Source organism: Streptomyces noursei ATCC 11455, from assembly GCF_001704275.1.
GTDB lineage: Bacteria > Actinomycetota > Actinomycetes > Streptomycetales > Streptomycetaceae > Streptomyces > Streptomyces noursei.
In genome coordinates this window covers 2,562,862-2,619,974 of the sequence record NZ_CP011533.1, presented here as the reverse complement: position 1 = coordinate 2,619,974, position 57,113 = coordinate 2,562,862, and the positions used below count along the sequence as shown (strand labels likewise).

Sequence of the window (57,113 nt, the reverse complement as noted above, 5' to 3'; positions counted from 1 at the left end):
GGCGCTCTCGACCGGTCTGTCGGTCGGCCGGTCCCCGGTTCGCCCGCCGGTCCTGTCGATCGGTCTGTCGCTCACACTGCTCCCCGTCGTGCCCGTGTGTCCGGTCGGTGCCCATCGTGCCGTCAGCCGCCCGCCCTGGAGAGCCCATTGACCAGATCGGTTGCAACGGAATGCAACCGTTGTGGCCTATGACGCCTGCGGGGAAATCTGGTGTCAGCGGCCGATGGCACCCTTCCCCTGCCTCGTGGGTCGGGGACCCACATCCGGAGGTTTCGCCGGTCACCCGACGGAGAACCCGCCGGAGCCCGCCGGGGATGCGATCGGCCGCCCGCGTCGTCGGCACGCTGGGGGAGGGGGACACCATGGTGGCCGCCGTCCCACGTGTCGTGGTGATCGGCACCGGCGAGGGCGGTCGGCTCGCCCGGGCCGCCCGGCTGGCCGGGCACTACGGCGTGCCCCGACTGTCCGCGGTCGACGTCCTGATCAGACGTCAGCCACTGCCGAGCGCAGGATATGTGATCGACGGTGCGCCGCAACTCCTCGACCGGGTGGCGCGCTTCGGCGGTCCGCTGCCCGCACCGGCCTTCGCCGACCTCGTCGTGCATCTGCGCGAGGCGGAGCGGGACGGCACGGGTGACGTCTCCCGCGTGATCCGGTACTACGAGGCGCGCGGCGTGCTGGTCGGCTTCCGGCCGGACGTACCGGACGCCGAGATCATCGTGGCCATCGACGCGGCGCTGCGCGGGCGCACCGCGCCGCAGCCGCCGCGATGGCCCTGAAGACCGGGATCGGTGCCGAGTCGGCGCGGCACCGTTCCCTGCCCGGCGCGGCGGCGGTTGTCCCCTGTCCCGTCCCTCACCCGGGGCCGCCTCCTGACGGCTCCGAGGGGACGGCGAACCGCCGCCGCGCCACCGGAGGCCGGGCGGGCGCACCCGGTGGCACGCACTACTCGGCCACCACCACCGGGCGCGCCCGCCCCACCACCGCGGCCAGGTCCAGCGTGTGCGGCAGCGTGCCGAACGCCGCCCCCGCGTCGCCGCCCAGCCGCGCGGCACAGAACGCGTCGGCCACCTCCGGCGGCGCGTACCGCACCAGCAACGCCCCCTGGAGCACCAGCGCCATCCGCTCGGCCAGCCGCCGGGCCCGCGCCTCGATGCCCTCCAGATCGGCGAGTTCGGTCAGCAGCCCCCTGATCGCCCGGTCCAGCCGGTGGTCGGCGCCCCGCGCGGTGCCGATCTCGGACAGATACGCGTCCAGCGCCGCCGGTTCGCGCCGCAGCGCCCGCAGCACATCGAGCGCCTGGACGTTGCCCGCGCCCTCCCAGATCGAGTTCAGCGGGGCCTCCCGCAGCAGCCGCGGCAGCCCCGACTCCTCCACGTAGCCGTTGCCGCCCAGGCACTCCAGCGCCTCCGCGACCATGGGCGTGCACCGCTTGGTCACCCAGTACTTGGCCGCCGGCACCGCCAGCCGCAGGAAGGCCCGGTCCCGTTCGGTGCCGCTGTCGTAGGCCGCCGCCAGCCGCAGCGCCACCGTGGTCGCCGCCTCCGACTCCAGGGCCAGGTCGGCCGACACGTTGCGCATCAGCGGCTGGTCGGCCAGCTTGCGCCCGAACGCCGCCCGGTGCGCGGTGTGGTGCAGCGCCTGCGCCACCGCCTGCCGCATCACCGCCGCCGACGCGGTGACGCAGTCCAGCCGGGTCGCCGCGACCATCTCGATGATCGTCGCCACCCCGCGCCCCTCCTCCCCGACCCGGCGCGCCCAGGTGTGCCCGTCGAACTCCACCTCCGCCGAGGCGTTCGAGCGGTTGCCGAGCTTGTCCTTGAGCCGCTGGATCCGGAAGGCGTTGCGGGTGCCGTCCGGCAGCACCCGCGGCAGCAGGAAGCAGGTCAGCCCGCCCGGCGCCTGGGCCAGCACCAGGAACGCGTCCGACATCGGCGCCGAGCAGAACCACTTGTGGCCGGTCAGGGCGTACTCCCCGGCCGCCGCGAGCGGTTCGGCGCGGGTGGTGTTCGCCCGGACGTCGCTGCCGCCCTGCTTCTCCGTCATCGCCATCCCCGCCAGCGCGCCCGCCTTGCGCGCCACGGGCCGCAGCTCCGCGTCGTACACCCGCGAGGTCAGCAGCGGCTCCCACACCGCGGCCAGCTCCGGTTCGGCCCGCAGCGCGGGCACCGCCGCATGGGTCATCGACAGCGGACAGCCGTGCCCCGCCTCCACCTGGGTCCACACCAGGAAGCCCGAGGTGCGCCGGACGTGCCCGTGCGGACGCGACCAGGCGTCGGTCAGCCCGGCCGTGACGGCGTGTCCGAGCAGCCGGTGCCAGGCCGGGTGGAACTCCACCTCGTCGATGCGGTGTCCGTAGCGGTCGTGGGTGCGCAGCACCGGCGGGGAGCCGTTGGCCTGCTCGCCCCAGCGCTGTGCCTGGGCCGAACCTGCCGCCCGCCCCAGCCGGCCCAGTTCCTCCCGCACCTCGTCGAGGTGCTCCCCGGCGACGTACCGGGCCACCCCCTCGGTGAGCGCCGGATCGGCGGCGAAGACGTCGTAGCCGGTGAGCGGCGGGGGCTGGTTCGTCACGGTATGAGTGGTAGCTGCCATGCCCGATACGGTAAAGAGGTGCAGCCGCCGAACGAACCCACCGAACCGCACGGGCCGCCCCGGGGGCGTCTCACCCGTGCCCGGGTGCTCTACCGCAACGTCTCCAAGCGGCGGCTGGCGTGGCTGCTGGTCAAGGACATCGTCGGCAGCTGCATGCGCTACCGGGTCACCGGCCTGGCCGCCGAGGCGGCGTTCTGGTGCCTGCTCTCGCTTCCCCCGCTGATCCTGGGCCTGCTCGGCGTCCTCGGCTACACCGAACCGTGGATCGGCCACACCACCCTGGAGAACTTCCGCGGCCACCTGCTGCAGGCCGCCGGCACCGTCCTGTCCCACCGGGGCGTCGACGAGATCGCCCGGCCCCTGCTGCACGACGTCTTCACCGGCCGCCGCCCCGACGTCATCTCCCTGGGCTTCGCCCTCGCCCTGTGGTCCGGCTCCCGCGCGCTCAACGTCTTCGTGGACACCATCACGATCATGTACGGGCTCGACGGCCGGCGCGGCATCGTCAAGACCCGGCTGCTGTCCTTCGTGCTCTACCTCGCCGCCCTGGCCGCCGGCGCCATCGCCCTGCCGCTGATGGTCGCCGGCCCCGACGTGGTGGTCGGCTGGCTGCCGGCCAGCGGGAACGTCATCCGCGCCCTGTACTGGCCGGTCGTGCTGATCCTCTCCATCGCCTTCCTGACCACCCTCTACCACCTGTCGGTGCCGGTCCGTTCGCCCTGGCGCGAGGACATCCCCGGCGCCGTCGTCGCCCTGGCGATGTGGATCCTCGGCAGCTTCCTGCTCCGCCTCTACCTCACCGCGGCCGTCGAGGGCCCCACCATCTACGGCTCCCTGGCCGCGCCGATCGCGGTCCTGCTGTGGATCGGGGTCTCCGCCTTCGCGGTCCTGGTCGGCGCCGCCATGAACGCCGCGCTGGACCGGGTGTGGCCGTCGGTCGCCACCGCCGCCGCCCGCGCGGAGCTCGCCCGGCGCCGGGCCGCCGAGGACCTCGACGCCGGCTGACTCACGGCACCGGAATCCGCAGGAAGCGCCCGGCCACCCGCAGTTCGGCCTCCACGGCGGCGGCGGTCGCGCGCAGCGCGGGCAGCACCGCGGCGCGGGTGGCCGCCGGCGGCCGGCCGGCCGCATGGGTGGCGACCCCGACCGCGGCGACGGCACGGCCGGCGCGGTCGTGCACCGGGACCGCCAAGGAGCGCAGACCCGCCTCCAGTTCGTCGTCCACCAGCGCGTGCCCGTCGGCCCGGACCCGGTCCAGGAGGGCCGGCAGCCCGGCCGGGCCGGTGGCCGCGCGCTCGGCGGCCGGCAGGGCGGCCAGCAGGACCCGGCCCGGGGCGGTGGCCTGCGCCGGGGCGCGGCTGCCCGGACTGATCGTGACGCTCATGATGCGCCCCGCCGGGACCCCGACGAGGTACTGGACGGACGGCCCGTCGGCGTCGCCGTCGGCGGCCAGCACCGCCAACGAGGCAGACTCCCCGACCCGTTCGGCCAGCGCGGCCAGGTGGGGCCGGGCGAGGGCCGGCAGGGTGAGCCCGGAGAGCGGTGCGAAGCCCAGCTCCAGCACCTGCGGGGTGAGCCGGAAGCGCCCGCCGTCGGCCGCGGTGTAGCCGAGGTGCTCCAGGGTGATCAGGGCGCGCCGGGCGGTGGCCCGGGGGAGGCCGGTGGCCTCGGCGACGGCGGAGAGCGTCAGCGCGGCCCGGCCGGCGCCGAACGCGGTGAGCACGGCGAGCCCGCGGGCGACGGACTCCACGAATCCGGGGCCCAGTTGTTGCTTGGCCGCGCGCCGCCGGGCCGCCTGGTGGCGCGCGGCCGGATCCTCGGCGGAGGGCGGCGCGGCCAGCGCGGCCTCCATCGCGGCGACGGTGTCGCGGAGCCGGGCGAGGACCGCGTCCGGCAGCGCGGCGGCGGTGTGCCGGCTGGTGTGGCTGACCACGCTCACCGCGCAGACCGTGCCGCCGGCCGGGTCCCGGACCGGCAGCGCCACGGCGATCAGGCCCGGTTCGATGAGCTGGTCGTCCGGGGACCAGCCGGCGGCGTGGGCCGCGGCCACCCGCGCCGTGAAGTCCGCCGCGATCCGGCGAGCACCGGCCGGCGCGGCCTCGCCGGCGTCCCGGGCCGGTACCGCGGGGAAGCCCGCGTCGACCGGGTCGGCGGCCCGGCGCGCCCGCCAGCGGCGCCACTCCGCCGGGCCCCAGTCCCCCGCGAACAGGGCCCCCGGCGCGCCCCGTTCGGCCGGCAGCAGATCGCCGATGCGGAACGCCAGCGACATCGCGCGGCGGCGGGTCGCCTGGTGCACGAAGCGCACCCCGTCGCCGTCCGGCACGGCCAGCGACACCGACTCGTCGAGCGTGTCGGCGAGGCGGTCGGCGAGCGGGCCGAGCCGGTCGGGGAGCCCGGTGGCGGCGAGGTAGGCGTTGCCCAGTTCCAACAGACCGGGGGCGAGCACCGCGTCCCGGCCCTCGGCGCGGACGTGGCCGAGGGCGGCGAGGGTGCTCAGGACGCGGTCCGCGGTGGCGCGGGCCAGCCCGGTGGCCCGCGCCAGATCGCTCACCGCCGCCCGGCCGCCGGCCGCCGTCAGCGCGCGCAGCACGGCCAGCGCGCGGATCAGCGGTGTCACCGCCTCCGGTGGCGGTGGGGCGGGCGGAGCGGGGAAGGCGGACGGTGGCAAGGGGCTCTCCACGGTGCGGCGTTGTGGTCCGGGGTAGTCCGGAACCGTACCGGGCGGCCCGTTGACACGGCCCGGGGCCGGCACCAGACTCGGGGCAGCACACGACGTGAACTTCAGTTCACTGGGCGAACGCCCTTTGTTCAGAAGGGAGTTGACCCGTCGGGAGGGTCGGGATCGCGCCACGTCCGGCCGGTTCCCGACGGGGGTTCAGCAGGACGCCGCGGCCGCCGCCGGCGCGCCCCGGTGACCGTCGGGGAAAACGTCGGCACGCTGGACCGCGTCCCGGCGAAAGCGGTGTCCACCGCCCGGTCCGTACCCGTCCACCGCAGGGAAAGGGCACCATGACCGCACCGGCATCCCCCGCCCCGCCGCCCCCGGCCCCCGCGCCCTACCGCGGCGCGGTGGAGCGCCACCCCCGACGGCCGCTCCTCCCCTTCGACACCGGCACCGACCCGGATGCCGTGGAGCTGACCGGCCCGGTGTTCGGCCCCGCCGACGTCGGCGAGTGGGACGCCGACCTCACCCGGCAGCACCCCGGCGAGCCGCTCGGCGAGCGCATCACCGTCACCGGCCGGATCCTGGACCGCGCCGGCCGCCCCGTCCGCGGCCAGCTCGTCGAGATCTGGCAGGCCAACGCCGCCGGCCGGTACACCCACCGGCAGGACCGGCATCCGGCCCCGCTGGACCCGAACTTCACCGGCGTCGGCCGCTGCCGCACCGACGACCGGGGCCGCTACGCCTTCACCACCGTCAGACCCGGCGCCTACCCGCTGCCCGACGAGAGCTCCTGGCGCCCGGCCCACATCCACTTCTCGTTCTTCGGCACCGCCTTCACCCAACGCCTGGTCACCCAGATGTACTTCCCCGGCGACCCGCTCCTCCCGTACGACCAGATCCTCGCCGCGGTCCGCGACCCCGCCGACCGCCACCGCCTGGTCGCCGCCTTCGACCACGCGCTGTCCCTCCCCGCGGGACCGCTGGCCTACCGCTGGGACGTGGTCCTCGACGGCCCGTCCGCCACCTGGACCGAGGAGGGCCGCTGATGCCGGACACCGACGACCGCGGCGGGTCGCTCGCCGCGACGCCCGCGCAGACCATCGGCCCCTTCTTCGGCCACGCGCTGCCCGTCCCCGACGGCGGCCGGATCGCGCCCGAGGGGCATCCCGACGCCGTCACCGTGCACGGCCTGGTGCGCGACGGGGCGGGCGTCCCGGTGCCGGACGCGCTGCTGGAGTTCTGGCAGGCCGGACCCGACGGCAGCCTGGCGGGCGCCCCCGGCTCGCTGCGCCGCGACCCCCGGGAGCAGGCTCCGGCTCCACCGGAGCGGCTGACGCCGCGCCCCCCGCTGGGCGCGCTCCTGGGCCGCGACGGCGCGGTCTTCACCGGCTTCGGCCGGGTCCCCACCGACGCCGGCGGGCGCTACGCGGTCCGCACCCTGCGCCCCGCGGCCGCCGGACGCTCGAACGCCGCGCCCCATCTCGCGGTCTGCGTGCACGCCCGCGGTCTGCTGCACCACCTGTTCACCCGCGTCTACTTCCCCGAGCACACCGCGGCGCACGCCACCGACCCGCTGCTGGCGCAGCTGCCCGAGGAGCGCGCCCGGACCCTCCTGGCCCGCCCCGACGGCCCCGGCCGCTACCGCTTCGACGTACAGCTCCAACAGTCCGCGGACGGCGCCTTCGAGGAGACGGTCTTCCTTGCCTTCCGCTGAACCACCGGCACAGCGGGCGGCGCCGGCCCGGGGCGCCCGTTCCCGCGCCGCCCACCCGGCTCTCGCCCGCCCCGCGGGCCTGCCGGGGCCCGCGCCCGGGATGCGGTACAACCTCGGTACGGCCGGTGATCCGGTCGCCCCCTTGGGGGTGCCCCCGGACGACGTCCGGGGGAGCCTCGTCGCGGCCCTCACCGCCCTGACCGGCCGCGACGAGGTCCTTCAGGCAGCGCTCCGGGCGCGCCGGGCCGGCGCCCCGGACGCCGTGGGCCGGCCCGTCGGTCCCGCCCGCCGCCCCGGACCGCCCGGCGCCCGCGCGCCCCGCGCGTACCACCCGCACCTCGTAGCCGCCCGGCACCCTCCGCACCACCGGCACGACCCGCAGGAGCCCCGTTGACGCCGCCCGCCGCGCCCGCACTGCACCACACCACCGACGGCCCGCCCGGCGCCCCACCGCTCGTCCTCGGCCCGTCGCTGGGCACCACGCTCGCCGTCTGGAACCCCCAACTCCCGGCCCTGGCTGGCCGGTTCCACGTCGTCCGCTGGGACCTGCCGGGCCACGGCGGCACCCCCGTCGACGCGCTGGCCGACCCCGGGACGACCACCGTGCCCGAACTGGCCGGCCTGGTCCTGGAGCTCGCCGACGCCCGCGGCCTCGACCGGTTCGCCTACGCCGGGGCGTCGCTGGGCGGCGCGGTGGGCGCCTGGCTCGCCGCCCACCACCCGAGCCGGGTCGCCTCGCTCGCCCTGGTCTGCTCCTCCGCCCGGTTCGGCGAGCCGGCCGGCTGGCGCGAACGGGCCGCCCTGGTGCGCGCCAAGGGCACCGACGTGGTCGCCGACCCGGCCGCCGGCCGCTGGTTCACCCCCGCCTTCGCCACCTCACCGGAGGCCACCGCCCTGGTCGAGGCGCTGCGCCGGGACGTCTCCCCCGAGGGGTACGCGGCCTGCTGCGACGCCCTCGCCGTCTTCGACCTGCGCCCCGCGCTGCCCCGGATCGGCGTCCCCACCCTCGTCGTGGCGGGCCGCGCCGACCCGGCCACCCCGCCCGCGCACGCCCGGGAACTCACCGACGGCATCCCGGGCGCCAGCCTCGTCGAGCTGTCCGGCGCCGCCCACCTCGCCGGTGTCGAGCGGCCCGCCGAGGTCCTCGCCGCCCTCCTCGCCCACCTCGCCCCGCTCCCCACCGCCCCTGCCCCAGGAACGGATCTCTGATGTCCCGCACCCCCGCCCCACCCGGCGAAACCACCGTCGGCATCATCGGCGGCGGGCCGGCCGGACTGCTGCTCGCCCGGCTGCTGCACCGCGCCGGCATCGACTGCGTGGTGCTGGAGAGCCGGGACCGCGCCTACGTCGAGCAGCGGCAGCGCGCCGGCATCCTCGAACAGGGCACCACCGACATCCTGCGCGCCTGCGGTGCGGGGGAGCGACTGGACCGCGAGGGGCTGGTCCACGAGGGCATCGAGCTGCGCTTCGACCGGCGCGCCCACCGCCTCGACTTCCCGGCACTCACCGACGGCCGCCGGGTCACCGTCTACGCCCAGACAGAGGTCGTCAAGGACCTGATAGCGCTCCAGCTCGCCGAGGGCCCGCCGCTGCTGTTCGGCGCCCGCGCGCTCGCGGTCACCGGCGCGGACACCGACCGGCCCCGCGTCCACTACGCCCACGACGGCCGCGAGCACACCCTGACCTGTGCCTACGTCGTCGGCTGCGACGGCTTCCACGGCGTGGCCCGGCAGGCGATCCCCAAGTCCGCCCGCCGCACCTTCACCCGCCGCTACCCCTACTCCTGGCTCGGCGTCCTCGCCGACGTCCCGCCCTCCTGCGACGAGTTGGTCTACGCCCACTCCGACCGCGGCTTCGCCCTGCTCAGCATGCGCACCCCCACCGTCAGCCGGCTCTACCTCCAGGTCCCCGACGACACCGACCCGGCGGACTGGCCCGACGAGCGGATCTGGGACGAACTCCAGGCCCGCGCCGCCGTCGACACCGTCCCCTGGAAACCGGCCCGCGGCCCGGTCACCGCCAAGGCGGTCCTCCCGCTGCGCAGTTCGGTCACCGAGCCGATGCGCTGGGGCCGGATCCTGCTGGCCGGCGACGCCGCCCACATCGTCCCGCCCACCGGCGCCAAGGGCCTCAACCTCGCGGTCGCCGACGTCACCGTCCTGGCCCGCGCGCTGACGCACCGGCACCGGACCGGATCGGCGGAGCTGCTCGACGCCTACTCCGCCACCTGTCTGCGCCGGGTCTGGCGCGCCGAGCACTTCTCGCACTTCATGACCACGACCCTGCACACCGACCCCGAGCAGAGCCCCTTCGACACCCGGCTGCAGCTCTCCCAGCTCGACCGGATCGCCGACTCCCGGCACGCCGCCGCCGAACTGGCCGAGAACTACACCGGGCTGCCGCTGTACTGACCGGCGCCGGGGCCCGGCCGGTCCGGGTCCCGATGCCCCCTGCGGTAGCGCACCAGCAGCATCGCCGCGTCGTCGTGCAGCGGGCCCTCCGCGTGATCGACCACGTCCTCCCGGACCGCCCGCAACGCCGCCTCCGGATCGGGGTCCTTGAGCAGCACGGCCCGCTCGTCGAGGGGATAGAACCAGCCGGCCGAGTCCCGGGCCTCGGTGACCCCGTCGGTGTAGAAGAGCAGCTGGTCACCGGGGGCGAACGGCACCTCGTGGGGGACCGGCGCGTCCGGCCGGTGGTCCATCAGTCCCAGCGGCAGGGCGCGTTCCGGCGGCGCGGCGTAGCGGACCTCGCCGGAGGGGCGGACGACCAGGGGGGAGGGGTGGCCGAAGTTCAGCAGGGTCGCGTTCGGGCCGTCGCCGATCTCGGCGAGGACCGCGGTCACGAACCGCTCGCCGGACAGATGGCGGTTCAGCGCCCGCTCGACCCGGGCGCCGACCGCCGGCAGGTCCGGTTCGTCGTGCGCCGCCTCCCGGAACGCACCGAGCACCACCGCGGCGCTCTCCACCGCCTCCAGGCCCTTGCCCTGCACGTCCCCGACGATGATCCGCACCCCGGCGGGCGAGGTCACCACCTCGTAGAGGTCCCCGCCGATCCGGGCCTCGGCCACCGCCGAGGTGTACGAGACCGCGATCCGCAGCGGGCCGGCGCCGCGCGGCACCGGCCGCAGCAGCACCCGCTGGGCGACCTCGGCGATCGACCGGACATTGGCCAGTTCCGCCTCCCGGCGCTGCCGCATCACCGCGGCCACCACGCCGGCGGCGGTCACCCCGGCGACCGACAGCAGCGCGGTCAGCCCGCGCCGGCTCTCGAACAGCCCGCTGTGCACCCCCAGCCCGACGCAGAGCACCGCCGCGGTCAGCCCGACCAGCGCGGTCCGCCGCCAGCCGCCGACCAGACCGGCGAACGCCGGCCCCAGCGACACCAGGGGCAGGAAGCCGACCCCCGGGCCCGCGGTGATGTCCACCGCGCTGACCGCGGCCATGACCAGGTACGGAAGCGCGGCCAGCACGCGGGAGCGGGTGCGCTGCTCCGCCTTCTCCACGGTCAAAGGTCCACTCCGGCGTTGTGACGGCTCGGGGACCGGATGGCCGGCGGTCCCCGAGGGGCGATCGCTTGCGGGGCCGGCCACGGTCCGTTCGACTGTCCGAAACCGTCCTCCGGGCCCCCGACCTGAGCATATGCAACATTTGCCGGGCTGACGGACGGGGAGTACGCGGCCGTTACCGAATCGCAGCGGCACCGGGCGGCCCGCCGGGGCCGGACGACGCGGGTGCGACGACAGGACCTAAGGGAGGAACGACCGCGCGGCGTTCACCCTGCCGGGGCGCAGGATGCGGATCGGGCCGCGGTTGCAGTCGGGGCAGTCCGCACGGGTCAGCGGAGAGGGCACCCGGCGGCCGTGGGCGAAGTAGTCGGCGCGGCGGTGGCCCGCCAGATCGGTGGTGTGCCGGATCTCGTACTCCTCCTCCCACCCGTGCCCGCAGTGCAGGCAGACGAACGAGTACGCCTCGTGAACCGTCTCGGTGTCCCTTTCCATGGTCACCACGCCCTCTCTCCGGGGCCGTCGCACCCGCGGCGGCGCCGGACGGATCCTGCCGCACCTCCCATTATTGCGCCGCTCCGGCGCATCCGCGGCGGCGCCGGAGCGGCCCTCAGGCCCGGCCGCGGACCTCCGCCAGCGCCTCGTACACCGCCGCCACCAGCGCCCGGCTCCGCGGATCCTCGCCGCTGGTGCCGCCCCCGAAGCGGTTCATCGTGTACGCGTAGGCCAGCCCGTTCTCCGGGTCCGCGAAGGCGTACGAACCGCCCGCGCCGCCGTGCCCGAACGCCCGCGGGTTGGGGCCCGCCTGCCCGCGGTCGTTGAGCATGTAGCCCAGCCCCCAGCGGAACGCGGTGGCGGTGCCCTCCGGGACGAGCGCGCCCAGCGTCAGGTCCGGCTCGTCCGGCCGGCTCTGCGAACTGCGCAGCGCCTCCAGGGTGGCGGGCCCGACCAGCCGGCCGCCGGCCAGCGCCGCATAGACGGCGGCCAGGCCGCGCGCCGAGGCGTGGGCGTTGCCGGCCGGGATCTCGGCCGAGCGGTAGGCGGCGCTGTTGACGTCGCCGATCGGGACATAGCGCAGCGCCAGCGTGACCGGGGCCAGCGGATGCTCCTCGATGCCGCGCACCGGGGGGAGCGGCGCGCCCGGGAAGCGCTCGGCGAGCAGTGCGTCGCCCAGCTGCCCGACCATGTCGGCGCACCGCGGGTGCTCCTCGGCGGGGGTGCCGATGAAGAGGTCGGCGCCGAGCGGTCCGGTGATCTCGCTGCGCAGGAACGCCCCCAGCGACTGCCCGGTGATCCGCCGGACCACCTCGCCCACCAGATATCCGAACGTCGTCGCGTGATAGCCCTGCGCGGTCCCCGGCTCCCACCACGGCGGGGTGTGCGCCAGGGCGTCGCAGACGTACTCCCAGTCGTAGGCGCGGCCCTCGGCCAGGGGCTCGCGGGGCGCCAGCAACCCGGCGCGGTGGCAGAGCAGCCAGCGCACCGGTATGGCCTCCTTCCCCGCACGGGCGAATTCCGGCCAATAGCGGGAGACCGGGGCGTCCAGGTCCAACTCGCCCCGGTCCGCCAGGAGATGGGCGCACAGCGCGGTCATCCCCTTGGACGTCGAGTAGACGTTGACCAGGGTGTCCCGCTCCCAGGTGCGGCTGCCGGCCGCGTCCGCGTGACCGCCCCACAGGTCCACCACCGGCTCGCCGTCCCACGTCACCGCGACCGCCGCGCCGATCTCCCGGTGCTCGCGGAAGTTCCGCTCGAACGCGCGCCGCACCCCCTCGAACCCCGGTGCGCAGTGGCCTTTGACGGTGGCGGCTTCCACGGTGGCTCTCCTCGCGTCGTCGCGGTGCGGTCGGGCGGCGCGCCCCGCCGCCAGGACGCCCGCGCGCGGAGCACGACGCACCCCGGCCGTGGAGCACGTACGGATGATCCGTCCGGGTCGATGCCTGTGGCAACCATGCCTGTCCGGCCGGAAGCGTTCCCGCCCGTCCGGACCAGTGTCGCGGCACGGGATGATGGCTGCCATGACCGCCCCGACCGCCGCTGCGATCCGCCCCGTCCAGGCGCTCCTCGTCGTCGACGTGCAAGCCGCGTTCGTCTCCGGGTGGGAGGCGGTCCCCGACGCGGACCGGGTCCTGCGCTGCACCCGCGACCTGCTCTCCCGGGCCCGCGCGGCCGGTGCCCTCGTCGTCCACCTCCAGAACGACGGCGAACCGGGCGCCGTCGACGCGCCGCACACCCCCGGCTGGGAACTCCACCTGCCCGTCGAGCCCGGCCCCCGCGAGCGGGTCGTCCGCAAGACCGAGGACGACGGCTTCGCGGACACCCCGCTCGGCGACCTGCTCACCGACGCCGGCGTGACCGAACTCGCCGTCTGCGGCGTGCTCTCCGAGATGTGTGTGGCCGCCACCGCGCGCACCGCGCTGGTCCGGGGGCATCGCGTCGTCCTGCCGCACGACGCGCACGCCACCTACGACATCCCCGCGGCGCCCGGCATCAGCGACACCGTCCCGGCCGCGATGTCCTCCCGGGCCGCCGAATGGGCCCTCGGCGACGAGGTCGAGATCGTCCCGCACGCCGCCGCCGTCCCCTTCGCCGCCGCGCCCCGCCCCGCCGTCGGGCCCGCCGCCGCGCCCGGTCTCCCGGTCAGCCCCGCTGCTCCGCCGCCTTCTCCAGTGCGGTGACGTACGCCGCGATGAAGTGGTCCCGCACGCCGTCCGAGGCGGGGGCCAGCAGATCGGCGGTCAGGCCCCGGCCGCGGTCCAGCAGGCCGCCGATCAGCGGCATGGTGTTGTGCACCGCGCCCCGGGAGTCGATGTGGCGCAGCGCGGAGACATGGCGGAAGACCGGCTCCGGCGGGAGCTGGGGGACGATGTCGTTGTTGTTGACGAAGCGGTACATGCGGTCGGTGAAGGCGGAGTTGAACTCCTTGGCCAGGCCCGGGTCGCAGGTGCGGGGCTGACCGAAGGTGTAGACGCCGTCGGCGGTCAGCTTCGGGTCCTCGAAGTGGAGCCGGGCGCCGGCCAGCATCGCCAGCGCCCCGCCCAGGCTGTGGCCGGTGAAGTAGAGCGCCTGGTCGTTGTCCCGGAACTCCTTGAGCGTGGTGAGGACCTGCGGCCAGACCGACTCCAGCGCCTCGGCGAAGCCGTAGTGGACGTGGCCCCGGCCGCCGGGGCCGGGCCATGGCGGGGTGGTGGCGTCGGACAGCCAGTCCCGCAGCTCGGCGGGCTCGGTGCCGCGGAATGCGGTGATGATCATGTGTCGTCCGCCGAGGGTGTACGCCTGCGTGTCCTGGAGCGGGAACGGCGGGCGGAAGGCGGTGTGGTGGTGGCGCACCCGGTCGAACCCCCACTCCCGGGCAGTGGCCTCGATGGTCTGCTCGCCCTGGTACGCGAGCTCGGCGGCGCGCACCATGCACACCGCCTGGCGGAGGCTGTAGCCGGTGGCCTGCTGGTCGACGCGGGGACTACTGGTCAACGGGGGGCTCCTGGAGGGGTGCGGACGGCAGTGACGACAGGGCGACTACAGAGAGCGCGCTCTGACTACACACCGTAACTCCGTGCGGGTGCGGCGAGCAGGTGCGCCCGTTTAAACCACTCGTTCGAGCCTCGGGTCGCACACACCGTGGCGCCGAGTGAGCCTGGAAGCGACCGGTACCCACCGACCGGCACCCACAGGAAGGGCCCACAGTGAACAGCGTGGAACAGGCGTCACACCCGGAACACCCATCGGCCGAGGTCGTGGTGGAGGTCGAGGGCTGCAGGACGGCGGACGCCCACGCCGTCTTCAGCGCCCTGCGCACCGCCTTCCGCTCCGACCGGGCGCCCGACGACGTGCCCCAGGAGATGGCCGGCCCCGGTACGACGGTGTGGACCTCCACCGTCGACGTCAGCGAGCGCGGCACCGAGCCGGAGCCGCGACGGCTGACCGCCCCCGTCACCGTCAGCCTCCAGGGCGGCTACTGGGCGGTGGACCAGCTGTGCGCGGGCCTGCGGCCGGCGTTCGTGGTCACCGTCCTCGGCACCGCCGCCGGCGACCAGGAGAAGGAGGTCGAACTGCGGCTGGAGACCCTGCGGCGGCCCGTCACGAGGGGCGCCTGATGGCGCCGGGGGAGGGCCGCCCGGACGACACCGGCGGCCCTCACCCGGTCAACGGCCGCCGCTCCGAACTGGCCCTCACCGTCAACGGCACCCGGCACACCCTGACCCTGGACCACCGCACCACCGTCCTGGACCTGCTCCGCGAGCACCTCGGCCTCACCGGCGCCAAGAAGGGCTGCGACCACGGGCAGTGCGGCGCCTGCACCGTCCTGGTCGAGGGACGGCGCGCCAACAGCTGCCTGCTGCTGGCCGTGGCGCACGACGGCCGCCGGATCACCACCGTCGAGGGCCTCGCCGACGGCGAGCGGCTGCACCCCCTCCAGGAAGCGTTCCTGGACCGCGACGCCCTCCAGTGCGGCTACTGCACCCCCGGCCAGATCTGCTCGGCGGTCGGCGTCCTGAACGAGGCGGCCGACGGCTTCCCCTCCCATGTCACGCCGGACACCGCGCGGTCCGGGGCGCCGGTGGCGCTCACCGCCGACGAGATCCGGGAGCGGATGAGCGGCAACCTGTGCCGCTGCGGCGCCTACCCCCGGATCGTCGAGGCGGTCGCCGACGCGGCGGTCACGGGGGCGGCGGTCACCGGGGCGGGGGTGGCCGGCGGATGAGGCCGTTCGGATACCTGCGGGTCGCCAGCGTCGACGAGGCGGTGCGGGCCGCAGCCGGGCAGCCCGGCGCCCAGTTCCTCGCCGGCGGCACCAACCTCGTCGATCTGATGAAGCTCGGCGTGGAGGCCCCGCGCACCCTGATCGACATCGGCCGGCTCCCGCTGGACCGCGTCGAGGAACTGCCGGACGGCGGGCTGCGGATCGGCGCCCTGGTCCGCAACGCCGACCTCGCCGCGGTGCCCGCCGTCCGCGACCGCTACCCGGTGCTCTCCCAGGCCCTGCTGGCCGGCGCCTCCGGGCAGCTCCGCAACACCGCCACCACCGGCGGCAACCTCCTCCAGCGCACCCGCTGCGGCTACTTCCAGGACGTCTCCAAGCCCTGCAACAAACGGGAGCCCGGGACCGGCTGCCCGGCCCGCGAGGGCACCCACCGCGACCTCGCCGTCCTCGGCCACTCCGCGCACTGCGTCGCCACCCAGCCCTCCGACATGGCGGTCGCCCTCGCCGCCCTGGACGCCACCGTGTGCCTGCACGGTCCCGAGGGCGAACGCACCGTCCCGGCCGCCGAGTTCCACCGGCTGCCCGGCGACAGCCCCGAACGCGACACCGAGATCCGGCTCGGCGAACTGCTCACCGCCGTCGAACTGCCGCCGGCCCGACCCGGCGGCCGCTCCCGCTACCGCAAGGCCCGCGACCGGGCCTCGTTCGCCTTCGCGCTGGCCTCCGTCGCCGCCGTGCTCACCGTCCGCGACGGCACCGTCGAGCACGCCGCGCTCGCCTTCGGCGGGCTCGCCCACCGCCCCTGGCGGGCCCGCTCCGCCGAGGCCCTGCTGCGCGGCGCGCCCGCCACCGAGGAGACCTTCGCCCGCGCCGCCGACGCCGAACTCGCCGCCGCCGCACCGCTGCGCGACAACGGCTTCAAGGTCCCGCTGGCCCGCGCCCTCGCCGTCGGCGTGCTCACCGACCTCGCCGCCCACGGCTGACCCGCCCCCACCGCAAGGACCGCGCCATGAGCCACGACCCCGTCCCGCACCTCCCGCCGGCGGCCCCGCTGCCGCACCCGCTGGGCGCCCCCTCGGTCCGCCGCGAAGGCCGCGAGAAGGTCACCGGCGCCGCCCGCTACGCCGCCGAGCACACCCCGCCCGGCTGCGCCTACGCTTGGCCGGTCCCGGCGACCGTCGCCCGCGGCCGGATCACCGAACTGGACACCGCGGCGGCGCTCGCGCTGCCCGGGGTGATCGCCGTGCTCACCCACGAGAACGCGCCCCGCCTGGCGTCCACCGGCGACCCCACCCTCGCCGTGCTCCAGGAGGACCGCGTCCCGCACCGCGGCTGGTACGTCGCGCTCGCCGTCGCCGACACCCTGGAGGCCGCCCGGGACGCCGCCGAGGCCGTCCACGTCGGCTACGCCACGGAACCCCACGACGTGCGGATCACCGCCGACCACCCGAGGCTGTACGTGCCGGAGGAGGTGTTCGGCGGCCCGGGGGCCCGCGAACGCGGCGACTTCGACGCGGCGTTCGCCGCCGCACCGGCGACCGTCGACGTCGCCTACACCGTGCCGCCGCTGCACAACCACCCCATGGAGCCGCACGCCGCCACCGCCCAGTGGACCGACGGCCACCTGACCGTCCACGACTCCAGCCAGGGCGCCACCAGGGTGTGCGAGGACCTGGCCGCGCTGTTCAAGCTCGGCACCGACGAGATCACCGTCGTCTCCGAGCACGTCGGCGGCGGCTTCGGCGCCAAGGGGACGCCCCGCCCCCAGGTCGTGCTCGCCGCGATGGCCGCCCGGCACACCGGCCGCCCCGTCAAACTGGCCCTGCCGCGCCGCCAGTTGCCCGGCGTCGTCGGCCACCGCGCCCCCACGCTGCACCGGGTGCGCATCGGCGCCGGCCACGACGGCGTGATCACCGCCCTCGCCCACGAGATCGTCACCCACACCTCCACGGTCACCGAGTTCGTCGAACAGGCCGCGATCCCGGCCCGCATGATGTACACCTCGCCGCACAGCCGCACCGTGCACCGACTGGCCGCCCTCGACGTCCCCACCCCCTCGTGGATGCGCGCCCCGGGCGAGGCCCCCGGGATGTACGCGCTGGAGTCCGCCCTCGACGAGCTCGCCGTCGTGCTGGACATCGACCCCGTCGAACTGCGCATCCGCAACGACCCCGCCACCGAACCGGACACCGGCCGCCCCTTCAGCAGCCGCCACCTCGTCGAGTGCCTGCGCGCCGGCGCGGAACGCTTCGGCTGGCTGCCGCGCGACCCGCGCCCCGCCGTGCGCCGCCGCGGCGACCTGCTGCTGGGCACCGGCGTCGCCGCGGCCACCTATCCCGTCCAGATCTCCGAGACCGAGGCCGAGGCGCACGCCGCCGCCGACGGCGGCTACCGGATCCGGGTCAACGCCACCGACATCGGCACCGGCGCCCGCACCGTCCTCACCCAGATCGCGGCCGCCGTGCTCGGCGCCCCCGAGGACCGGGTGCGGGTCGACATCGGCAGCAGCGACCTGCCGCCCGCGGTGCTCGCCGGCGGGTCCACCGGCACCGCCTCCTGGGGCTGGGCCGTCCACAAGGCGTGCACGTCGCTGCTGGCCCGGCTGCGCGCGCACCACGGGCCGCTCCCCGCCGAGGGGATCACGGTCACCGAGGACACCCGCCAGGAGACCGCGGAGCCCTCCCCGTACGCCCGGCACGCCTTCGGTGCCGTCTTCGCCGAGGTGCAGGTCGACACCCGCACCGGCGAGGTCCGGGTCCGCCGGCTGCTCGGCCAGTACGCGGCCGGGCGGATCCTCAACCCCCGCACCGCGCGGTCCCAGTTCGTCGGCGGCATGATCATGGGGCTGGGCATGGCGCTCATGGAGGACAGCGCCCTGGACCCCGTCTTCGGTGACTTCACCGCCTGCGACCTGGCCGCCTATCACGTCCCGACCTGCGCCGACGTCCCGGCGATCGAGGCGCACTGGCTCGACGAGGAGGATCCGCACCTCAACCCGATGGGCAGCAAGGGCATCGGCGAGATCGGCATCGTCGGCACCCCGGCGGCGATCGGGAACGCGGTGTGGCACGCGATCGGCGCCCGGCTGCGCGACCTGCCGCTGACCCCGGACCGGACACTGGCCGCGCTCGTCGCCCCGCTCACCTGAGAGCGGGGCTACTCATACGGCTCACCCCTGTTGCGGGCCCGACACCCCCGGGACAGCATGGCAGTCCACCCATACGTGATGGATGCTCACTCTTCGTGTTGGGGGTTCGTTGGTCCAACGAGGTGAAGGACGTGAGCCTCGCGGTGAGGAGCGACGACATGACACCACCCGGCGACCGGCACTACACGGTCGAACTGCCCGCCTCGGCCGAGCGCGTCCCCCAGATCCGGCGGATCATCGCCGCGCATCTGCGCCTTTGGAACCTCGAACCGCAGATCCCGCCCATCTGCCAGGGGGTGGCGGAGCTCCTGACCAACGTCCACCGCCACATCGGCCCCGACGCGCGCTGTGTGGTCGAACTCCGCTGGAGCGGCCGGCACCTGACCGCCTCGGTCGCCGACGAGGGCCCCCGGCTGCCGCGGCTGGAGCGCGCGGCCGGCGGCGGACTCGCCCGGATCGCCGCCCTGAGCGACAGCTGGGGCACCTGCGGCACCCCCGACGGCAAGGTCATCTGGTTCACCCGCCGGGTCGGGGCGGCCCGCCCCGACCCGGTGACCCCGCGGGTGTCGCCGCGCAGCGTGCCCGACGTGGTGGAGCCCGCGCCCGCCGCGGAGCAGCCCGCCCCGGCGGCCCGTCCCCCGGCGGGCCCCGCCGCCGGCCCGGCCGTCGCCGCAGGCCCGTCCCCGTCGGAGGCGTCGCTGGTCTGACCGACCCGCCACCACCGCCCCTGGTCCCACGCGCCGCCGATCCGGCGCGCCCGCCCGGCCCCGAACGGCCGGCGGGTCACGGCACGACCGCCGTGACCCGCCGGCCGTTCGGCGTGCTCGGGCCGCCTCCGGCCTGCGAGTTCGCCCCCCGTACCGTGAGGTGTCACTTCCTCGTCATCCCCCCTTCCCGGATCCTCGTTCCTCTTGGAACACTCTGCTGACCGCTGTACCGCACGCCCCTTCCGCACCCTGTTCCAGATCCGACCCCCCGTCACTTCTCCCCCCCCACCACGAGGTCCCCAGACACATGGTTGACATCAATCGCCGGCGCTTCCTCCAGATAGCCGGCGCCACCGCGGGCGCCGCCGCCCTCACCAACAGCATCGCCCGCGCCGCCGCCATCCCCGCCCGCCGCAGCGCCGGCTCCATCAAGGACGTCGAGCACATCGTCGTCCTCATGCAGGAGAACCGGTCGTTCGACCACTACTTCGGCTCGCTGCGGGGCGTCCGCGGCTTCGGCGACCCCCGCCCGGTCACCCAGCCGAACGGCAAGTCCGTCTGGTACCAGGCCGACGGCGGCAAGGACGTGCTGCCCTACCACCCCGACGCCGAGAACCTCGGCATGCAGTTCATCGAGGGCCTCAACCACGACTGGCACGGCGGCCACCAGGCGTGGAACGACGGCAAGTACGACCAGTGGATCCCCGCCAAGGGCACCGGGACGATGGCCTACCTCACCCGGCAGGACATCCCCTTCCACTACGCCCTCGCCGACGCGTTCACCATCTGCGACGCGTACCACTGCTCCCTGATGAGCTCCACCGACCCCAACCGCTACTACATGTGGACCGGCTACGTCGGCAACGACGGCACCGGCGGCGGCCCGGTCGTCGGCAACGAGGAGGCCGGCTACGGCTGGACCACCTACCCCGAGCGCCTGGAGAAGGCCGGCGTCTCCTGGAAGATCTACCAGGACATCGGCGACGGCCTCGACGCGGCCGGCAAGTGGGGCTGGATCGAGGACGCCTACCGCGGCACCTACGGCGACAACTCCCTGCTCTTCTTCAACCAGTACCGCAACGCCAAGCCCGGCGACCCGCTCTACGACAAGGCCCGCACCGGCACCAACGTCAAGCAGGGCGACGGCTACTTCGACCAGCTCAAGGCCGACGTCAAGGCCGGCAAGCTGCCCCAGATCTCCTGGATCGCCGCCCCCGAGGCGTTCTCCGAGCACCCCAACTGGCCGGCCAACTACGGCGCCTGGTACGTCTCCCAGGTGCTGGACGCGCTCACCTCCAACCCCGAGGTGTGGAGCAAGACCGCCCTGTTCATCACCTACGACGAGAACGACGGCTACTTCGACCACGTCGTCCCGCCGTTCCCGCCGGCCTCCGCGGCCCAGGGCCGCTCCACCGTGGACACCGCCCTGGAGCACTTCCCCGGCAACGCCACCTACGCCGCCGGCCCCTACGGCCTGGGCCAGCGCGTCCCGATGCTGGTGGTCTCCCCCTGGAGCACCGGCGGCTACGTCTGCTCCGAGGTCTTCGACCACACCTCCGTGATCCGGTTCATGGAGAGCCGGTTCGGCGTCCACGAGCCCAACATCTCGCCCTGGCGCCGTGCCATCTGCGGCGACCTCACCTCCGCGTTCGACTTCTCCCTGGAGAACACCAAGCCGGCCGTGCTCCCGGACACCAAGGGCTACCAGCCGCCGGACCACAACCGGCACGACAGCTACTACCCCACGCCGCCCGCCAACCCCGTCCTGCCCAAGCAGGAGGCGGGCTCCCGGCCCAGCCGCCCGCTGCGCTACGTCCCGCTGACCGACGGCAAGGCCGACGTCGCCGGTGGCCGCTTCACGCTCACCTTCAGCGGCGGCGCCGCCGCCGGCGCGTGCTTCCTGGTCACCTCGGGCAACCGCACCGACGGCCCCTGGACGTACACCACCGAGGCCGGCAAGACGCTCTCCGACACCTGGAACACCGCCTACTCCAAGGGCAACTACGACCTGACGGTGCACGGCCCCAACGGCTTCCTGCGCACCTTCCAGGGCCCCGGCAAGAAGCACACCCCCGAGGTGACCGCCCGCCACAACGCCGCCTCCGGCCAGGTCGAACTGTCCCTCACCAACCCGGGCACCGCGCCCTGCCGCCTCACCATCGCCAACGCCTACGGCGGGGCCAAGCAGACCGTCCGCGTGGACCCGGGCGGCACCGTCACCCAGTCCGTCGACCTCACCGCGAGCAAGCGCTGGTACGACCTCACGGTCACCGCCGACACCGAATCCGGCTTCCTGCGCCGCCTCGCCGGCCACGTCGAGACCGGCAAGCCGGGCGTCAGCGACCCGGCGCTGCACACCGCCTGACCGGCCCGCCCGGGGGCGCCGCACCGCCGGCGCTCCCGGTCACCGGTCGGCGAATGTCTTCACCCCCGTCGAGGAGGTGATGCGCGCCCTCGACGACCTCGTGCGGTCCGGCAAGGTGCTCTACCTCGGGGTGTCGGACCGGCCCGCCTGGGCGCCGCTCGCGGCCGGCACGTACCGGCGCGGCGAGCCCGGCCGGCTGGAGCCCGGCCCAGGTGGCGCTGGACGCCGACGCCGTGGCGCGGCTGGACGCCACCAGCCAGGTGCCGCTCGGCTTCCCGCACGACTTCCTCCGCGAACCGGGCGTCACCGGGACCGTCTACGGCGACCGCTGGGCCGCCATCGAGGACCGGCGCTCCACCTACCGGCGCACCGCCCACGACGTCCGCTGAGCGGGGCCGCCCGCCCGGCGCCGGAAACGCCGCACGCCGCCGCCCGGGTGCCGGGCGGCGGCGTGCGTGCCGTGGTGCGGGGGCGGCGGGCTACTTCAGCGCGCTCCGCTGCTGCCACTGCTGCCAGTTCTCCTGCCAGACCTCGAGGCCGTTGCCGACGTCGGTCTTCTTGGTGCTGCTGGTGCCCTTCACCTCGACCGTGGAGCCGACCGACAGGAAGTCGTAGACCTGCTTGGCGTCCGAGGTGGTCATGCCGAAGCAGCCGTGGCTGTTGTTGACCACGCCGATGGACTGGTTCCACGGGGCGGAGTGCAGGAAGGTCCCGGACGCCGTGAGGTGGGTGACCCACTTCGAGTCCAGCATCCACTCGTTGCCGTGGCCGATGGTGGAGGAGTCCATGGTCTCCGCGGCGTTCTTGCTGCGGACGGTGTGCACGCCGCCGCGGGTCGGGTCCTGCGGGGAGCCGGCGGAGCCCTTGACGGTGCCCACGGCCTTGCCGTCGGCGTACATGGTCAGGGTGTGCGACGGCACGTCGATGACGGCCTTGTGGTCGGCGCCGATGCTGAAGTCGTAGTCGTAGTCGCGGGTGAAGTACCGGCCGTCGCCGGAATCTATCCCGCCCAGCGCGCCCCGCACGGAGACCTTCGTGCCGCTCGGCCAGTAGTCCTTGGGCCGCCAGTCGATCCGGTCCTTGCCGTCCCAGTCCGTGACCCAGCCCCAGGCGCCCTCCACCTTCGGCTGGCTGGTGACCTTCAGCGCCTTCTCGACCTCGGCGCGCTGGCTCTTGGCCACCTTGTGGTCGAACTTGATCGAGACCGGCATGCCGGTGCCGACCGTCTCCCCGTTGCCCGGGGTGTTGGTGAGCTTGTTGACCTTGTCGGCCTGCTCCGTGGTGAAGGTCGCGGTGGACGAGGACTCCTTGCCGCCGTCCGCCTTCGCCTTGCTGGTCACGGTGTAGGTGGTCTTCGGCCGGACCTTGCCGTCGGACGTCCATGACGCCCCGTCGGCCGCCAGTCGGCCGGGAACCTTGGCCCCCTTGTCGTCCTTGACGTCGACCGCGGTCAGCTTGCCGCCGGCCGCCTTGACCGATATCGGCGAGCCGAGCTTCGCGGCGTCGCTGCCGGCGGCCGGGGTGACGGTCACCTTGGCGGCCGGCTCCGCCGCCTTGGACGAGCCGGCGCCGGTACCGCACGCGGACAGCAGCAGCCCGGCCGCGAGCGCGGCGGGTATCAACCGGGCGGTGTGGCGACGTGTTCCGGCGTGCACGAGGGTCCCTCCAAAGCTGAACAACGGACAGCGGCGGAGCCGGAGGCAACCGCCGCATATACAGATGTTTTGTCCGCTTCAGAGGTTGTGCGGTGCATCGGTTTATTAGGACACAGTTCGATATCGATGCCGGAGGCGTCGGGTGAGCGCGACGCGGGTCCGGGGGGAGTACCCGTCAGCTGGAGCTGCCGCCGCCGGTCTCGGTCGGGGTCTCGGGGGTCCCGGCCGGCCCGCTGGACGACCCGGAGCCTCCGGGCTGCTCCGGCGTCGTGGACCCCGGGGTGCCCGGCAGTTCGGGGGTGGTGGGCCCGCCCGTCGTCTGCCCGGGCGTCGACCCGGGACCCGACGGCGACTCCGGCGTCGTACCGCCGCCCGGGGACGGCGAGGTCTCCGACGAACCGGGGGATTCGGGGGACGACGGCGACGGGGAGAACGGCGACGCGGACGGCGCCGGCGAGGGCTGGTCCGTACTGCCGTCGGTGCCCTCCGGGCGCGCGAAGTAGTCCCCGGTCCGCGGGTCCTGGAGGACGAACGTCCGCACCGGCTTCGGCGCCGGCTGCACCGTCACCACGTTGGAGTCCCGGAACCCCGACCACGGCTTGCCCCGCGTCTTGAGCCCCTTCCCGGTGGCCGTCGGCGGCGTCAGCGGGTTCCCGCAGGCGCAGCGGACCCGCGGCACCCCCTGCGCGTCCACCAGCACCGCCGTGCCCGCCTGGAGCACCGCCTGGTAGCTGGTCGCCTTGCCGTCCAGGTAGCCGTGGTTGGTGACCCAGGTGTCGACCAGCAACTGCACCGACGTCATGGAGCGCAGGTACGCCGGCAGCTCCTCGGGGCTCTTCCCCAGCGCGCCGGCGAACGCCCGTGCCTTGTCCGGGCTGGCCTGGAGATAGCGGATCTGCTTCTCCACGTCGCAGCTGGCCTTGTCGCGGCTGCCGCCGTACAGGCCGGGCGCCGCCCCCGACACGCTGGCGCGCCGGTGGTCGCCGCGGGGTGCCACGGACGGGGTGGCCGTCGGAGTCGCGGTGCCGCCCCCGTTCACCGTCGAGTCGGTGTACGGGGCCGGGCCCGCCGAGCCGACCGATTCCAGTTGCAGCTCGCCGGCGCTCCCGCCGCCCCCGGAGCGGGTCAGCACCACCGCCAGTACCACTGCCAGCACCACCGCGGCCGTGGCGACGGCGACCCGCGGCATCGACCGCCACCAGGGCCGCCGGCGCTCGGGGCCGCCGCGCGAGGCGTCTCCGCTGTCGCTGCCGCCGGGACCACCGGGCCCGTTCGGGGGAGGGGGCGTTCCCCGCGCGGGCGCGGTGGGCGGCGGTGGCTGCTGCCACGGCCGGGTCGGCTCGTGCGAGGGACCGGAGGAGGGTCCGGTGGAGGGGCCCGATACGGGGCCCGGCGGCGGGCCGGTCGGGTGGCCCTCCGACGGGTCGTCCGGTGGCGGTGGAGCGGTCACGGGTCCTTCTTCCCGGGGCTGTTGGGTCATCCGGCGATGCGCACAACGCCCGGATTTGCCAATATTTATGTGGTTCTAGGCAATTGTGTGCTTGGGGTCGGCGTCCTCCGCAAGCGGGGTGGCGCGCCCGTGCGTACCGTGGCGAGGACGGCGTCCGACCGGCCCGTCCGGCGCCCGACCACCACCCCGGCAGGAGGCAGTCGTGAGCCAGACCAGCGGCCCGGCGTCCCACCGTGTCCCGCCGGCCCTGCGCGGCTGGGCGGAGGCGCTCGGCGCCGCCCTGGCGGGCCTGGTCACCATGGTCGTGACCGCCGCGCTCGGCCTGTGGGCGGCCGGCGCGGCCGATCTGCCCGCGGGCGCGTTCCCCGCGGTGGTCGCCGCCACCGTGGTCGCCGCGGCCGGCGGCTCGCTCCAGGCGACCGGGGACGCCGGGATCATCGTCGAGGCGCAGGCCGCCGTGGACGCCGTTCCGCTGTCGGTGACCCTCGCCGGCGCGCTGGTGACCGCCGTCGTCTTCCTCCGGCCGCTGCGGCACCGGGCGGTCGCCCCGGCCGGCGAACTCCTCGGCCGGATCGCCCGGACGACGGTCTGCTGGCTGGTCCCGCTGTGGCTGATCGCGCTGGCCGCCCGGCACAGCTTCACCGTCACCGTCGGCAACGAACTCGCCGACCAGCTCGGCGCCCTCCTCGGCAGCACCCCCACCGTCGGCTTCCGCGCCGACCTCCCGGCCACCCTGGGCTTCGGCCTGTTGTGGGTGCTCGCCGTGCTGGTGCTGGCCTTCGCCGTCTCCCGCAAGGCCCCGCTCTCCGCCCGGCTGCTCCGCTTCCAGGACCCGGTCCGTCCACCGGCCCACGCCATGCTGCTGACGCTGCTGGCCTACGTCGGGCTCGGGCTCCTCGTCGGCCTCGTCGAGCTGGTCGTCCGCGGCGACCCGGCCCGGACCCTCGCGGTGATCCTGCTCGGGCTGCCGAACGTGGCCTGGCTGGCGCTGGGCATCGGCACCGGCGGCGCCTGGACCGGCCACGTCGACAGATCCCTCGGACTGCCGTTGCCGCACGCCCTGGAGCAGGTGCTGCGGACCCGTGGACAGCGCACCCTCGACCTCGGCTCGATCGGCGCGCACGACGGGCGGGTCTGGCTGCTGGTGGCGGTGGCCGCGGTGGTGCTGCTCGGTGCCGCGTTCGATGCGGCGGTCCGCGCCCCGGTCCGAAGGCCCGCCTGGCGGCACGCCCTGGAGATGGCGGTGGCGCTGGCGCTCACCCTCCTCGTCGTCGGCTCGGCCACCCGGATCGACGCCCACTACGGCCTCTCCCTGATCGGCGTCGGCGACCTCGGCGGCGACCTGGGCGGCGCGATCACGCTGCAGCCGCAGCTGTGGCGGCTGGCGGCGGCGGGGTTCGCCTGGGGCCTGGTCACCGGGTTCGCCGGCGGCCTCGCGGCGCGCCGGTTCCGCCGCCCCGGCGAGGTCCGGGACGCCCCTCCGGCACGCCCTCCGGACCCCGGACGACGGGGCTGACGGCGAGCCCGACGGCCGGACCGACGCGGCAGCCCCGGCGCCCCGGACCCTACGTCCCCGGGGCGCCGGCTCCGGGGAAGACCGGCATCGCCCAGCGCGGCGGGGGCGGGGGAGCGGTGCCGCGCCGGGGGCTCCGGTCCGCGGTCCGTCCGGCGGCCCGCAGCGCCGCCACGAACCCCCGGCAGGTCTCGTACCGCTCCTCCGGCGCCTTGGCCAGCGCGCGGGCGAACACCGCGTCCACGGCCGGGGGGAGGTCGGACCGCTGCCCGCTCGGCGCCGGCGGCGGGTCGTACTGGTGGGCCCAGAGCAGCGCGAAGTCGTCCTCGCGGAGGAACGGCGGTGCCCCGGTCAGCATCTCGTAGGCCACGCAGGCCAGTCCGTACAGGTCGCACCGGCCGTCCACCGGGTGCCCGGAGATCCGTTCGGGGGCGACGTAGGCCAGCGTCCCGATGAACTGGTCGGTGCTGGTGAAACCGGTCAGCGACAGCGACTTCTTGGTCAGTCCGAAGTCGGTCAGATAGGCGTGCTCGGGCCGGTCGCTGTCGATGCCCTCGGAGATCAGGATGTTGCGCGGGGTGACATCGCGGTGCACCAGGTCGTGGGCGTGCGCGGCGTCCAGCGCGGAGGCCACCTGGACGGCGATCCGGCAGGTGGTCGCGAGCGGCAGCGGGCCCTCGTCGTCCAGCAGCGCCCGCAGGTCGCGGCCCGGGATGAAGCGCATCGCGATGTAGAGGAGGCCGTTGGTCTCCCCGGCCTCGTAGACCGGCACGATGTGCGGGTGCTCGATCGCCGCGGCCGCCCGCGACTCGTACGCGAAACGCTTCCGGAAGGTGTCGTTCTGGGCCAGTTCGGGCGCCAGCAGCTTGAGGGCCACGGTCCGGCCCAGATTCAGGTCCGCCGCCTTGTAGACCACCGCCATCCCGCCCCGGCCGATCTCGTCCCCGAGCAGGTACCCGGCGATCCGGCGGCCGCGCAGCCCGGACGCGTCCGGCACGGTGGTGTGCTCCCGGCGCCGGCCGCCCGCCGGCCCGGTGCCCGCCTGCTCGGCGTCCGTCGGCCGCTCGTTCACGGCCGCTCACCCGTCCCGCCCGGCGGCGGGAACGACGGCGGGACCGGCGGCGGGTACGGCGGTGGGAACTCCGCCTCGCCGGGCAGTCCGGCCCCGGTCCCCGCACTCCCCGTACTCCGCGCACTCCCCGCGCCGCCGGTGCCCTCCGTGCCCGTCGCGTCGGCGACCGCCTCCGCGGCCTCCGCGGGCGCCTCGGGCCCCTCCGCCATCGGCCCGTCCGAGACGGCGAATGTCACCAACGATTCCCCGTCGCAGAAGCACCACCGTCCGTGCCGCGCGTCGTACAGCCACACCGCGTCGCCGTCCACCACCGCCCCCACCCGCGCCCCCAGCGCCCGCTCGCCGAACGCCTCCCGGTCCACCCGCCCGGCCAGCAACTCCTCGACCAGCTGTCGGTAGCGGCCCAGCGCGCCCTCGGCGGCGGCCAGCAGCGGCCGGGGGTCCGCGGCCCAGGCGGCGGGCTGCTCGGCGGTCGGCGGGTCGTGCGGCACCGACAGCAGCAGCCGCCCGTCCACCCACGCCGACCAGCCGTTGGAGCACAGCGCCCGCGCCCAGTCGCCGTGTCGCTCGACGACCTGGACGGGCAGCAGCGGATCGAGCGGCATCAGTGGACGGCCCACGCCCGGGTCCGCCCACGTGGGCATCCCGCCCGGCGGGACGACATGGCTGGGACGGAACTCCGGTGCGGTCACAGGCGGCTCCTCGGCACTCCTCGCGCACGGCCCCGGCGCCGTACGCACCAACGGTCCCGACTACCGGCGCATGATCTCGGGCTCATGGCGCCGCAGCAGTCGCAGGACGAGGAAGCCGAACACCGCCGAGAGCACCACCAGCATCCCCATGTCCAGCAGCCAGGGGCCCACCGCGTGCCGGAGCAGCGGATCCGCGGTGAGCGGCTGCGGCAGGATCCGGTGCAGGTCGATGGTGCCCGCCATGGCCCCGAGCGCCCAGCGGGACGGCACCAGCCACGCCAGCTGCTCCAGCACCGGCGTGCCGCGCAGCGAGTGCAGCGCCCCGCAGAACACCACCTGGACGATCGCGAGGAGCACCAGCAGCGGCATGGTGACCTCCTCCTTGCGCACCAGCGCGGACACCAGCAGCCCCAGCATCATCGCGGTGAACGCCAACAGCGCCACCGCCAGGGTGATTTCGAGCAGCGGCGGCAGCAACACCCCTTTGCCGCCCGGCGCGTTGAGCTCCACCCCGAACAGGGCGACCACCGTCAGCACCGCCGCCTGGACCACCGTGACCGTCCCCAGCACCAGCACCTTCGACATCAGATACGCCGACCGGGACAGCCCCACTGCCCGCTCCCGCTGATAGATCACCCGCTCCTTGACCAGCTCGCGCACCGCGTTGGCGGCCCCGGTGAGCACCGCGCCCACGCACAGGATCAGCAGCACGTTCGTCGCCGAGTCCGTGGTCAGCTTCCCGCCGCTCAGGCCGTGCGCCATCGCCCCCATGACGAACGGCAGCGCCACCATGATGATCAGGAACGTCCGGTCCGAGGACAGCGCCGCCGCGTACCGCCGCATCAGCGTCCACAGCTGGGTGCCCCAGCGCTGGGTCCGGGGCGCGGCCACCGGTTCCCCGGGCGCCTGCGGGGCCCGTGGGGCCGGCGGTACCGGTGGCTGCCGGGTCTCCCCGGCGATGTACCGCCGGTACAGCGGCGAGGCCCGGAACTCCCCGGCCCAGTCCCGCCCGCGGTCGTTCTCGAATGCCTCGAACGCCTCCGGCCATTGGCCGAACCCGAAGTACGGCAACGCCTCCTCCGGCGGCCCGTAGTAGGCGATGGTGCCGCCCGGCGCCAGCACCAGCAGCCGGTCGCAGACGTCCAGGCTGAGCACACTGTGGGTGACCACGATGACCGTGCGGCCGTCGTCGGCCAGGCCGCGCAGCATGTGCATCACCGAGCGGTCCATCCCCGGGTCGAGGCCCGAGGTCGGCTCGTCGAGGAAGAGCAGCGACGGCTTGGTCAGCAGCTCCAGCGCCACGCTGACGCGCTTGCGCTGCCCGCCGGAGAGCTTGTGGATCGGCAGCCCGGCCCGTTCGACCAGGCCGAGTTGGCGGATCACCTCCTCGACCCGGGCCGCCCGCTCGGCCGGCGCGATGTCCTCGGGGAACCGCAGCTCCGCCGCGTAGCCCAACGCCCGGCGGACGGTCAGCTGGGTGTGCAGGATGTCGTCCTGCGGCACCAGCCCGATGCGCTGGCGCAGCTCGGCGTAGTCCCGGTAGAGGTCCCGGCCGTCGTAGAGCACGGTGCCCTCGTCGGCGGGCCGCAGCCCGGTCAGCGCGTTCAACAGCGTCGACTTGCCCGCACCGCTGGGGCCGATCACGGCCAGCAGCGACTTCTCACCCACCGGGAAGGACACCCCGCCCAGCAGGGTCCGGCGCTCGCCGCCCCGGCCCACCCGGACGGTCAGCCGCTGCACGTCCAGGGAGACCTCGCCGGTGTCGACGTACTGCTGGAGCTGGTCGCCGACGAGGACGAACGCGGAGTGGCCGATGCCGATGATGTCGTCGGGGCGCACCGGGGCGACGTCGACCGGACGGCCGTTGAGGTAGGTGCCGTTGTGGCTGCCCAGGTCGGCGATCCGGTAGCCGTCCGGGCCGGCCCGGAGTTCGGCGTGGTGGCGGGAGACCGCGAGGTCGTCGACGACCAGGTCGTTGTCGTCGGCCCGTCCGATCCGCGTGGTGCGCGCCGGGGGCAGCGGCCGGACCGTGCTCGGCCGGCGGAAGGTGTGGGTGGCCGCGGGCCGCGACACGGTATGCGGATGGCCGACGGGCGTGGTCGGGCGGGGGACACCGGCGAGCACCGCGCACGGGCCGTCGGCCGGGTTGCCGAAGCGGATCACGCTCCCCGGGCCGACTCCGTACCGCGACACCCGATGCCCGTCCGTGTACGTGCCGTTCGTGCTGCCCTCGTCCTCCACCAGCCAGTGGCCCTCGGTGGCCCGGAGCACCGCGTGGTGCCACGACACCCGGTCGTCGCTGATCACCAGGTCGCTGTCGGGGTCCCGTCCCACGTGGTAGGCGTGGCCCGGATTCATCACCTGCGTGACCCCGCCGGACTCCACCAGGAGCTCGGGCGCGGCGGACGCATCAGGCCGCTCAGCCATATTTCAGATTTTACGGCGCATTCCCCGCTCTCGCCCCCGGTTACTCGCGCGGACCGACGTAGGTCAACTAGGGTGAGCGCCCCGATGTGCCCGCACCTGCGCATTCCATGGAAATGCCGTACTTCGGTTCGCTGATCGAAGGACGCACCGGCAAACCGGGACGCACCGCACCCTGCAGGGCAACGCACCATAGGGCCCGGGTTCCTTCTTATTCACCTACCTCATGAAGGCAAGGCAGAGATGGCACGACTCGCGCGACAATCCCCTCGGCAGCTTCCCCGGCAGCGGGCCCATCCCGTCGACGAGGTGCTGCCGTTCGGCAAACTCGCCCTCTACGGCTTCCAGCACGTCCTCGCCTTCTACGCGGCCGCGGTCATCGTCCCGATCCTGCTCGGGAATGCCCTCGGGCTGTCCCGCCAGGAACTCGTCTACCTCATCAACGCGGACCTGCTGACCTGCGGAATCGCCTCCATCATCCAGGCGTTCGGCATATGGAAGATAGGCGCCAGGCTGCCCCTCGTCCAGGGCGTCACCTTCACCGCGGTCTCCCCGATGATCGCCATCGGACTGGGGGCGGGCGGTGGCACCGCCGGACTGCTGGTGGTCTACGGCGCGGTCATCACCGCGGGTATCGCCACATTCCTTTTCGCCCCGTTCTTCAGCAAGTTGGTGAAGTATTTCCCGCCGATCGTCATCGGCACGATCCTCACCATCATCGGGCTGACCCTTATCCCGCAGGCGCTCCAGGACGCGGCCGGCGGCGCCCAGTTGGTGGGCAAGCCCGAATTCGGCGACCTGAAGAACCTCGGATACGCCCTGGGCACGCTGCTGTTCGTTCTCGTGATCGTGCGGATCGGAAAGCCGCTGCTGAGCAGCGTCGCGGTGCTGCTCGGCCTGGTCGGCGGAACGGCGGTCGCCTGGCTGCTCGGTGACGCCGATTTCAGTGGTGTGGGACAGACGGCCTGGTTCGGCGTCAGCACCCCGTTCCATTACGGAATGCCCAAGTTCGAGCCGTTCCCGATCATCGCGATGATCGTCGTCATGCTGATCACGATGGTGGAGACCACCGGTGACGTCTACGCCATCGGCGAGATCACCGGCAAGCCGGTCGGCAACGACACCGTCGCCCGGGCGCTGCGCGCCGACGGCGTCGCCACGGTCCTCGGCGGCATCTTCAACTCCTTTCCCTACGTGGCGTTCGCCGAGAACATCGGCCTGGTGCGGATGTCGCGGGTGATGAGCCGGTTCGTGGTCGTCGCGGCCGGTGGCCTCATGATCGTGCTGGGGCTGGTGCCCAAGGCCGGCTCGGTGGTCGCCGCGATCCCGCACCCGGTGCTCGGCGGCGCGGCGCTCTCCATGTTCGGCATGGTCGCCGCGGTCGGCATCCAGATCCTGGGCAAGGTGGACCTCCGCGAGGAGCGCAACGCCCTGATCCTCGCGGTCAGTCTGGGCGTCGCGTTCCTGCCCACCGCGGTCGCGCCGTTCTTCGAGCGGATGCCGCAGGGGGTCCGGGCGGTGCTCGACAGCGGCATCACCCTGGGCGGTCTGACCGCGATCGTGCTGAACCTCGTCTTCAACGTCTTCACCCGCCGCAGGTCGTTGGAGATCGACTGGGACGAGTTCGCCGAGGACGACGAGCCGGGGCCGGACGGGTCGGCGCCGGCCGGCCCCCCGTCGCACCCCCAGGGCGCGTACTGACACCCGGCCGGACGGCGGGACGCGCCCGACGCGCCTGTCCCGCCCTCCGGCCCGAGCCCGACCCGGCGGACCGGCCCTAGTGGCTGTCCGATGGGTCAGGCCCTAGTGCACGGAGTGGAACGGCGGCGCCTCGCCCGCCTCGCCGATCAACTCCCAGAAGTGGTCGACCAGTCGCCGCAGATACGCCGACCGCTCGGCCGCGATCTCCTTGAGCCGGGCGTCGGCGCTCCGTGCCACCACGTGCCCCATGTACCGCTCGGAGAAGTCCGCGAACTCCGCGTGCATGGTGCGCAGCGCGTCGCCCACCCGCGTCCGGTTCAGCGAGGTGATCTCGGTGATCGGCGCGACATGCGACTTCCAACGGCCCTCGAGTGCCGCGCGCAGGTGCCCGGCCAGCTCCTCGACCCGCCCCATCACCCCGATCAGCTTGCGCAGCGACAGTCCCAGCGCGTCCACCAGTGCCTTGGTCTGCCGGTAGTCGCCGTGCCACTCGTTGGCGCCCTCCGCCGCGCGGTACTCCTCCGGCGCCATGCCGACCAACTGCGCCAGCCGTTCCGCGCTCAGCTGCCGGGCCATCCGGTGCTCGGCCAGCGTCCGCGGCTCCACCCCCATCAGCACGACCGGCGGGCACCACAACACATCGGCCAGGGCGAAGAGTTGCGCCTCGGTGGGCTGCAGGGAGCCGTACTCCCACGCCTCGATCACCTCGGGGCGCACCGGCGCGCCGCATGCCGTCATGGACTGGGCGACCTGACTCGTGGTCAGGCCGACCCGGGCCCGTGCGGATCGGGCCTGAGCGGGAGAGAACGGAACGCTGTTCACGTACGCGACACCTCGCTGCACCCGGTGAGCAGGGGGGTGCTGGGGGGAGGAAAGGGAGCGGACATGGAGGAACATCCAGGGGCGGGCAGATTAACAGATCGGCGAGAGGTACGAACCTCCAGCTCAGAACTCCCGTTCCGGGTATAGCCGATGCACCGGTATCTACCGGGCGGTAGCGGCAGTTGGGGTCATCACGAAGGCCGGACGTAATCAAGGCGTTACGTGGATGAAGGTGTGGTGTCACAGTGATCGCAGAGGCTGGCGGGTGCCGATGGGCCTTGCCCGGCAGCGCCGGTCGGTGTACACCTGACATCCGGTCCTCCCCCCACAATCCGATCAGGATGGGACCCTCCCTATGCGATACACGCTCGACCGCCCCCGCGCGGTCCGGTGCCTGCCGCTTGCCGTACCGCTCGCGCCCGTAGGGGTCGCGCGCCGCCGCGCCGCCGTCCGTTCCGCCGAGAGAAGACGCACCCCGGCGCGCCACTTCGCGCTGTCATGCCTCTGACAGTCGGCGCGTCGTCGGCGGCCCTCGCCAACTGAGCGCCGCCCGACGCCCGTCTGATCGTCACCGTCCCCGCATCGCGCGCGTCACGGAGCCGCCGGCACCCCACGAGCCGGCCCGACGGCATGGCCGACCCGCCGCCGTACCACGGCGGTTGCGCCGGCCTGCCCGCGCCCGGCCGCCGGGTCCCGTCCCCGCAAGGACCGCCGACAGGCCGCTGTCCAGGGACCCCCGTCGCCGGCCTCCGTGTGCCCCGTAGCCAGAAAGGACAATCCCCGGTGCTCACTTCGCACCCGGCACACCCCCAGGGCTCACCCACGGCCCTCCTCGGCGGAACGGACCACCCCACCGCACCCGGCGCCCACCCGGCCGGCCAGGTCCTCGTCATCGGCACCCCAGGGCCACGCCTGGAACGCCTCACCCACACCCTGCGCTCCACCGGTCACGACGTCACCCACGCCCCACCCGGCGAGGCAGGCCCCCGCGTCCGGCAGGCACCCCCGGACGCCGTCGTCGCCCTGCACGAGCCCGGCGCCGGGCACGCCGGAGCCGACGTCATCCGCGAGGTCCGCACCGTCCCCGCCGGACGGGCCCTGCCGCTCCTCATGGTCACCGGCGCCCCCGGCCCGACCGGCGCCGCCGACCTGCTCCGCCAGGGCGCCGACGACTGCATACCCGAGGCGTCCGACCCCGACGAGCTCTCCGCCCGGATCGAGGCCAAGCTCCGCCGGGTCCCGGTCCCCGTCGAGCACCTGCTCCGCGACCCGCGCACCGGCCTCTACTCCCGGCCGCACTTCCTCGACGAACTCGACCGCGAACTCAAGCGCCCCGAAGGCGCCCGGCACGGCGGCGTGCTCGCCGTCGTCGCGGTCGCCGAACTCGCCGCCCTGGAAGAGCGACTCGGCCCCCGGATCCGCCGCGAGGTCGCCGAACGGCTCGCCGGCGTCGCCGAGAGACTGGGCGGGGCCTGCGACCGGCTCGGCCGGGACGACGACGGCCACCTGCTGATGCTGCTCCCCGGCGTCGACGAGGAGACCGCCCTGCGCGCACTGCACGCCTTCGCCACCGCCGCCGCCGGCACCCGCTTCGTCGTCGCCGACGAGAACGTCCGCCTCACCCCCGCCGTCGGCTGGCTCCCGCTCGCCGGGTGCACCGATGCCGCCGACGTCGTGGACCGGGCCCGCGACGCGACCCGCGAGTCCCTGCGCCACCGCGACCTCCGCCCGGTCCGCCACGCCCCCTGGATGCGCGGCGCCGCCCATCGCCACCGCCGGCCGCCGCTGCGCGCCGTGATCCGCCCCGCGCTCTCCGCGCTCTCCCCGGTGCTGGCGCTGCTCCTGGGCATCGGGGTGCCGTTCGCCCTCTACCGGCAGACCTATCTGGCCGGTTGGGACCTCGGTTCGGGCATGTACTGGGCGGTCGTCGCCGGCCTGGTGCTCTCCGCGCTGCTGATCGTCCTGGAGTGCCTCTACGCGCTGGACGCGCCGACCCGACCGCAACGCCCCGGCGCCGCCTACCCGCCGGCCAGTGCCGTGATCGCCGCGTACCTCCCGAACGAGGCCGCCACCATCGTCGACACCGTCGAATCGTTCCTGCGCCAGGACTACCCGGGCGGTCTGGAGATCGTCCTCGCCTACAACACCCCGCATCCGCTGCCCGTCGAGGACACCCTCCGCGAGATCGCCGCCCGCGACCCCCGCCTCGTCCTCCTCCCCGTCGCCGGCAGCACCTCCAAGGCCCAGAACGTCAACGCCGCCGTCACCCGCGTCCGCGGCGAGTTCGTCGGCATCTTCGACGCCGACCACCACCCCGCCCCGCACGCCTTCCGCGACGCCTGGCACTGGCTCTCCCACGGCTACGACGTCGTCCAGGGCCACTGCGTCATCCGCAACGGCGACAGCTCCCGGATCGCCCGGCTCGTCGCCGTCGAGTTCGAGGCGATCTACGCCGTCAGCCACCCCGGCCGCACCCGGCTCCACGGCTTCGGCGTCTTCGGCGGTTCCAACGGCTTCTGGCGCACCGACCTCCTCGCCCGCACCCGGATGCACGGCTCCATGCTCACCGAGGACATCGACTCCACCATGCGCTGCCTGACCGCGGGCGCCCGGATCGCCGTCGACCGCACCCTGATCTCCCGCGAACTGGCCCCCACCACCCTCACCGCGCTGTGGAACCAGCGCTCCCGCTGGGCCCAGGGCTGGCTCCAGGTCTCCCTCAAGCACCTCTGGCGGGGTCTGCGCTCACCGGTGTTGACGGTACGTCAGAAGTTCGGCCTGCTGGTCCTGTTGGGCTGGCGCGAGATACAGCCCTGGCTGACCCTGCAGATCCTGCCGATCCTGCTCTACGCCACCTGGAAGGTCGGCGGCCCCCAGCACCTCGACTGGGGCGTACCGGTCTGTGTGCTCGCCCTGCTCCTCACCCTCGCCGCCGGACCCGTCCAGGCCCTCTTCGCCTGGCGCCTGGCCGTCCCCGAAATCCGGGCCCGCCGCCGCTGGTTCTGGTCCTACCTCCTGGTGTCGACCGTCTTCTACAGCCACTTCAAGAACATGGTCGCGCGTCAGGCCCACCTCAAGGAGGCCCTCGGCGACCGGCAGTGGCGGGTCACCCCGCGCGCCCAGGCGACGAGGGCGGTGGCCCGCCGATGAGCGTCACCACCGGCCCACCCGCCCCGCCGCGGACCCCCGAAGGCGCCCCGCGCCGCCGCCGCGCCGGGGACATCGACGGCTTCCGCGGCCTCGCCGCGCTCAGCACCGTCGCCTTCCACGTCTGGCAGCAGTACACCGCCTACGACGCGCACGGCACCCACCCGCCGGTGACCAACCCCGTCCTCGACGCGGTGCTCTCCCTCGAGGTCATCGACCTCTTCTTCGTCCTGTCGGCGTTCCTGCTCACCCTCTCCTACGCCCGCGCCGCCCTCGACGGCGGCTCCACCCGCCCGGCCCGCGCCTTCCTCTTCCGTCGCGCGATCCGCATCCTGCCGCTGTACGTCCTGGCCGTGCTGGTCGTCTGGGCCACCCGCAACCCCACCCTCCCCGGCGACTGGCAGGACCTCTTCGAACACCTCACGTTCACCCACGTCTTCGACCAGGACCGGATCTTCTACACCCTCGGCCCCACCTGGTCGCTCTCCCTGGAGGTGCTCTTCTACTTCGTCCTCGTCGGCCTCGGTCCGCTCGCCGTCCGGGCCTGCCGCCGACTGCGCCGCCGGGCCGACCGGGTCGCGGTCTGCGCCGCCGGCTGCCTGTTCCTCTTCGCCGCACCGCTGGCATGGATCACCGTCGCGCACTACGCCCTCGGCATCCCGCACACCGACTGGGTCGCCTACTTCGGCCCGCAGGCCCGCTTCGGCGGTTTCGCGGCCGGCATGATGCTGGCCGTGGTCCTGGCCGCGCTCGGCGACCGGGCCCGCCTCTCCCCGGGTGCCGCGCTGCTGCTGACCGCCCTCGCGCTGGCCGGCCTCTTCTGCCTCTCGCTCCAGTCCGACGCGGAGGGCTTCACCTTCACCTACTACCACCCGATCGCCTCCGCCCTGTGGGCGCTGCTGCTCTTCGGCACCCTCCACATCCGCCGACGCACCTTCTGGAACCGCTTCCTGACGGCGCGTTGGCTCACGCCGCTGGGCCTGATCAGCTACAGCCTCTTCATCTGGCACGAGCCGGTCATGCTCCTGCTGCACAACGCCGGACTGCTGCCCGCGGGCCCGTCCGGCTTCCCCTGGGCCCTGTTGATCGTCTTCCTCGCCGCCGTCGCGGTGGCCGCGGCCAGCTACTGGCTCGTCGAATACCCGGCGAGCCTGCTCGGCCGCCTCAAGGACGCCCAAGGGCGTCCCCGGGACTTCTACCCGGAACCCGCCCTCCGCTGACCGTGCCGAAAACCGGTGACGGGGGTCGCCCGACGGCGGCCCCCGTCACCGCCAGGGTCTGTCGTCGAAGAGCGTCCCCAGCCGGTAGGCCAGCGCCCGTCGTGCCTGTGCCAACGACCGCCGGCCGTGCAGCACATCGCCGCCCAGCCCCACCGCCGCGGACACCAGCAGATCGGCCTCCAGGCGGACGTCCAACCCCGGCGCGGCCCGCCCGGCGTCCCGCGCCGCCGCGAGGATCCCGGCGACCATCTCCTCCAGCGGATGCTCGTCGGGCAGGAACACCGCGGCCAGCGCCGGATCGGTCAGGCTGCGCGCGTAGTACGCCGCGAACACCCGTAGCGCCGCGGTCCGTTGGGCGTCCACCGGCAAGAACTCGTCCAGCACGTCCCGCAGCAGTCCCCGCGGGTCCGCCGGGTCGAAGCGGATCCGGGACCGGGCGATCCGCTCGTTCTCGTCGTGCAGCAGCCGCAGCGCGTCCACCAACAGCCGGTGCTTGTCCGCGAAGTGGTACTGCACCGCCCGCACCGACACCCCGGCCTCGGCCGCCACCTCCCGGATGCTGGCGGCGTGCAGCCCGCGCTCCGCCGCGATCCGCCACACCGCCTCGATGATCCGCCGCCGCTTGTCCGTCGCCGCCTCCCCGGCCGGGCCCGTGGCCGGGCGCGGCGCCCCGGTCGGCGGCGGCACCGGCGGATGCTTCCGACGCCGGTAGGCCCGGGCCTGGCAGCTGCGCGAGCAGTAGAGCGCCGGCCGTCCGCGCCCGGCCGGGGCCAGCGGCGCTCCGCACAGCCGGCACGACGGATGGTTTTTCGCACGGCCCAAGTCCATTCGGCACCTCGCAAATACTGTGACGAAAAGCGAATTCGACAGTGCTGAAGCCTAATCCGGCACCCGAGGCGCTGATACGTTCGTAACGTCACGGGGTGGCGCCCGGTGGGCCGGAGGGCACGTCCGAGGACGGTCCGGCTCCGGCGTCCCGCCCCTCGTGCCCTCCCGTTTCCCGACCCGTGTCGCGCGCCGGCGTCGCGTCACGGCGGCGGAGGAGACCGAGGGCACGTCATCACCGCACGCTTCGAGGAGCGCCATGAAGTACGACGTCTTGCAGATCATCGCCATGGGCCTGGTGGTCACCGCCGCTCAGGGCGCCGTCCGCCTGCTGATCGACCACGGCAACACCGGCCTGCTCGGATGGGTCGGCGGCGGGTTCCCGGTCCTGCTGACCGCCTATCTCTGCGTCGTCGCCGTCGGCGTCGTGCTCGCCGGCTGGTCGCACGGCCGCGCCAAAGCACTCGGCCGCCGGAAGTGATCCGGCGGCCGAGGAAGGGCGGGGGAGCGGGCGGGTCAGCCCACGTGGACCCGCGGGCGCCGCCGCAGGTCCGGCTCCGCCCGGCGCAGCACCTCGCGGGCGACCGGCGCGACCTCTCCGTCACCGAACACCAGGAAGCGCAGCAGGTGGCTGAACGGATGGCCCTCGGTCCAGTTGAAGTAGATGTGCGGCACCTGGCCGGTCCGCTCGCGGAGCTGCATCAGCACCGCCGCGATGGTGTTGGGCACACCCGCGCCCTGCACCCGCAGGATCCGCGCACCGTGCTCCTCCACCCCGTGCACGTGCAGTTCCGCGGTGAAGTCCGAGGAGTCCTCGACGAGCACCTCCAGGAAGAGCACCGGCCCGCGGTCGGGGATGTGGGTCTCCTCGCGCTGGCTGTACTCCTTCTCCCGGTAGTCCGCCGCGTTCCGCTCGTCGGGCTCGTTGGCGATCACCCGTAGCGGTCCGGCGGCCAGCGCCTCCTCGATCAGCCGCTCCGCGGTCTCGTCGAACACCACGTCCGCGGCGCGCAGTTCGAAGGCGCGGTGCACCCGGGAGGCGAACGACGTCAGCAGGATGCCGAGGATGAACAGCAGCGCGATCTTCAGGCCGTCCGGCCGCTCGATGACGTTGGTGACCAGCGTGTAGCCGAAGACCAGGGTGATCGCGCCGAATCCGATGGTGGCGCCGCGGTGCCCGCGGTGCCGGGCCGCGACGGTCGAGGCGAACGAGGCGGAGAGCATCAGCACCAGCACGCCGGTCGCGTAGGCGCCGCTCTGGTCGTCGACGCTGGCGTCGAAGACGATGGTGATCCCGAACGCGATGGCCATGAAGATCAGCACCAGCGGGCGCACCGCCCGGGTCCACTCCGGCGCCATGCCGTAGCGGGGGAGGTAGCGCGGCACGAGGTTGAGCAGCCCCGCCATCGCCGACGCACCGGCGAACCACAGGATCGCGATGGTCGAGATGTCGTAGATCGTGCCGAACGCCTCGCCCAGGTGCTCGTGCGCCAGATACGCCAGCGCCCGCCCGTTGGCCGAACCGCCGGGCGCGAACTCCTTCTGCGGGATCAGGATGGTGGTCGCCAGACTGGACAGCAGCAGGAAAACGCTCATGATCAGTGCCGCGGTGGTCAGCAGCCGGCGGGTGTCCCGGATCCGGCCGGCCGGCTTGACCGGGTCGTCACCGGCGTCGCCGCGCACCTGCGGCATCACCGCCACGCCGGTCTCGAAGCCGGACATGCCGAGTGCCAACTTCGGGAAGACCAGCAGCGCGACGCCGACGATCGCCAGCGGCGAGGAGTGCTGCGCGGTCATCGCGCCCCACCAGTTGCCGACCGCGACCGGGTGGGACAGCACCTGCCAGGCCGACGTGGCCAGCACGACCACGTTGAGCACCAGGTAGACGCCGACCAGCGCCACGGCTATCCCGATCGCCTCCCGGAAGCCCTTGAGGAAGACGGCGCCCAGGGCGGCGAGCAGCAGCAGCGTGATCCAGAGGTTGGCGCCGTGCAGCGCGGCCGGGGCGAAAGGATTCTCCACCACATGCGCCGAGGCGTCCGCCGCCGACAGCGTCATCGTGATGACGAAGTCGGTGGCGGCGAACCCCAGCAGCACCAGCACCAGCAGCTTCCCCGCCCACCAGGGCAGCAGCCGCTCCAGCATCGCGATCGAACCCTCGCCCTGCGGGCTCTCCTTGGCGACCCGCCGGTAGACGGGCAGCGCGCCCAGCAGCGTCAGCGCGATCAGCACGAGCGTGGCGAACGGCGACAGCAGTCCGGCGGCCAGCGCCGCGATGCCCGGCTGGTAGCCCAGCGTCGAGAAGTAGTCGACGCCGGTCAGGCACATCACCCGCCACCAGGAGTGGCCCTTGTGCTCGGCGGGCGGGGTGCCGTGCGGTCCGGGGTGGCGGGCGCTCTGCTCGCTCAGGCCGTCCAGCAGCCAGGACCGCCACCTCGGTGCGGGGGCGGTGGGCGGCGGAGTGGGGTCCACCTGGGTACTGGTCATACGGCCACGTCCTGCCGATCGTCGTTCGTCCCGCCGGCCGTCACGGGGGCCGGTCGGGTGGGGGGTTGATGGGTGTGTCGGGGGGTGTCCGGCCGTGCGGTCGTCGTACGGACCGGGGCGTGCTGCGGGCGGGGCGTGGCGTGGGCCGAGGCGGCGCGGGAGGCGCGCTGAGGACCACCCCGAGGGCGCCCGGTCCGGCGCATCGGCGGCCTGCTCCGATAAGGGCCGATTCTGTCCAACTCGCTCTTCCTGCCGCCTTTTGTCGCTTTCGCCCACGAGTTGTCCCCCGGGAGCCCGGGGCAACGAGGAGCGAGTATGCAACACGTGCCGGTGCCCCTCGGCGCCCGGGGCGCGTCCGGGGGCATCCGGTGTCCATACCCGCCGCGTCAGGGCCGCGTCATAATCCCTCGGCCCCCCGTACGCACCGCGTTAAGTTCCCCGCCGAATCGGTCCCGGTCCCGCCGGTCCGCGCACCCTGGCACACAGGCCCCAGGCCCCAGGAGGTGCTCTCATGGCGACCCTTCACCACCCCGTCCCCGCCCACCCGCCGCCCACCCCGCGGTTCCCGGCGCCGACCTCGCGCCCGGGGCGGGTCGCGGGACGGCGGGCCGGGCGCGGGACGGCGGTCGGTCGGGCGGTCGCCGCGCCGCCGCCCGCCGACGAGCTCGGCCGCGACCTCGCGCTGCCGGTCGGCGCCGCCGCGACGGCGGTCGCGGTGACCGTCCTGCTGGTGACCGGCGAGGCCGCCCACCTGGCGTTCTCGCTCGTCGCGTTCGCGCTGCTGACCGTCGCCGTCGCGGCGGCGGCCCGGCCCCGCCTGGTCCCGGCCGTCGTCCTCGTCTCCTGGCTGTTCTTCGACGGTTTCGTGGTGCAGCAGCGCGCGGAACTGGGCTGGCAGCAGACCGACCGGCTGAGCCTGTGGGTCCTCGCGGGGGCCGGGCTGGCCGGGGCGGGGTGCGCGGCGGCGGTACGGGCCGTGCGGAGCCGGCGCGGCGGCGCGGGGTGACGTCCGGCCGGCCCGCCGCGACGTGCCGGCCGGTCAGCGGCCCCTCAGGTAGCCGGGGCAGCGGCACCGGCGGCCGTCGGCGCGGCACCGGCGGCCGTCGGCGCGGCGCCGGGCGCCGAGGAAGCCGATGCCGATGCCCAGCATCCAGACGTCCTTGGCGAGCGGCAGACCGCTCTGCGTGGGGCGCAGGCTGCCGGGTCGGCGCATGCCGGGCAGGCGCAGGTAGAGGCCGACCAGGCCGCCGGCGAAGCCGGTCAGGGCGACGCCCGCCAGCCGGGTCGGGACGAACGGGGCGAGCAGTGCGCCGCCGACGGCGATCTCCGTGGCCGCCAGCAGCCGCGTGAACTGTTCCGCGGGCAGTGCCGACAGGAATGGGTACGCCGTGGTCGCCGTGCCGTGCACGGAGGCCGCGGTCTCCTCGTCCGCCCGCCACAGCGTCAGCCCGGCGTTCAGGATGAACGCGCCGGTGGCCAGTCGAGGGGCGATGTCGCGCGGTTCGGGCAGCTGCGTCATGGGGCCTCCAGAGGTCGGGTTCCGGCCCTTCGATCGAGGTTAGCGAGCGGCGGGTGGGGCTGCATCTGGTGCCGTCCGGGGCCCGTCCGGCACGGTCCGCTGCTTCACGGGGCCGCCTCGTCCCACTGGTCGAGGAGGCGGTCGACGCCGCCGTCCTCGGGGCCGCCCGGCGGCCGCATCCCGTCGAGGGTCTGCTCGGTCCAGATGACCTTGCCGCCGGGGGTGTAGCGGGTCCCCCAGCGCTGGGCGAACTGGGCGACGAGGAACAGTCCGCGCCCGCCCTCGTCGGTGGTGGTGGCCCGCCGCAGGTGCGGGGAGGCGCTGGTGCCGTCGGAGACCTCGCAGATCAGGGCGCGGTCGTGGAGGAGGCGGACGCGGATCGGCTGGGCGCCGTAGCGGATGGCGTTGGTGATCAGTTCGCTGAGGATCAGCTCGGTGGTGAAGCCGATGTCGGCCAGCCCCCAGGTCTCCAGGGTGCGCATGCAGGCGGAGCGGACGGGGCCGACGGCCGCCGGGTCCGAGGGGACCTCCCATTCGGCGATCCGGTCCCGGTCCAGGAGCTTGGTGCGGGCCACCAGCAGGGCGATGTCGTCGCCGGGGTGCTCGGGCAGCATGGCGGCCAGGACGGCGGTGCAGGTCTCCTCCGGCGAGCTGTCCGGCGCGCCGGTGAGGGTGCTGCGCAGCAGCTCCAGGCCGGTGTCGATGTCGCGGTCGCGGCCCTCGATGAGCCCGTCGGTGTAGAGGACCAGCCGGGAGCCCTCGGGCAGGGGTAGTTCGAGGGTCTCCACGGGCATGCCGCCGCCCAGTCCGAGCGGCGGGGAGACCGGCACCTCGGGGAAGGACACCGTCCCGTCGGGGAGGACCAGGGCCGGGCCCGGGTGGCCCGCCCGGGCCAGGGTGACGCGTCCGTCGACCGGGTCGTAGATGGCGTAGAGGCAGGTGGCGCCGGTGATGCCGGCGCCGCTGTTGCCCACCAGCGAGGCGTCGCTGGCCGGCGCGGTGTCGGGGGCCGTTTCCGGCGCCGCGTCAGCGGTGGTCCCGACCGCGGGATCGCCGCCGTCCTCGCCCGCCCCCGTCCCGCCGGTGCGGGCCTCGTCCGTGTCGATGTGGCTGACGAGTTCGTCCAGGTGCCCCAGGAGTTCGTCGGGCGGCAGGTCCAGGGTGGAGAAGTTGAGGACGGCGGTGCGCAGCCGGCCCATGGTGGCGGCGGCGTGCAGGCCGTGCCCGACGACGTCGCCGACGATCAGGGCGACCCGGGCGCCGGGCAGCGGGATGAGGTCGAACCAGTCGCCGCCGACGCCGGCCTGCGCGGGCCGGTAGCGGTGTGCCACCTCCAGGGACGACTGCTCGGGCAGGGCCCGCGGCAGGAGGCTGCGCTGGAGGGTGATGGTGGTGGCGTGCTCGCGGGTGTAGCGGCGGGCGTTGTCGATGGAGACCGCGGCCCGCGCGGCCAGCTCCTCGGCGAAGGACAGGTCCTCCTCGCCGAACACCTCGGAGGTGGTGGACCGCCAGAAGTTGGCCAGGCCCAGCACCACGCCGCGGGCCCGCAGCGGCACCGCGATCAGCGAGCGGATGCCGTTGTCCAGGATCCGCTGGGTGTCGACCGGGTCCTGGGCCCGCCACTCGTGTTCGGCGCGCAGGTCGGGGACGACGACCGGGCGGGCGTCGGCGATCCCCGCGGTGATCGGGCTGCCGGGCACGAAGCGGATCTGCTCGCCGACGCGGTAGACCGCCGAGTCCTCCGGTACGCCGCGGACCGCCAGCCGTCGCATCGGGGCGTGCCCCCCGGTCGGCTCGTCGCCGCGCAGCACCGGCTCCAGCAGCTCGACGGAGACCACGTCGGCGAACCGGGGTACGGCGACCGCGGCCAGCTCCTGCGCGGTGCGGGACACGTCCAGCGTGCTGCCGATCCGCATCCCCGCGTCGTAGAGCAGCTTCAGGCGCCGCTGGGCGACCTCGGCCTTGCCGGTCAGCGCCTGGAGTTCGGTGGTGTCCCGCAGGGTGACGGCGGTGCCCGGGAGGCCGCCGTAGGGGGCGGTGGGGCGGATGTTCACCGCGAGCAGCCGCTCGCCGGCGGGGTGCACCTCGTCGGTGGCCGCCCGGCCGGAGGCCAGCAGGGCGGCCATGCCCGGTTCCAGTCCCAGCTCGGTGACCCGGTGGTGCTCGGCGTCGTCGGGCAGGTCGAGCAGCCGGCGGGCCTCGTCGTTGGCGAGCACCAGCCGTCCGTCGCCGCCGACGATGAGCACGCCTTCGCGGACGGCGTGCAGGACGGCGTCGTGGTGGTCGTACATCCGGGCCATCTCGGCCGGGTCCAGGCCGTGCGTCTGGCGCCGCAGCCGGCGGCCCACCAGGGCCATCCCGCCGACCCCGACGACCAGTGCGCCGGCCGCGCTGCCGATCAGCAGCGGGAGCCGTTGCAGCGCCCACTCGTTGGTCCGCTGCACCTTGATGCCGGCCGCGACCAGGCCGACGAGCCGGCCTCCGGCGTTCTTGACGGGCACCGTGGTGTCCACGGCGCGCCCGAAGGCCGAGGAGGAGGTGGAGGTGACGGTGCGGCCGGCGAGCGCCGGGCCGTAGTCGTCGGGGACGTGTTTGCCGATCAGCTGCGGGTTGGGGTGGGTCCAGCGGACCCCGGACGGGCTGAACGCGACGAGGTAGTCGAGGCCGGCTTCCCTGCGGGCGTCCTCCGCCCGGGTCTGGAGCCGCGCGGTGGGGTCGGCGGACTGCATCGCGGCGGCGGTCCCCGGGGCGTGCGCGAAGGCCGCAGCGGCGACCGACGACCGCTGTTCGGCCTCCTGGAGGCTCGCCTGCTGGGCCTGGAGGGCGAGCGCCACCCCGGCCGCCACGACCAGCAGCACGACGAGGGCGAGCTGCAACGCGAGGACCTGGCCCGCGACGCTGTGCACGCTCAGCACCGAGCGAAGGCGGCGCACGACATCACGCCTGGAATGTCGCTTTCGCTCGAAATTTTCCATCACGCGCCATATTTAGCATTGTGCGCCCCTGCGGGGCGATCGACTGAGCGGGGTCATAAGCGTTCCTTTTGGAATGACAAAGTGGCTTCATGAGGGCAAATTTGGTCGGTTGTCAGGGGAGGGCGGGCGTCGGTGCGGGGCGTCCGGGCCCCATGGGCCGCCTGCCCTAGGGGTGTTCCACGCGGCGTAGCGGCGCTACGACGCAAGGTAGTCGCACGTATATCCGGAATTCCAGGTTTCGGGTAGCGAGCGTTTCCGGCCGGAGGGCCGCCAACGGGCCATTGCGGGCCGCATATTCCCGCCCCGACCATCCCGATGTCCCGCGTGTCACCGGCCGTGCGCCGGTCGGTCGGCATGCCTCGGTCCCGTAGGGAGGCCCCAGTGAACGACCGGATGACGCTCGCCCCGGATGCGGCACGGCAACTCGCGACCACCACCAAGACCACCCCCCAGATGCGCGGCATCACCCCGCGCTACCTGCTGCGCGCCCTGCCGTGGGTGGACGTCGAATCCGGCGTCTTCCGCGTCAACCGACGCCGCACCTATGTCCTCGGCGACGACCGCCTCAGCACCTACCAGGACGGCGACACCCACCGGGTCATCCCCGGCGACCTGCGCGAACTGCCGTACCTGCGCGAGGCGGACGACGCGCTGCTGACCGAACTCGCCGGCGCCTTCGCGCAGGTGACCTTCGACACCGGTCAAGTCCTCGCGGAGGACGGCGAGGTGACGGACCGTCTGCTGGTCATCGTGCAGGGTCGGGCCGAGAAGCGGGCGCGCGGCCGCTACGGCGAGGACGCGCTCCTCGACGTGATCGGCGACGGCCAGTTCTTCGACCTCGACACCTGGACCCGCTCCGCCCCGACGCCGTACCGGGTCACCGCGCTCACCCCGGGCACCGCGCTCAGCCTCGACCGCGCCGCCCTGGCCCGGCTCGGCGACCGCGACCCGGCGCTGCGCGCCGCGATGGACGCCTACCTCGCGGCGGACGGGGTGCTGCCGGGCAGCGAGGTGCCGGTCGACCTCAGCTCCGGGCACGTCGGCGAGCCCGACCTGCCGGCGACCTTCGTCGACTACGAGGACGCGCCCCGCGAGTACCACATGAACCTCGCCCAGACCGTGCTGCGCGTCCACACCCGGGTCTCCGACCTCTACAGCGGCACCATGGACCAGGTCCGCACCCAGGCCAACCTCACCGCGCACGCGCTCCGCGAGCGGCAGGAGGACGTGCTCCTCAACCACCCCGAGCACGGCCTCTTCAGCAACATCGCCCCCGGCCAGCGCGTCCAGGCCCGCTACGGCGCCCCCACCCCCGACGACCTCGACGAACTGCTCACCCGGGTCTGGAAGCAGCCCGGCTACTTCCTCGCGCACCCGCGGGCCATCGCCGCGTTCGGCCGGGAATGTACCCGGCGGGGCGTGCCCCCGGTCATCGACACCAGCTTCGGCAGCCCGCTGCTGACCTGGCGCGGCGTCCCGCTGCTCCCCTCCGACAAGGTGCGCTTCTCCGGCGGGGCGGACACCGGCACCACCGAGATCCTGCTGATGCGGGTCGGCGAGGCCGAGCAGGGCGTGGTCGGCCTGCGCCCGGCGAAGGTGGCCGACGAGATCGAACCCGGGCTGGCCATGCGGAACATGGGCGTCGACAAGAAGGGCATCACCTCGTACCTGATGACCGCGTACTTCAACGCCGCGGTCCTCGTCGAGGACGCCGTCGCCGTCCTCCAGAACGTCGAGGTGTCCCGCTACCATGACTACGCCTGATCTCCTGGGGTTCGCGCTGGCCGGTCCGGACGCGACGGGAGTGCCCACCGGCGCGGCGCCGGCCACCGGCACCACCGCGCCCCCCACGACCGCCGCCGGCGCGACCACCGGTGCGACCACCGGCGCCCCGGCCCCCGCCCCCGAGTCCGCCGGCCACACCTGGCCCGGCACCGTCCCGACGGACCGTCAGTCATCCCGACAACCCTCCTTCACGCCGGAGTTGGCGCGCCGCGACGTCCCGATCCTGCACCGGACCGTCAACGGCAAACCCCTGGTCTGGCTCGACAACGGCGCCACCACGCAAAAGCCCCGCCAGGTCATCGAGGCGGTGTCCGGCTTCTACGGGGCGGGCAACTCCAACATCCACCGCGGTGCGCACACCATGGCCCGTGAGGCCACCGAGGCGTACGAGGCGGGCCGGGCCGCGGTCGCCCGGTTCCTGGGCGCGGGTTCCCCGGACGAGATCGTCTTCGCCCGCGGCACCACCGAGGCGATCAACCTCGTCGCCCAGAGCTGGGGGCGGGCCAACCTCGGCCCCGGTGACGACATCCTCGTACCGGTGCTGGAGCACCACTCCAACATCGTCCCCTGGCAGATGGTGGCCAAGGAGACCCGGGCCCGGGTGGTCCCCGTCCCGCTGCGGCCGGACGGCCAGATCGACCTCGACGCCTACGCCGACCGGCTCTCCATGCGGACCCGGCTGGTCGCCCTCAGCCAGGCGTCGAACGTCCTCGGCACCGTCCCGCCGGTCAAGGAGATGACCGCGCTGGCCCACCGCTACCGGGCCAAGGTCCTGGTGGACGGCGCCCAGGCGGTGGCCCACTTCCCGGTCGACGTGGCGGACCTCGACGCCGACTTCTACGTCTTCTCCGGCCACAAGCTGTTCGCCCCCACGGGCATCGGCGCCCTGTACGCCAAGCCGGAGATCCTGCGGACGATGGCGCCGTGGCAGGGCGGCGGCAACATGATCGAGTCCGTCTCCTTCGACCGCACCAGCTACGCGCCCGTCCCGCACCTCCTGGAGGCCGGCACCGGGCACATCGCCGGCGTCGTCGGACTGCTCGCCGCGATCGACTGGCTGACCGGCTTCGACCGGCCCGCCGTCGCGGCGTACGAGACCGAGCTGCTGGCCTACGCCCAGCAGGCCCTGGCCGCGGTCCCCGGGCTGGACCTGATCGGCTCCGCCGCCGACCGGATCGCGGTGCTGACCTTCACCATGGCGGGCCACGACCCCGGCCGGATCGCCGACTGGCTGGACCGTGACGGGATCGCCGTCCGGGCCGGCCACCACTGCGCCCAGCCGGCCCTGGCCCACTACGGCCTGGAGAGCGCCGCCCGTGCCTCGCTCGCCCTCTACAACACCCCCGAGGAGGTGGATCAGCTGGTCGCCTCGCTCCAGCGGCTCCAGCAGTCCGACTGAGACCGCCGCCGACCCCGATGTCCCGCTGACGTCGCTCCGCGCCCGTGGTGTGTAGGGTGGGGGGCTGCGAAGGGGAGTAGCCCCGCGAACCGGTCATCGACACACTGGAGCCCTCGTCGGCTCCCGGTGGCCGGGCCCACGCAGTCACTTGTGCGGGCGGGCGAGACCTTCGGCCCTTTGTCGACGAATCATTCACGCGTCGGCGGGGTCGAAGTCGTGCCGCCGCTCCCACGTCGGTCGCCCTCGAAGCCCGCCGGAGCGGAAAGGCTGACGATCAGCGTGTTGCATTTTGTCCTGCTCATCGCGTGTGCGGTGGCGATCTATCTCTCCTGCGAGTGGTTCGTCAACGCCGTGGAATGGCTGGGGGAGCGGCTCAACGTGGGCCGGATGGCGGTGGGCACCATCCTCGCCGCCTTCGGTACCGCCCTCCCGGAGTCCGTGGTGACCCTGGTCGCGGTGACCTCGGGCGCCACCCCGGAGGCCAAGGACATCGGCGTCGGCGCCGCGATGGGCGGCCCGCTGGCCCTGGCCACCGTGGCGTACGGCGTGACCGGCGCGATGCTGCTGCTCCAGCGCCGCAAGCGGCGCGCCGCGGCCCCGGCCGGCGCGCCCGCCTCCGGGGCGGCGGCGGACGCGAACGGCGACGCGCCCCTCGGCACGGAGCGGGACATGCGGCGGCTGGCCAAGGACCAGACGTGGTTCCTGCCGGTCTTCGTCGTCAAGGTCGCGCTCGGCCTGGTCGCCTTCGCCTTCAAGCCGGTGCTCGGTCTGGCCTTCTTCGCGGTGTACGCGGTCTACTTCTGGCGCGAGATCCGCGGCGACCACGAGGAGGACGACGAGGGCGTCGAGCTGGAGCCGCTGAAGTTCCAGCCCAAGGCCGCGTCCCCGGCGACCTGGGCGGTCGTCGCCCAGACCCTGGTCACCCTGGTGGTGATCTTCTTCGCCTCGCAGCTCTTCGTCCACCAGCTGGACGCCATCGGCCCGATGCTCGGACTCTCCGCCTCGGTCACCGCGCTGCTGCTCTCCCCGATCGCCACCGAACTGCCGGAGATCATGAACGCGGTGATCTGGGTGCGCCAGGGCAAGACCAAGCTGGCGCTGGCCAACATCTCCGGCGCCATGATGATCCAGGCCACCGTCCCCAGCGGCCTGGGCCTGCTCTTCACCAGCTGGCACTTCGACAGCGCCCTGCTGTGGTCCGGCGTGATCACCATGGCGGCGATCGGCTACCTCCTGCTGACCATGCGCGCGCACAGGCTGACCGCCGGCCGGCTGGCGGTGGCGGCCGGCTTCTACGTGGTCTTCGGGCTGGGGCTGATCCCGATCCTGGCGTGAGCGGGACCGGGCGCCGGGCGACCGGGGGCGTGGTGGGCCAGCGCCGCGTGCGGGTCCGCCGCGCCGTCCTCCGGGGTGTGGTCGAGGTGGACGGTGGCCGCCGTCAGTCGCGGCACGCCGTGGATCAGTGCGTGCTCGGCGGCCACCGCGATCCGGTGGCCGTGGGCCACGGTCAGCCGCGGATCGAGGACGATGTCCGCCTCGGCCCGCAGCGTGTGGCCGATCCACCGCATCCGCAGCGCGCCGACCCCGCGGACGCCGGGCACCCCGCGCAGCGCCGCCTCGGCGGCCGCCACCAGAGCCGGGTCCACCGAGTCCATCAGCCGCCGGAACACCTCCCGGGCGGCGTCCTTGAGGACCAGCAGGATCGCGGCGGTGATCAGGAGGCCGACGACCGGGTCGGCGGCGCGCCAGCCCAGCGCGGCGCCGCCCGCGCCCAGTAGCACGGCCAGCGACGTGAAGCCGTCGGTGCGGGCGTGCAGCCCGTCCGCCACCAGGGCGGCGGAGCCGATCCGGCGGCCGGTGCGGATGCGGTAGCGGGCCACCCACTCGTTGCCGAGGAAGCCGGCCAGCGCAGCGGCCGCGACCGCCCACAGGTGCGTCACGTCCCGCGGGTGCACCAGCCGGTCGACGGCCGTGTAGAGCGCGGGCACCGCGGAGGCCGCGATGGTGAGCACGATGACCACACCGGCCAGGTCCTCGGCCCGGCCGTAGCCGTAGGTGTAGCGGCGGTTGGCGGCCCGCCGGCCGAGGACGAAGGCGATGCCGAGCGGGACCGCGGTCAGCGCGTCGGCGGCGTTGTGCAGGGTGTCGCCGAGCAGCGCCACCGAGCCGGACAGCGCGAAGACGGCGGCCTGGACCACGGTGGTCAGGCCGAGGACCGCGAGTGAGAGCCAGAGTGTGCGGATGCCCTCGCGGGAGCTCTCCAGGGCGGGATCGACCTTGTCCCGGGCCTCGTGGCTGTGGGGGGCGAGGGCGTGCGCGAGCCGGTGCCGCAGCCGGGCCGCGCGGGAGCGGCCGGCCGGGGCGGGACCGGTGTGGTGCTCGGGGCCGTGGCGGTGGGGATGGTGGCGGGGATGGGGGTCGGAGACCGACATGTGCGCGTCCACAGGTGTGCACCTTCCCGCGGTCCGGGGCGCGGCTTGTGCCGTGCGCCCTCGTCGCCTCATTATGTGCGTATGAGCGCACGCATGCACCTATCAGGTGCGCACGGTTCGCAGGAGCCGGACGACGGCGCCCGGCTCGCCGTCGCCGTGGAGATCCTGGGTCTGCTCGCCGACCGCACCCGGCTGACCCTGCTGCGCCGCCTCGGTGCAGGCGAGGCCGACGTCACCACCCTGACCGCCGCCTGCGACGCCTCCCGGACGTCCGTCAGCCAGCACCTCGCCCGGCTCCGGCTGGCCGGCCTGGTCACCACCCGCAAGGACGGCCGGCGCGCCGTGTACGCCCTGCGGCACGGCCATCTGCGACGCCTGGTCGACGAGGCCCTCAACGCCGCCGACCACCAGGTCCGCCACCTACCGCCGCACGACTGAGCGGACACAACGGGCCGGGGGTGGCCGGGACTTCTACCACGTTCCGTCCCCCGGCGCACCATATGTCGTCCGTCCGGAGAACTTCTACCGTGGAGGGATGCGCGTCCTGGTGGTCGACGGCGAGCCCCGCACGGCGGCTCTGCTGCGCCGCGGCCTCGCCGAGGAGGGCTATGTCGTCGACCTGGCGATGACCGGCCCGGAAGCCGTCTGGCGGGCCCGCGAGGTGACGTACGACCTGATCGTCCTGGACGTCCTGCTGCGGGGTTTCGACGGCTTCGAGGTGTGCCGCCGGCTGCGCGCCGCCGGTTGCTGGCCGCCGGTCCTGGTACTGAGCGCCCGCCACGAGGTCTGCGACCGGGTCCGGGGCCTGGACGCGGGCGCCGACGACTACCTGGCCAAGCCCTTCAGCTTCGCGGAGTTGTACGCCCGGCTGCGGGCCCTGTCCCGCCGCGGGGCGCACGCCCGACCGCCCCAGATGGCGGTGGGCGACCTCCGGCTGGACCCGGCCACCCGCCGCGTCTGGCGCGCGGGGGCCGAACTCCGCCTGTCGCCGAAGGAGTTCGCCCTGCTGGAGCTGTTCCTGCGGCACCCCGGCGAGGTGCTGACCCGGACCCTGATCCTGGAGCACGTCTGGGACTTCCCCTGCGACGGGGTGTCCAACGTCGTCGACCAGTACGTGGCCTATCTGCGCCGCAAGATCGACCGGGCGGGCCAGGCGTCCCATCTGGAGACGGTCCGCGGCGCCGGCTACCGGTTGCTCATCCCGACCCCCGTGACCAGTGGTTGAGGCGCCGCACGGCGCCATGTGAGGACTCACATCCGCCGCACACGGTCACCTCATGGTCCGCTTCGCATACTGGCGGGGAGCACGCGGGCCGCCGGCGTACAGGACGCCGGGACACCGGCCGGCGGAACACGGGTGGACCGGAGCGCCGGAGCATCGGTGACCGGTGACCGGTGACCCGGGGGAACCGGCACCAGCCGAACCGGAGCCCGGGGAACCGGAATCCGGGCGCGCCGACGGACCCGTGCACCCAGGTGAGGTGAAATCCATGGGGACCACCAAGAAGACGTACCGCTGGCGTACCACCACCATCGGCCTCGCCTGCGCGGCGCTGCTGGCCGGCGGGGCGGGTACCGCGGTCGCCGCGCCGAGCGCGGTACCGGACCTGCACTCCCACGCCGTTGCCGCTGCCGCCGCCACGTCGCACGAGAAGATCGACGTCAAGGCGAGCGCGAAGTCCGTCAAGGCCGGTGAGTCGGTCACCCTCAGCGGCCGGACCAAGGGCATACCGACCGACAGCAAGCTCACCGTGCAGCACCTGAACAAGGGCAAGTGGACCACGCTGCACGCCAGTACCAAGACCAAGCACGGCGGCCACTACAGCGTCAAGGTCAAGCTCGGCAAGAAGGGCAAGGAGAAGCTCCGCGTGGCCCACGGCAAGACGCACTCCTCCACCGTCACCGTGACCGTGCACTGACGCCCCGCACGAAGGCCGACAGGGCCGACCCGGCGCGCCCGTATGGGCCCCGGGTCATGCCCCACCGGATGAGGGTCGGCTCCCGCTCGGGGGCGGGATCCGGTGCGGGCGGTGGGAAAACCGTTGGCGCGACGGGGTGCGGCTGCTCTACGGTCTGACCCGGCGTCGGCGCCATCGCCGCGCCGCCGAACGCATCGTGTCGAGGAACCGCACCGGACAGGGAGGTGGCAACTGATGACTGTCACTGCCACGGGCATGGCCCGCAACCAGCAGATCAGCATCGCATTCACCTCCGCGGTCCTCGGCTGACCCGACCTCTCTCGTTCTCCGCGCTCTTCCCGCGCGCCGGACCCACCCGGCGCGTGCGCCAGCGCGCCCAGCCGGGACCGTGCCTTGTCGAAAGGCCATCCCGTTGTTCGCTCTTCCTCTCTCCGCCACGCATCCGCTGACCGCCGACTACGGCTGGGACGACGGATTCGCGGAGCTCTTCACCCCCTTCGCCGGGCAGGGGTTCGTGCCCGGCCGCGTGGCCCGCGTCGACCGCGGCCGGGTGGACGCCGTGGTGCCGGACGGCGACGGTGTCCGCACCGTCCTGGCCGACACCGCACTGGTGGCCACCGGCGACCCGACGCGGGTGCCCTGCACCGGCGACTGGGCCGTGCTCGACCTGGAGAACGGCCGGGTCGGCGACCATCTCGACGGCGTGGTGCGGGCGTTGCTGCCGCGCCGCACGGCCGTCCTGCGCTCCGCCTCGTCGAAGCGTTCCGAGGGGCAGGTCCTCGCGGCCAACGTCGAGTACGCGGTGGTCGCGGTGTCCCTGGCCGAGGCGCTGGACCTCGACCGCGTCGAGCGGTTCGTCTCCCTGGTGTGGGAGAGCGGGGCGCAGCCGCTGGTGCTCCTCACCAAGGCGGACCTGGTGACGGACCCGGCCACGCTGGGGCACCTCGTCGCGGACGCGCAGCTCGCCGCGCCCGGCGTGCAGGTACGGGCGGTCAGCGCGGCCACCGGGGACGGCCTCGACGGGCTGTCCGCCCTGTTCGCCGGCACCACGTCCGTCCTCCTGGGGCGGTCCGGTGCCGGCAAGTCCACCCTGGCCAACGCGCTCTTCGGCGCGGACGTGCAGGACGTGCGGGCGGTCCGCGACCAGGACGGCAAGGGGCGGCACACCACCACGACCCGCGATCTGCTGGTGCTGCCCGGGGGCGGCGTGCTGATCGACACCCCGGGGCTCCGCGGCGTCGGGATGTGGGACGCGGAGGCCGGACTGTCCCGGACGTTCTCGGACGTCGAGGAACTGGCCGAGCGGTGCCGGTTCCACGACTGCGCGCACGAGGTCGAACCCGGTTGCGCGGTCCGATCCGCCGTGGAATCGGGCGAGTTGGCGCCGCGTCGGCTGGAGAGCTACCGCAAGCTGCGGCGCGAGAACCAGCGCATCGTGGCCAAGACGGACGCCCGACTGCGCGCGGAGATCCGGCGCGACTGGAAGCAGAAGCAGGCCCTGGGCCGCCACATGATGGAACGGAAGCGGGGCCAGGGGACCGGGTGGGGGACCGGCCGCTAGCACCCCGCGAGGGGCGGTGGCGTCGGGAAGCGACCGGCGCGCTCCACCGCCCCTCGCCGCCTTCACCCGGCGAGGACGGCCCCCATCCAGGTGCCCACCACCAGCAGACAGGCGAACAGTTCGACCAGGACGCTCAGGCCGACGGCGCGCAGCACCGTACGGGTGGAGGCCCAGGCGTCGCCGTGGCTGCCGAGCCGGACGCGTTCGAGGGCGTAGAGGCCGCCGAGTGCGCCCAGCGGGCAGCCGACGACGGGGACCACGAAGAACCCCGCGATACCGGCCACGCCCGCGAGCACCAGCGTGCGGTAGGGCGCGCCCGCCTCGCGCACGTTGCGGGCCGGGAGCAGCCACTTGAGCACCTGGTTGACCAGCAGGACGGCGGTGCCGGCCATCAGCACCGACCACGCCAGGGCGGACCGCTCGGCCGTCGCCCACCACAGCAGCCCCGCCCAGACGACCAGCGGCCCGGGGATACCGGGGACCAGCACCCCGAAGACGCCGAACAGCAGGACCAGCCCGACGCCGGTCAGCTGCCAGGCATTCACGCCGCGGCCCCGGCGGCGCCGGCGCGCGGGCGTGCCCTGAGCGGCGCACGCCCGGCGACGGCTCGAACGCTGCGCTCTGTTGCGGCCCGCATGGCCCAAGCCTGCCGGAAGGGGGCCGGACGCGCTTCCCGGAGTGCCCTTTTCGCGCCCTGTCCCGGTGGGGTGCACGACGGGACAATGCGGCCCATGGAGCAGCAGGGGGCGGGCCGCGGCAGGGAGGACGACTGGTGGTGGCGGGAGCTGTACGGCGAGGGCTCCGGGGCGGGAGGTGAGGACGGCGAGGGCAGCGGCACGGGGCCGCCGGCCGGCACCTCCGCCGGCGGCACCGACGCCTCCGACACCCTCGACGAACGGATCGAGTCGGTGCTGCGGACGATGGGCCAGGGCCAGGGCCCAGGCGGCGGCGCTACCGGCGCACCCCTGCCCGGGACCGCGCGGGACCCGGCCGGCCGCCCCGCGCCCGAGCACCCCGCGTCCGGGGGACCCGGACCCGCGGCGCCCGGGCCCGGGGAGTTGACCCTGCGGTCGTTCGAGCCGCGGCCGTGGGAGCCGAGTTCGTGGGAGCCGCGCCCCTGGGAGCCGCCCGGCCGGTCGGCGCCGCGGGCCGCCGGGCCGCTCGACGGGGCCGCGGCCCCCGCGCCCGCCGTCCGGGCGCCCGACACCCCCGCGTTCCCCGAGGCCGAGCCGGACGCCCTCGCCGATCCGGTGCCGGACACGGTCCTGGACGGCGCCCGGTTCGGGCCGGTCGCCGTCCGTGCCGTCTCGCAGCGCGGCGCGGACGTCCACCGCCGGGGCGACGTCCGCGGCGAGGCGTACCTCACCGCCCGGTTCGGGGCGGGCCGCAACGCGCTGTTCCTGGTAGCCGTCGCCACCGGGCGCTCCACCACCGGAGCGGTCGCGCACCGCGCGGCCCGCGCCGCCTGTGCCTGGGCCGGCGGCGCCGTCGACCGCAACGCCACCCGGTTGGCGCAGGACCTCCGCGCCGGCCGGCGCGACGCGCTCCGGGCGGGGTTGCAGCGCCTCACGGACCGCGGATTCGGCGCACTGCGCGGCCGGGCGGCGGAGCTCGGGATGCCGGCCGGCGCACACCCGGCGGCGCTGCGCTGCCTGTTGTTGCCCGCCGACCCGCAGTGCCGTACCCGGGTGTTCTTCGCCGTCGGCGGGGGCGGGCTGTTCCGGCTCCGCCACGGCGGCTGGGAGGATCTGGAGCCCGCCGACGCCGGGCCCCCCACGGCGCCGTTCCGCTTCCGCGCCGTGCCGGGCCGGCCGGGGGACGTGCTGCTGCTGTGCGGCACCGGCCTGGCGGAACCGCTCAGCGGCGACCCGGACTTCGCCGCCCGGCTCGCCGCCGCGTGGTCCGCTCCCGCGCCGCCCGACCTGGCGGGGTTCCTGGCCGCCGTCCAGCCCCGGGGCGCGGGCGACGCCAAGGACCGCACGGCGGTGGGCGTCTGGGAGTCGTGACGGGACGTACCGCCCCCCTCGCGTCGGCCCCCGGAGGCGGAGTGCTTCGCCCCGTGGGTTGATGGGAGGGAGCCGGCAGGCGGCCACGGTTCCCGCGGCCGTGCGCGCGGCGGTCCGCCGGCCCGTCGGCATGCATGCCCCTCGGCCCGTTCGTCGTGTGCAAGGAGGCTCCCCCGGTGGCCAAGCAGACCGTAGCCGAGCAGTTCATCGACATCCTGGTGCGGGCCGGTGTCCGGCGGCTCTACGGGGTCGTCGGGGACAGCCTCAACCCGGTGGTGGACGCCATCCGCCGCAATTCCGCGATCGACTGGATCCAGGTCCGGCACGAGGAGACCGCCGCCTTCGCCGCCGGCGCCGAGGCGCAGCTCACCGGGCGGCTGGCGGCCTGCGCGGGCTCCTGCGGGCCCGGCAATCTGCACCTGATCAACGGGCTGTACGACGCGCACCGGTCCATGGCCCCGGTCCTGGCGCTGGCCTCGCACATCCCCTCCAGCGAGATCGGTACCAGCTACTTCCAGGAGACGCATCCGGACCGGCTGTTCTCCGAGTGCAGCCACTACAGCGAGCTGATCTCCAGCACCCGGCAGATGCCGCGGGTGCTGCAGACCGCGATCCAGCACGCCGTGGGGCGCAGCGGCGTCGCGGTGGTCTCGCTGCCCGGTGACATCGCCGCCGAACCGGCGCCCGAGCGCGCCTTCGAGCACGCCCTGGTCACCAGCCGGCCCTCGGTCCGCCCCGGGGACGAGGAGATCGACGCGCTGGCCCGGATGGTCGACGCGGCCGACAAGGTCACGCTGTTCTGCGGCAGCGGTACGGCGGGGGCGCACGCCGAGGTGATGGAGTTCGCGGAGCGGGTGAAGTCGCCGGTGGGCCACGCACTGCGCGGCAAGGAGTGGATCCAGTACGACAACCCGTACGACGTCGGGATGAGCGGGCTGCTCGGATACGGCGCGGCCTACGAGGCCACCCACGAGTGCGATCTGCTGATCCTGCTCGGCACGGACTTCCCGTACAGCGCCTTCCTGCCCGACGACGTCCGGATCGTCCAGGTGGACGTGCGGCCCGAGCACCTGGGGCGGCGCACCAAACTGGACCTCGCCGTCTGGGGCGA

Annotated in this window: 48 protein-coding genes and 1 pseudogene (2 of these 49 only partly in view); 30 read left to right on the top strand and 19 right to left on the bottom strand. The window is 74.3% G+C overall.

Annotation, left to right across the window (positions count from 1 at the left end; all coding sequences use genetic code 11):
• On the bottom strand, positions 1-75 hold the 5' portion of the coding sequence (locus tag SNOUR_RS10940; protein ID WP_079142505.1) for a helix-turn-helix domain-containing protein. It extends 1,287 nt beyond the left edge of the window; 75 of the gene's 1,362 nt are visible here — the first part of the coding sequence; it begins with the start codon at positions 73-75; the stop codon falls past the left edge of the window.
• Between the two features lie 239 nt (positions 76-314).
• On the opposite strand from SNOUR_RS10940, the gene SNOUR_RS10935 reads away from it, so the two are divergent.
• Positions 315-779, top strand: coding sequence for a hypothetical protein (locus SNOUR_RS10935; protein ID WP_312632527.1), 465 nt, complete (start codon positions 315-317; stop codon positions 777-779).
• A 166-nt stretch (positions 780-945) separates the two neighbouring features.
• Here SNOUR_RS10935 and SNOUR_RS10930 read toward each other — a convergent pair whose 3' ends face one another.
• Positions 946-2,592 carry an acyl-CoA dehydrogenase family protein gene (locus SNOUR_RS10930; RefSeq protein WP_067346080.1) on the bottom strand — a complete coding sequence of 549 codons (1,647 nt, stop codon included), beginning with the start codon at positions 2,590-2,592 and terminating at the stop codon, positions 946-948.
• A gap of 18 nt (positions 2,593-2,610) precedes the next feature.
• Here SNOUR_RS10930 and SNOUR_RS10925 point away from each other — a divergent pair, with 18 nt between their 5' ends.
• Positions 2,611-3,597 (top strand): YihY/virulence factor BrkB family protein, encoded by a 987-nt coding sequence (locus SNOUR_RS10925; RefSeq protein ID WP_067346079.1) that lies wholly within the window; start codon positions 2,611-2,613, stop codon positions 3,595-3,597.
• A gap of 1 nt (position 3,598) precedes the next feature.
• Here the strand turns inward: SNOUR_RS10925 and SNOUR_RS10920 are convergent, their stop codons facing one another.
• Positions 3,599-5,260 carry an IclR family transcriptional regulator domain-containing protein gene (locus SNOUR_RS10920; RefSeq protein ID WP_067346077.1) on the bottom strand — a complete coding sequence of 554 codons (1,662 nt, stop codon included), beginning with the start codon at positions 5,258-5,260 and terminating at the stop codon, positions 3,599-3,601.
• A 341-nt stretch (positions 5,261-5,601) separates the two neighbouring features.
• On the opposite strand from SNOUR_RS10920, the gene pcaH reads away from it, so the two are divergent.
• The 5 genes from pcaH to SNOUR_RS10895 are packed head-to-tail and all read left to right on the top strand — an operon-like array spanning position 5,602 to position 9,382.
• Complete coding sequence (gene pcaH / locus SNOUR_RS10915) at positions 5,602-6,303, top strand: protocatechuate 3,4-dioxygenase subunit beta (protein ID WP_067346075.1); 702 nt, start codon at positions 5,602-5,604, stop codon at positions 6,301-6,303.
• Positions 6,303-6,971 (top strand): peptidase associated/transthyretin-like domain-containing protein, encoded by a 669-nt coding sequence (locus SNOUR_RS10910; protein WP_067346073.1) that lies wholly within the window; start codon positions 6,303-6,305, stop codon positions 6,969-6,971. Before pcaH ends, SNOUR_RS10910 begins: the two co-directional genes overlap by 1 nt.
• Complete coding sequence (locus SNOUR_RS10905; protein ID WP_159425850.1) at positions 6,958-7,365, top strand: hypothetical protein; 408 nt, start codon at positions 6,958-6,960, stop codon at positions 7,363-7,365. The genes SNOUR_RS10910 and SNOUR_RS10905 overlap by 14 nt, the downstream gene beginning before the upstream one ends.
• A complete protein-coding gene (pcaD, locus tag SNOUR_RS10900; RefSeq protein ID WP_067346069.1) occupies positions 7,362-8,180 on the top strand; it encodes a 3-oxoadipate enol-lactonase in 819 nt (272 codons plus the stop codon). The genes SNOUR_RS10905 and pcaD overlap by 4 nt, the downstream gene beginning before the upstream one ends.
• On the top strand, positions 8,180-9,382 hold the full coding sequence (locus SNOUR_RS10895) for a 4-hydroxybenzoate 3-monooxygenase (protein WP_067346067.1): 1,203 nt from the start codon (positions 8,180-8,182) through the stop codon (positions 9,380-9,382). Before pcaD ends, SNOUR_RS10895 begins: the two co-directional genes overlap by 1 nt.
• Here the strand turns inward: SNOUR_RS10895 and SNOUR_RS10890 are convergent.
• The 3 genes from SNOUR_RS10890 to SNOUR_RS10880 form a co-directional block, all read right to left on the bottom strand.
• Positions 9,358-10,416 (bottom strand): PP2C family protein-serine/threonine phosphatase, encoded by a 1,059-nt coding sequence (locus tag SNOUR_RS10890; RefSeq protein WP_067358111.1) that lies wholly within the window; start codon positions 10,414-10,416, stop codon positions 9,358-9,360. The two genes, SNOUR_RS10895 and SNOUR_RS10890, sit on opposite strands and share 25 nt — an antisense overlap.
• Before the next feature lie 303 nt (positions 10,417-10,719).
• Entirely contained in the window at positions 10,720-10,971 is a 252-nt protein-coding gene (locus SNOUR_RS10885; protein ID WP_229921890.1) for a hypothetical protein, read from the bottom strand.
• Between the two features lie 115 nt (positions 10,972-11,086).
• Positions 11,087-12,292: a serine hydrolase domain-containing protein gene (locus SNOUR_RS10880; protein ID WP_067346064.1), complete on the bottom strand. Its 1,206-nt coding sequence runs from the start codon at positions 12,290-12,292 to the stop codon at positions 11,087-11,089.
• A gap of 202 nt (positions 12,293-12,494) precedes the next feature.
• Between SNOUR_RS10880 and SNOUR_RS10875 the strand changes: the two genes are divergently transcribed.
• Entirely contained in the window at positions 12,495-13,154 is a 660-nt protein-coding gene (locus SNOUR_RS10875; protein WP_067346062.1) for an isochorismatase family protein, read from the top strand.
• On the opposite strand, the gene SNOUR_RS10870 is transcribed toward SNOUR_RS10875, so the two are convergent.
• A complete protein-coding gene (locus tag SNOUR_RS10870; RefSeq protein WP_067346060.1) occupies positions 13,117-13,947 on the bottom strand; it encodes a lipase family protein in 831 nt (276 codons plus the stop codon). The two genes, SNOUR_RS10875 and SNOUR_RS10870, sit on opposite strands and share 38 nt — an antisense overlap.
• A 212-nt stretch (positions 13,948-14,159) precedes the next feature.
• Here SNOUR_RS10870 and SNOUR_RS10865 point away from each other — a divergent pair, with 212 nt between their 5' ends.
• The 7 genes and pseudogenes from SNOUR_RS10865 to SNOUR_RS42830 form a co-directional block, all read left to right on the top strand.
• A complete protein-coding gene (locus SNOUR_RS10865) occupies positions 14,160-14,570 on the top strand; it encodes a hypothetical protein (RefSeq protein ID WP_067346059.1) in 411 nt (136 codons plus the stop codon).
• A complete protein-coding gene (locus SNOUR_RS10860; protein ID WP_067346058.1) occupies positions 14,570-15,178 on the top strand; it encodes a 2Fe-2S iron-sulfur cluster-binding protein in 609 nt (202 codons plus the stop codon). The genes SNOUR_RS10865 and SNOUR_RS10860 overlap by 1 nt, the downstream gene beginning before the upstream one ends.
• A complete protein-coding gene (locus tag SNOUR_RS10855; protein ID WP_067346056.1) occupies positions 15,175-16,161 on the top strand; it encodes an FAD binding domain-containing protein in 987 nt (328 codons plus the stop codon). Before SNOUR_RS10860 ends, SNOUR_RS10855 begins: the two co-directional genes overlap by 4 nt.
• A 26-nt stretch (positions 16,162-16,187) precedes the next feature.
• Entirely contained in the window at positions 16,188-18,326 is a 2,139-nt protein-coding gene (locus tag SNOUR_RS10850; RefSeq protein WP_067346053.1) for a xanthine dehydrogenase family protein molybdopterin-binding subunit, read from the top strand.
• 158 nt (positions 18,327-18,484) lie between these two features.
• Positions 18,485-19,033 (top strand): ATP-binding protein, encoded by a 549-nt coding sequence (locus SNOUR_RS10845; protein ID WP_067346051.1) that lies wholly within the window; start codon positions 18,485-18,487, stop codon positions 19,031-19,033.
• 307 nt (positions 19,034-19,340) lie between these two features.
• Positions 19,341-21,398 (top strand): phosphocholine-specific phospholipase C, encoded by a 2,058-nt coding sequence (locus SNOUR_RS10840; protein WP_067346050.1) that lies wholly within the window; start codon positions 19,341-19,343, stop codon positions 21,396-21,398.
• A gap of 58 nt (positions 21,399-21,456) precedes the next feature.
• Positions 21,457-21,787, top strand: a pseudogene (locus tag SNOUR_RS42830) (aldo/keto reductase); the annotation flags it as partial.
• A 90-nt stretch (positions 21,788-21,877) separates the two neighbouring features.
• Here SNOUR_RS42830 and SNOUR_RS10835 read toward each other — a convergent pair.
• Complete coding sequence (locus SNOUR_RS10835) at positions 21,878-23,053, bottom strand: L,D-transpeptidase family protein (RefSeq protein ID WP_312632509.1); 1,176 nt, start codon at positions 23,051-23,053, stop codon at positions 21,878-21,880.
• Between the two features lie 175 nt (positions 23,054-23,228).
• Complete coding sequence (locus SNOUR_RS10830) at positions 23,229-24,242, bottom strand: DUF6777 domain-containing protein (RefSeq protein WP_067346046.1); 1,014 nt, start codon at positions 24,240-24,242, stop codon at positions 23,229-23,231.
• A 463-nt stretch (positions 24,243-24,705) separates the two neighbouring features.
• Here SNOUR_RS10830 and SNOUR_RS10825 point away from each other — a divergent pair, with 463 nt between their 5' ends.
• Entirely contained in the window at positions 24,706-26,019 is a 1,314-nt protein-coding gene (locus SNOUR_RS10825; protein ID WP_067346045.1) for a streptophobe family protein, read from the top strand.
• A 49-nt stretch (positions 26,020-26,068) separates the two neighbouring features.
• On the opposite strand, the gene SNOUR_RS10820 is transcribed toward SNOUR_RS10825, so the two are convergent.
• From SNOUR_RS10820 to SNOUR_RS10810, 3 genes are all read right to left on the bottom strand, one after another.
• On the bottom strand, positions 26,069-27,013 hold the full coding sequence (locus SNOUR_RS10820; protein WP_067358107.1) for a serine/threonine-protein kinase: 945 nt from the start codon (positions 27,011-27,013) through the stop codon (positions 26,069-26,071).
• Between the two features lie 71 nt (positions 27,014-27,084).
• Positions 27,085-27,780 (bottom strand): hypothetical protein, encoded by a 696-nt coding sequence (locus tag SNOUR_RS10815; RefSeq protein ID WP_067346043.1) that lies wholly within the window; start codon positions 27,778-27,780, stop codon positions 27,085-27,087.
• A gap of 60 nt (positions 27,781-27,840) precedes the next feature.
• Positions 27,841-30,207, bottom strand: a complete 2,367-nt coding sequence (locus tag SNOUR_RS10810; RefSeq protein ID WP_067346041.1) for an FHA domain-containing protein — start codon at positions 30,205-30,207, stop codon at positions 27,841-27,843.
• A gap of 240 nt (positions 30,208-30,447) precedes the next feature.
• On the opposite strand from SNOUR_RS10810, the gene SNOUR_RS10805 reads away from it, so the two are divergent.
• On the top strand, positions 30,448-31,905 hold the full coding sequence (locus SNOUR_RS10805; RefSeq protein WP_067346039.1) for a nucleobase:cation symporter-2 family protein: 1,458 nt from the start codon (positions 30,448-30,450) through the stop codon (positions 31,903-31,905).
• Positions 31,906-32,007: 102 nt separating this feature from the next.
• On the opposite strand, the gene SNOUR_RS10800 is transcribed toward SNOUR_RS10805, so the two are convergent.
• On the bottom strand, positions 32,008-32,643 hold the full coding sequence (locus SNOUR_RS10800; protein ID WP_067346037.1) for a hypothetical protein: 636 nt from the start codon (positions 32,641-32,643) through the stop codon (positions 32,008-32,010).
• Between the two features lie 867 nt (positions 32,644-33,510).
• On the opposite strand from SNOUR_RS10800, the gene SNOUR_RS10795 reads away from it, so the two are divergent.
• A complete protein-coding gene (locus SNOUR_RS10795; RefSeq protein WP_067346035.1) occupies positions 33,511-35,877 on the top strand; it encodes a glycosyltransferase in 2,367 nt (788 codons plus the stop codon).
• Positions 35,874-37,094, top strand: coding sequence for an acyltransferase family protein (locus SNOUR_RS10790; protein ID WP_312632501.1), 1,221 nt, complete (start codon positions 35,874-35,876; stop codon positions 37,092-37,094). The genes SNOUR_RS10795 and SNOUR_RS10790 overlap by 4 nt, the downstream gene beginning before the upstream one ends.
• Positions 37,095-37,139: 45 nt before the next feature.
• Here the strand turns inward: SNOUR_RS10790 and SNOUR_RS10785 are convergent, their stop codons facing one another.
• The gene (locus SNOUR_RS10785; protein WP_312632499.1) at positions 37,140-37,781 is read right to left on the bottom strand and encodes a TetR/AcrR family transcriptional regulator; all 642 of its coding nucleotides are present in this window, start codon (positions 37,779-37,781) and stop codon (positions 37,140-37,142) included.
• Between the two features lie 397 nt (positions 37,782-38,178).
• On the opposite strand from SNOUR_RS10785, the gene SNOUR_RS10780 reads away from it, so the two are divergent.
• Entirely contained in the window at positions 38,179-38,400 is a 222-nt protein-coding gene (locus tag SNOUR_RS10780; protein WP_067346031.1) for a hypothetical protein, read from the top strand.
• 35 nt (positions 38,401-38,435) lie between these two features.
• Here the strand turns inward: SNOUR_RS10780 and SNOUR_RS10775 are convergent, their stop codons facing one another.
• Complete coding sequence (locus tag SNOUR_RS10775) at positions 38,436-40,406, bottom strand: APC family permease (RefSeq protein WP_067346029.1); 1,971 nt, start codon at positions 40,404-40,406, stop codon at positions 38,436-38,438.
• A gap of 511 nt (positions 40,407-40,917) precedes the next feature.
• On the opposite strand from SNOUR_RS10775, the gene SNOUR_RS10770 reads away from it, so the two are divergent.
• A complete protein-coding gene (locus tag SNOUR_RS10770; protein WP_312632497.1) occupies positions 40,918-41,412 on the top strand; it encodes a DUF4118 domain-containing protein in 495 nt (164 codons plus the stop codon).
• Positions 41,413-41,445: 33 nt separating this feature from the next.
• On the opposite strand, the gene SNOUR_RS10765 is transcribed toward SNOUR_RS10770, so the two are convergent.
• Complete coding sequence (locus tag SNOUR_RS10765; RefSeq protein WP_067346028.1) at positions 41,446-41,925, bottom strand: hypothetical protein; 480 nt, start codon at positions 41,923-41,925, stop codon at positions 41,446-41,448.
• Between the two features lie 104 nt (positions 41,926-42,029).
• Complete coding sequence (locus tag SNOUR_RS10760; RefSeq protein WP_079142499.1) at positions 42,030-44,900, bottom strand: SpoIIE family protein phosphatase; 2,871 nt, start codon at positions 44,898-44,900, stop codon at positions 42,030-42,032.
• A gap of 381 nt (positions 44,901-45,281) precedes the next feature.
• On the opposite strand from SNOUR_RS10760, the gene SNOUR_RS10755 reads away from it, so the two are divergent.
• The 3 genes from SNOUR_RS10755 (at position 45,282) to SNOUR_RS10745 (ending at position 49,419) form a co-directional block, all read left to right on the top strand.
• Complete coding sequence (locus SNOUR_RS10755) at positions 45,282-46,664, top strand: family 2B encapsulin nanocompartment shell protein (protein WP_079142497.1); 1,383 nt, start codon at positions 45,282-45,284, stop codon at positions 46,662-46,664.
• Positions 46,651-48,084, top strand: coding sequence for a cysteine desulfurase (locus SNOUR_RS10750; RefSeq protein ID WP_067346026.1), 1,434 nt, complete (start codon positions 46,651-46,653; stop codon positions 48,082-48,084). The genes SNOUR_RS10755 and SNOUR_RS10750 overlap by 14 nt, the downstream gene beginning before the upstream one ends.
• Before the next feature lie 279 nt (positions 48,085-48,363).
• A complete protein-coding gene (locus SNOUR_RS10745; protein WP_067346025.1) occupies positions 48,364-49,419 on the top strand; it encodes a sodium:calcium antiporter in 1,056 nt (351 codons plus the stop codon).
• Here SNOUR_RS10745 and SNOUR_RS10740 read toward each other — a convergent pair.
• Positions 49,377-50,516 (bottom strand): cation diffusion facilitator family transporter, encoded by a 1,140-nt coding sequence (locus SNOUR_RS10740; RefSeq protein WP_067358093.1) that lies wholly within the window; start codon positions 50,514-50,516, stop codon positions 49,377-49,379. The genes SNOUR_RS10745 and SNOUR_RS10740 overlap by 43 nt on opposite strands.
• 81 nt (positions 50,517-50,597) lie before the next feature.
• Here SNOUR_RS10740 and SNOUR_RS10735 point away from each other — a divergent pair, with 81 nt between their 5' ends.
• From SNOUR_RS10735 to rsgA, 4 genes are all read left to right on the top strand, one after another.
• The gene (locus tag SNOUR_RS10735) at positions 50,598-50,954 is read left to right on the top strand and encodes an ArsR/SmtB family transcription factor (protein WP_067346023.1); all 357 of its coding nucleotides are present in this window, start codon (positions 50,598-50,600) and stop codon (positions 50,952-50,954) included.
• 97 nt (positions 50,955-51,051) lie between these two features.
• Complete coding sequence (locus SNOUR_RS10730; protein WP_067346021.1) at positions 51,052-51,741, top strand: response regulator transcription factor; 690 nt, start codon at positions 51,052-51,054, stop codon at positions 51,739-51,741.
• A 265-nt stretch (positions 51,742-52,006) separates the two neighbouring features.
• Positions 52,007-52,435, top strand: coding sequence for a hypothetical protein (locus tag SNOUR_RS10725; RefSeq protein WP_067346019.1), 429 nt, complete (start codon positions 52,007-52,009; stop codon positions 52,433-52,435).
• Positions 52,436-52,847: 412 nt separating this feature from the next.
• Entirely contained in the window at positions 52,848-53,996 is a 1,149-nt protein-coding gene (gene rsgA, locus SNOUR_RS10720) for a ribosome small subunit-dependent GTPase A (RefSeq protein ID WP_067346017.1), read from the top strand.
• Between the two features lie 62 nt (positions 53,997-54,058).
• On the opposite strand, the gene SNOUR_RS10715 is transcribed toward rsgA, so the two are convergent.
• The gene (locus SNOUR_RS10715) at positions 54,059-54,541 is read right to left on the bottom strand and encodes a DUF456 domain-containing protein (protein ID WP_067346016.1); all 483 of its coding nucleotides are present in this window, start codon (positions 54,539-54,541) and stop codon (positions 54,059-54,061) included.
• A 186-nt stretch (positions 54,542-54,727) separates the two neighbouring features.
• On the opposite strand from SNOUR_RS10715, the gene SNOUR_RS10710 reads away from it, so the two are divergent.
• On the top strand, positions 54,728-56,002 hold the full coding sequence (locus SNOUR_RS10710) for a protein phosphatase 2C domain-containing protein (RefSeq protein ID WP_067358090.1): 1,275 nt from the start codon (positions 54,728-54,730) through the stop codon (positions 56,000-56,002).
• 176 nt (positions 56,003-56,178) lie between these two features.
• On the top strand, positions 56,179-57,113 hold the 5' portion of the coding sequence (locus SNOUR_RS10705; RefSeq protein ID WP_067346014.1) for a pyruvate dehydrogenase. Its footprint extends 808 nt past the window's final position; 935 of the gene's 1,743 nt are visible here — the first part of the coding sequence; the start codon lies at positions 56,179-56,181; its stop codon lies beyond the right edge, outside the window.

Excerpts from the sequence above, each read along its gene's own strand:
- SNOUR_RS10850 (WP_067346053.1), top strand. The coding sequence starts at position 16,188 with ATGAGCCACGACCCCGTCCCGCACCTCCCGCCGGCGGCCCCGCTGCCG.
- SNOUR_RS10765 (WP_067346028.1), bottom strand. The coding sequence starts at position 41,925 with ATGACGCAGCTGCCCGAACCGCGCGACATCGCCCCTCGACTGGCCACC.
- SNOUR_RS10800 (WP_067346037.1), bottom strand. The coding sequence starts at position 32,643 with ATGACGGCATGCGGCGCGCCGGTGCGCCCCGAGGTGATCGAGGCGTGG.
- SNOUR_RS10830 (WP_067346046.1), bottom strand. The coding sequence starts at position 24,242 with ATGCCGCGGGTCGCCGTCGCCACGGCCGCGGTGGTGCTGGCAGTGGTA.
- SNOUR_RS10775 (WP_067346029.1), bottom strand. The coding sequence starts at position 40,406 with ATGACCAGTACCCAGGTGGACCCCACTCCGCCGCCCACCGCCCCCGCA.
- SNOUR_RS10875 (WP_067346062.1), top strand. The coding sequence starts at position 12,495 with ATGACCGCCCCGACCGCCGCTGCGATCCGCCCCGTCCAGGCGCTCCTC.
- SNOUR_RS10805 (WP_067346039.1), top strand. The coding sequence starts at position 30,448 with ATGGCACGACTCGCGCGACAATCCCCTCGGCAGCTTCCCCGGCAGCGG.
- SNOUR_RS10725 (WP_067346019.1), top strand. The coding sequence starts at position 52,007 with ATGGGGACCACCAAGAAGACGTACCGCTGGCGTACCACCACCATCGGC.
- SNOUR_RS10935 (WP_312632527.1), top strand. The coding sequence starts at position 315 with ATGCGATCGGCCGCCCGCGTCGTCGGCACGCTGGGGGAGGGGGACACC.
- SNOUR_RS10735 (WP_067346023.1), top strand. The coding sequence starts at position 50,598 with ATGAGCGCACGCATGCACCTATCAGGTGCGCACGGTTCGCAGGAGCCG.
- SNOUR_RS10760 (WP_079142499.1), bottom strand. The coding sequence starts at position 44,900 with ATGGAAAATTTCGAGCGAAAGCGACATTCCAGGCGTGATGTCGTGCGC.
- SNOUR_RS10840 (WP_067346050.1), top strand. The coding sequence starts at position 19,341 with ATGGTTGACATCAATCGCCGGCGCTTCCTCCAGATAGCCGGCGCCACC.
- SNOUR_RS10810 (WP_067346041.1), bottom strand. The coding sequence starts at position 30,207 with ATGGCTGAGCGGCCTGATGCGTCCGCCGCGCCCGAGCTCCTGGTGGAG.
- SNOUR_RS10895 (WP_067346067.1), top strand. The coding sequence starts at position 8,180 with ATGTCCCGCACCCCCGCCCCACCCGGCGAAACCACCGTCGGCATCATC.
- SNOUR_RS10710 (WP_067358090.1), top strand. The coding sequence starts at position 54,728 with ATGGAGCAGCAGGGGGCGGGCCGCGGCAGGGAGGACGACTGGTGGTGG.
- SNOUR_RS10740 (WP_067358093.1), bottom strand. The coding sequence starts at position 50,516 with ATGTCGGTCTCCGACCCCCATCCCCGCCACCATCCCCACCGCCACGGC.
- SNOUR_RS10790 (WP_312632501.1), top strand. The coding sequence starts at position 35,874 with ATGAGCGTCACCACCGGCCCACCCGCCCCGCCGCGGACCCCCGAAGGC.
- SNOUR_RS10860 (WP_067346058.1), top strand. The coding sequence starts at position 14,570 with ATGGCGCCGGGGGAGGGCCGCCCGGACGACACCGGCGGCCCTCACCCG.
- SNOUR_RS10890 (WP_067358111.1), bottom strand. The coding sequence starts at position 10,416 with ATGGCCGCGGTCAGCGCGGTGGACATCACCGCGGGCCCGGGGGTCGGC.
- SNOUR_RS10910 (WP_067346073.1), top strand. The coding sequence starts at position 6,303 with ATGCCGGACACCGACGACCGCGGCGGGTCGCTCGCCGCGACGCCCGCG.
- pcaH (WP_067346075.1), top strand. The coding sequence starts at position 5,602 with ATGACCGCACCGGCATCCCCCGCCCCGCCGCCCCCGGCCCCCGCGCCC.
- SNOUR_RS10845 (WP_067346051.1), top strand. The coding sequence starts at position 18,485 with ATGACACCACCCGGCGACCGGCACTACACGGTCGAACTGCCCGCCTCG.
- SNOUR_RS10780 (WP_067346031.1), top strand. The coding sequence starts at position 38,179 with ATGAAGTACGACGTCTTGCAGATCATCGCCATGGGCCTGGTGGTCACC.
- SNOUR_RS10770 (WP_312632497.1), top strand. The coding sequence starts at position 40,918 with ATGGCGACCCTTCACCACCCCGTCCCCGCCCACCCGCCGCCCACCCCG.
- SNOUR_RS10885 (WP_229921890.1), bottom strand. The coding sequence starts at position 10,971 with ATGGAAAGGGACACCGAGACGGTTCACGAGGCGTACTCGTTCGTCTGC.
- SNOUR_RS10730 (WP_067346021.1), top strand. The coding sequence starts at position 51,052 with ATGCGCGTCCTGGTGGTCGACGGCGAGCCCCGCACGGCGGCTCTGCTG.
- SNOUR_RS10750 (WP_067346026.1), top strand. The coding sequence starts at position 46,651 with ATGACTACGCCTGATCTCCTGGGGTTCGCGCTGGCCGGTCCGGACGCG.
- SNOUR_RS10855 (WP_067346056.1), top strand. The coding sequence starts at position 15,175 with ATGAGGCCGTTCGGATACCTGCGGGTCGCCAGCGTCGACGAGGCGGTG.
- SNOUR_RS10930 (WP_067346080.1), bottom strand. The coding sequence starts at position 2,592 with ATGGCAGCTACCACTCATACCGTGACGAACCAGCCCCCGCCGCTCACC.